Origin of the sequence: Rhizobium sp. Root491 (assembly GCF_001427205.1) — a bacterium.
GTDB lineage: Bacteria > Pseudomonadota > Alphaproteobacteria > Rhizobiales > Rhizobiaceae > Agrobacterium > Agrobacterium tumefaciens.
The window spans coordinates 113,392-171,062 of the sequence record NZ_LMFF01000020.1 but is presented as its reverse complement, the minus strand read 5'-3'; the positions used below and the strand labels follow the sequence as shown (position 1 = coordinate 171,062).

Annotated in this window: 48 protein-coding genes, 1 pseudogene and 1 riboswitch (1 of these 50 running past the window's edge); of the genes and pseudogenes, 31 read left to right on the top strand and 18 right to left on the bottom strand. The window is 57.5% G+C overall.

All coding sequences use genetic code 11. The annotated features are described in order from the left end of the window. The 5 genes from ASD46_RS26010 to ASD46_RS25990 form a co-directional block, all read left to right on the top strand. A protein-coding gene (locus ASD46_RS26010; protein ID WP_060643030.1) for an ABC transporter ATP-binding protein crosses the window boundary here: on the top strand, positions 1-126 show its 3' portion. The gene continues 1,599 nt to the left of window position 1, outside the view; the window shows 126 of its 1,725 coding nt (coding positions 1,600-1,725); its start codon lies off the left edge, out of view; its stop codon occupies positions 124-126. Between the two features lie 44 nt (positions 127-170). Continuing rightward, positions 171-1,358 carry a galactarate dehydratase gene (locus ASD46_RS26005; protein ID WP_013637437.1) on the top strand — a complete coding sequence of 396 codons (1,188 nt, stop codon included), beginning with the start codon at positions 171-173 and terminating at the stop codon, positions 1,356-1,358. Next, complete coding sequence (locus tag ASD46_RS26000) at positions 1,345-2,211, top strand: aldose 1-epimerase (protein WP_060643029.1); 867 nt, start codon at positions 1,345-1,347, stop codon at positions 2,209-2,211. The genes ASD46_RS26005 and ASD46_RS26000 overlap by 14 nt, the downstream gene beginning before the upstream one ends. A gap of 791 nt (positions 2,212-3,002) precedes the next feature. Further along, entirely contained in the window at positions 3,003-3,299 is a 297-nt protein-coding gene (locus ASD46_RS25995; RefSeq protein ID WP_019565754.1) for a DUF1778 domain-containing protein, read from the top strand. Next, on the top strand, positions 3,296-3,793 hold the full coding sequence (locus ASD46_RS25990) for a GNAT family N-acetyltransferase (protein ID WP_019565755.1): 498 nt from the start codon (positions 3,296-3,298) through the stop codon (positions 3,791-3,793). Before ASD46_RS25995 ends, ASD46_RS25990 begins: the two co-directional genes overlap by 4 nt. 278 nt (positions 3,794-4,071) lie before the next feature. Here ASD46_RS25990 and ASD46_RS25985 read toward each other — a convergent pair whose 3' ends face one another. The 3 genes from ASD46_RS25985 to ASD46_RS25975 are packed head-to-tail and all read right to left on the bottom strand — an operon-like array spanning position 4,072 to position 7,145. After that, positions 4,072-4,737 carry a GNAT family N-acetyltransferase gene (locus ASD46_RS25985; RefSeq protein ID WP_081308998.1) on the bottom strand — a complete coding sequence of 222 codons (666 nt, stop codon included), beginning with the start codon at positions 4,735-4,737 and terminating at the stop codon, positions 4,072-4,074. Next, positions 4,703-5,863, bottom strand: coding sequence for a Gfo/Idh/MocA family protein (locus ASD46_RS25980; protein ID WP_060643028.1), 1,161 nt, complete (start codon positions 5,861-5,863; stop codon positions 4,703-4,705). The genes ASD46_RS25985 and ASD46_RS25980 overlap by 35 nt, the downstream gene beginning before the upstream one ends. A 31-nt stretch (positions 5,864-5,894) precedes the next feature. Further along, positions 5,895-7,145 (bottom strand): ROK family protein, encoded by a 1,251-nt coding sequence (locus tag ASD46_RS25975; RefSeq protein ID WP_060643027.1) that lies wholly within the window; start codon positions 7,143-7,145, stop codon positions 5,895-5,897. Between the two features lie 212 nt (positions 7,146-7,357). Between ASD46_RS25975 and ASD46_RS25970 the strand changes: the two genes are divergently transcribed. Genes ASD46_RS25970 through ASD46_RS25955 form a run of 4 tightly spaced genes read left to right on the top strand, consistent with a single transcriptional unit; the run spans position 7,358 to position 12,188 of the window. After that, positions 7,358-8,317: an extracellular solute-binding protein gene (locus tag ASD46_RS25970; protein ID WP_060643026.1), complete on the top strand. Its 960-nt coding sequence runs from the start codon at positions 7,358-7,360 to the stop codon at positions 8,315-8,317. Then, positions 8,314-10,320 carry an ABC transporter permease gene (locus tag ASD46_RS25965; RefSeq protein ID WP_060643025.1) on the top strand — a complete coding sequence of 669 codons (2,007 nt, stop codon included), beginning with the start codon at positions 8,314-8,316 and terminating at the stop codon, positions 10,318-10,320. Before ASD46_RS25970 ends, ASD46_RS25965 begins: the two co-directional genes overlap by 4 nt. Continuing rightward, on the top strand, positions 10,313-11,374 hold the full coding sequence (locus ASD46_RS25960) for an ABC transporter ATP-binding protein (RefSeq protein WP_060643024.1): 1,062 nt from the start codon (positions 10,313-10,315) through the stop codon (positions 11,372-11,374). The genes ASD46_RS25965 and ASD46_RS25960 overlap by 8 nt, the downstream gene beginning before the upstream one ends. A 1-nt stretch (position 11,375) precedes the next feature. Beyond that, positions 11,376-12,188: an inositol monophosphatase family protein gene (locus ASD46_RS25955; RefSeq protein WP_060643023.1), complete on the top strand. Its 813-nt coding sequence runs from the start codon at positions 11,376-11,378 to the stop codon at positions 12,186-12,188. Positions 12,189-12,451: 263 nt separating this feature from the next. Here ASD46_RS25955 and ASD46_RS25950 read toward each other — a convergent pair whose 3' ends face one another. Next, positions 12,452-14,356: an AI-2E family transporter gene (locus tag ASD46_RS25950; RefSeq protein ID WP_060643022.1), complete on the bottom strand. Its 1,905-nt coding sequence runs from the start codon at positions 14,354-14,356 to the stop codon at positions 12,452-12,454. A gap of 434 nt (positions 14,357-14,790) precedes the next feature. On the opposite strand from ASD46_RS25950, the gene ASD46_RS25945 reads away from it, so the two are divergent. Further along, positions 14,791-15,210 (top strand): DUF4112 domain-containing protein, encoded by a 420-nt coding sequence (locus ASD46_RS25945; RefSeq protein WP_003517171.1) that lies wholly within the window; start codon positions 14,791-14,793, stop codon positions 15,208-15,210. A 534-nt stretch (positions 15,211-15,744) separates the two neighbouring features. On the opposite strand, the gene ASD46_RS25940 is transcribed toward ASD46_RS25945, so the two are convergent. Together ASD46_RS25940 and ASD46_RS25935 are read right to left on the bottom strand one after the other, a co-directional pair. Then, a complete protein-coding gene (locus tag ASD46_RS25940) occupies positions 15,745-16,371 on the bottom strand; it encodes a GDSL-type esterase/lipase family protein (RefSeq protein ID WP_003517168.1) in 627 nt (208 codons plus the stop codon). Positions 16,372-16,437: 66 nt separating this feature from the next. Continuing rightward, complete coding sequence (locus tag ASD46_RS25935; RefSeq protein ID WP_060643021.1) at positions 16,438-17,349, bottom strand: 2-dehydro-3-deoxygalactonokinase; 912 nt, start codon at positions 17,347-17,349, stop codon at positions 16,438-16,440. A 115-nt stretch (positions 17,350-17,464) separates the two neighbouring features. Here ASD46_RS25935 and ASD46_RS25930 point away from each other — a divergent pair, with 115 nt between their 5' ends. The 9 genes from ASD46_RS25930 to ASD46_RS25890 all read left to right on the top strand — a co-directional run bounded on the left by ASD46_RS25930 (position 17,465) and on the right by ASD46_RS25890 (position 27,176). Beyond that, positions 17,465-18,373, top strand: coding sequence for a dihydrodipicolinate synthase family protein (locus ASD46_RS25930; protein WP_060643020.1), 909 nt, complete (start codon positions 17,465-17,467; stop codon positions 18,371-18,373). Next, the gene (locus ASD46_RS25925) at positions 18,370-19,536 is read left to right on the top strand and encodes a mandelate racemase/muconate lactonizing enzyme family protein (protein ID WP_060643019.1); all 1,167 of its coding nucleotides are present in this window, start codon (positions 18,370-18,372) and stop codon (positions 19,534-19,536) included. Before ASD46_RS25930 ends, ASD46_RS25925 begins: the two co-directional genes overlap by 4 nt. A 24-nt stretch (positions 19,537-19,560) precedes the next feature. Next, a complete protein-coding gene (locus ASD46_RS25920) occupies positions 19,561-20,832 on the top strand; it encodes an ABC transporter substrate-binding protein (RefSeq protein WP_060643018.1) in 1,272 nt (423 codons plus the stop codon). 67 nt (positions 20,833-20,899) lie between these two features. Further along, positions 20,900-21,826 carry a carbohydrate ABC transporter permease gene (locus tag ASD46_RS25915; RefSeq protein ID WP_013637453.1) on the top strand — a complete coding sequence of 309 codons (927 nt, stop codon included), beginning with the start codon at positions 20,900-20,902 and terminating at the stop codon, positions 21,824-21,826. 10 nt (positions 21,827-21,836) lie between these two features. After that, complete coding sequence (locus ASD46_RS25910; RefSeq protein ID WP_003492168.1) at positions 21,837-22,667, top strand: carbohydrate ABC transporter permease; 831 nt, start codon at positions 21,837-21,839, stop codon at positions 22,665-22,667. Positions 22,668-22,669: 2 nt separating this feature from the next. After that, positions 22,670-23,752 carry an ABC transporter ATP-binding protein gene (locus tag ASD46_RS25905; protein ID WP_013637454.1) on the top strand — a complete coding sequence of 361 codons (1,083 nt, stop codon included), beginning with the start codon at positions 22,670-22,672 and terminating at the stop codon, positions 23,750-23,752. Then, positions 23,749-24,732: an NAD-dependent epimerase/dehydratase family protein gene (locus tag ASD46_RS25900; protein ID WP_060643017.1), complete on the top strand. Its 984-nt coding sequence runs from the start codon at positions 23,749-23,751 to the stop codon at positions 24,730-24,732. Before ASD46_RS25905 ends, ASD46_RS25900 begins: the two co-directional genes overlap by 4 nt. Further along, the gene (locus ASD46_RS25895) at positions 24,729-26,411 is read left to right on the top strand and encodes an SMP-30/gluconolactonase/LRE family protein (protein WP_060643016.1); all 1,683 of its coding nucleotides are present in this window, start codon (positions 24,729-24,731) and stop codon (positions 26,409-26,411) included. Before ASD46_RS25900 ends, ASD46_RS25895 begins: the two co-directional genes overlap by 4 nt. Positions 26,412-26,414: 3 nt before the next feature. Beyond that, entirely contained in the window at positions 26,415-27,176 is a 762-nt protein-coding gene (locus ASD46_RS25890) for an SDR family NAD(P)-dependent oxidoreductase (protein ID WP_060643015.1), read from the top strand. A 457-nt stretch (positions 27,177-27,633) separates the two neighbouring features. Here ASD46_RS25890 and ASD46_RS25885 read toward each other — a convergent pair whose 3' ends face one another. After that, positions 27,634-28,440, bottom strand: coding sequence for an AraC family transcriptional regulator (locus ASD46_RS25885; protein ID WP_051376976.1), 807 nt, complete (start codon positions 28,438-28,440; stop codon positions 27,634-27,636). A 71-nt stretch (positions 28,441-28,511) separates the two neighbouring features. On the opposite strand from ASD46_RS25885, the gene ASD46_RS25880 reads away from it, so the two are divergent. After that, positions 28,512-28,883 carry a hypothetical protein gene (locus tag ASD46_RS25880; RefSeq protein WP_060643014.1) on the top strand — a complete coding sequence of 124 codons (372 nt, stop codon included), beginning with the start codon at positions 28,512-28,514 and terminating at the stop codon, positions 28,881-28,883. A gap of 342 nt (positions 28,884-29,225) precedes the next feature. Here ASD46_RS25880 and ASD46_RS25875 read toward each other — a convergent pair whose 3' ends face one another. Next, complete coding sequence (locus ASD46_RS25875) at positions 29,226-30,155, bottom strand: LysR family transcriptional regulator (protein WP_060643013.1); 930 nt, start codon at positions 30,153-30,155, stop codon at positions 29,226-29,228. Between the two features lie 117 nt (positions 30,156-30,272). On the opposite strand from ASD46_RS25875, the gene ASD46_RS25870 reads away from it, so the two are divergent. Beyond that, positions 30,273-31,139, top strand: a complete 867-nt coding sequence (locus tag ASD46_RS25870; RefSeq protein WP_060643012.1) for an aldo/keto reductase family oxidoreductase — start codon at positions 30,273-30,275, stop codon at positions 31,137-31,139. 116 nt (positions 31,140-31,255) lie between these two features. Here the strand turns inward: ASD46_RS25870 and ASD46_RS25865 are convergent, their stop codons facing one another. After that, positions 31,256-32,158 carry a LysR family transcriptional regulator gene (locus ASD46_RS25865; RefSeq protein WP_082546276.1) on the bottom strand — a complete coding sequence of 301 codons (903 nt, stop codon included), beginning with the start codon at positions 32,156-32,158 and terminating at the stop codon, positions 31,256-31,258. 91 nt (positions 32,159-32,249) lie between these two features. Here ASD46_RS25865 and ASD46_RS25860 point away from each other — a divergent pair, with 91 nt between their 5' ends. Continuing rightward, positions 32,250-33,266 carry an NADP-dependent oxidoreductase gene (locus ASD46_RS25860; protein ID WP_060643011.1) on the top strand — a complete coding sequence of 339 codons (1,017 nt, stop codon included), beginning with the start codon at positions 32,250-32,252 and terminating at the stop codon, positions 33,264-33,266. A 395-nt stretch (positions 33,267-33,661) separates the two neighbouring features. Here ASD46_RS25860 and ASD46_RS25855 read toward each other — a convergent pair whose 3' ends face one another. Next, complete coding sequence (locus tag ASD46_RS25855) at positions 33,662-34,675, bottom strand: LacI family DNA-binding transcriptional regulator (protein WP_060643010.1); 1,014 nt, start codon at positions 34,673-34,675, stop codon at positions 33,662-33,664. A 133-nt stretch (positions 34,676-34,808) separates the two neighbouring features. Between ASD46_RS25855 and ASD46_RS25850 the strand changes: the two genes are divergently transcribed. From ASD46_RS25850 to ASD46_RS25840, 3 genes are all read left to right on the top strand, one after another. Further along, complete coding sequence (locus ASD46_RS25850; protein ID WP_060643009.1) at positions 34,809-35,732, top strand: sugar phosphate isomerase/epimerase family protein; 924 nt, start codon at positions 34,809-34,811, stop codon at positions 35,730-35,732. Positions 35,733-35,752: 20 nt separating this feature from the next. Next, the gene (locus tag ASD46_RS25845; protein WP_013637506.1) at positions 35,753-36,925 is read left to right on the top strand and encodes a Gfo/Idh/MocA family protein; all 1,173 of its coding nucleotides are present in this window, start codon (positions 35,753-35,755) and stop codon (positions 36,923-36,925) included. 133 nt (positions 36,926-37,058) lie between these two features. Then, positions 37,059-37,958: a sugar phosphate isomerase/epimerase family protein gene (locus tag ASD46_RS25840; RefSeq protein WP_060643008.1), complete on the top strand. Its 900-nt coding sequence runs from the start codon at positions 37,059-37,061 to the stop codon at positions 37,956-37,958. A gap of 282 nt (positions 37,959-38,240) precedes the next feature. Here the strand turns inward: ASD46_RS25840 and ASD46_RS25835 are convergent, their stop codons facing one another. The 8 genes from ASD46_RS25835 to ASD46_RS25800 all read right to left on the bottom strand — a co-directional run bounded on the left by ASD46_RS25835 (position 38,241) and on the right by ASD46_RS25800 (position 48,814). Then, a complete protein-coding gene (locus tag ASD46_RS25835) occupies positions 38,241-38,471 on the bottom strand; it encodes a BrnA antitoxin family protein (RefSeq protein WP_060643007.1) in 231 nt (76 codons plus the stop codon). A 295-nt stretch (positions 38,472-38,766) separates the two neighbouring features. Further along, positions 38,767-40,524: a gamma-glutamyltransferase gene (gene ggt, locus ASD46_RS25830; RefSeq protein WP_060643006.1), complete on the bottom strand. Its 1,758-nt coding sequence runs from the start codon at positions 40,522-40,524 to the stop codon at positions 38,767-38,769. Between the two features lie 522 nt (positions 40,525-41,046). After that, positions 41,047-41,772: an ATP-binding cassette domain-containing protein gene (locus ASD46_RS25825; protein ID WP_025591605.1), complete on the bottom strand. Its 726-nt coding sequence runs from the start codon at positions 41,770-41,772 to the stop codon at positions 41,047-41,049. A 111-nt stretch (positions 41,773-41,883) separates the two neighbouring features. Beyond that, a complete protein-coding gene (gene fhuB, locus ASD46_RS25820; RefSeq protein ID WP_060643005.1) occupies positions 41,884-43,863 on the bottom strand; it encodes a Fe(3+)-hydroxamate ABC transporter permease FhuB in 1,980 nt (659 codons plus the stop codon). After that, complete coding sequence (locus ASD46_RS25815; protein WP_323455157.1) at positions 43,860-44,747, bottom strand: ABC transporter substrate-binding protein; 888 nt, start codon at positions 44,745-44,747, stop codon at positions 43,860-43,862. Before ASD46_RS25815 ends, fhuB begins: the two co-directional genes overlap by 4 nt. 4 nt (positions 44,748-44,751) lie before the next feature. Further along, positions 44,752-47,193 (bottom strand): TonB-dependent siderophore receptor, encoded by a 2,442-nt coding sequence (locus ASD46_RS25810; RefSeq protein ID WP_323455156.1) that lies wholly within the window; start codon positions 47,191-47,193, stop codon positions 44,752-44,754. Between the two features lie 134 nt (positions 47,194-47,327). Then, complete coding sequence (locus ASD46_RS25805; RefSeq protein ID WP_060643002.1) at positions 47,328-48,269, bottom strand: FecR family protein; 942 nt, start codon at positions 48,267-48,269, stop codon at positions 47,328-47,330. Between the two features lie 32 nt (positions 48,270-48,301). After that, positions 48,302-48,814: an RNA polymerase sigma factor gene (locus ASD46_RS25800; protein WP_003517117.1), complete on the bottom strand. Its 513-nt coding sequence runs from the start codon at positions 48,812-48,814 to the stop codon at positions 48,302-48,304. A 613-nt stretch (positions 48,815-49,427) separates the two neighbouring features. On the opposite strand from ASD46_RS25800, the gene ASD46_RS25795 reads away from it, so the two are divergent. The 6 genes and pseudogenes from ASD46_RS25795 to ASD46_RS25775 all read left to right on the top strand — a co-directional run bounded on the left by ASD46_RS25795 (position 49,428) and on the right by ASD46_RS25775 (position 57,494). Further along, positions 49,428-50,882, top strand: a complete 1,455-nt coding sequence (locus ASD46_RS25795; protein WP_060643001.1) for a hypothetical protein — start codon at positions 49,428-49,430, stop codon at positions 50,880-50,882. A gap of 138 nt (positions 50,883-51,020) precedes the next feature. Then, positions 51,021-52,988 (top strand): glycosyltransferase family 2 protein, encoded by a 1,968-nt coding sequence (locus ASD46_RS25790; protein WP_060643000.1) that lies wholly within the window; start codon positions 51,021-51,023, stop codon positions 52,986-52,988. A gap of 92 nt (positions 52,989-53,080) precedes the next feature. Then, entirely contained in the window at positions 53,081-54,361 is a 1,281-nt protein-coding gene (locus ASD46_RS25785; protein WP_060642999.1) for a hypothetical protein, read from the top strand. A gap of 449 nt (positions 54,362-54,810) precedes the next feature. Continuing rightward, positions 54,811-54,953 (top strand): annotated as a pseudogene (locus tag ASD46_RS27985) (Fic family protein); the annotation flags it as partial. Positions 54,954-55,147: 194 nt separating this feature from the next. Continuing rightward, positions 55,148-55,361, top strand: a riboswitch (cobalamin riboswitch). A 102-nt stretch (positions 55,362-55,463) separates the two neighbouring features. After that, positions 55,464-56,441, top strand: coding sequence for a DUF1852 domain-containing protein (locus ASD46_RS25780; RefSeq protein WP_003517106.1), 978 nt, complete (start codon positions 55,464-55,466; stop codon positions 56,439-56,441). A 24-nt stretch (positions 56,442-56,465) separates the two neighbouring features. Then, positions 56,466-57,494, top strand: coding sequence for a methionine synthase (locus ASD46_RS25775; RefSeq protein WP_060642998.1), 1,029 nt, complete (start codon positions 56,466-56,468; stop codon positions 57,492-57,494). The last annotated feature ends 177 nt before the right edge of the window (positions 57,495-57,671 follow it).

Sequence of the window (57,671 nt, the reverse complement as noted above, 5' to 3'; positions counted from 1 at the left end):
GATCACCCTTATACGCAGGCACTTCTGTCGGCCATTCCGCGCCCGGATCCGCGCGACCGCGACCGCACGAGAAGGTTCCGCTACGTCGAGCCGCCCGAGATCAAGAACGGAGCTGCTGCCAGATAACAGCGCGGCTGTTGCTTCTCGCAATTCAAGAGGAAGACCAAAGCATGAAAATCGATCGCATGCGGGTATTCGTTACCCGCGACAAGGACCGCCCCCGCGTTATCGTCGCTCTCGATACCGATGACGGTTTGACCGGTTGGGGCGAATGCTACAATCACGGCCCCGATCTCGCATTGCCCCCGGTTCTGGATTACCTCTACGGCTTCCTTGCCGGGCAGGATCCGACTCGGGTCGAGTATCTCTACAATCTTCTCCTCCAACAAAACCGCTTTCCGCCCGGAGCACTTGGTCTTTCGGCAATCTCAGCCCTTGACCATTGCCTCTGGGACCTTGCCGCCAAGGCGGCGGGGGTGCCTGTCTACAAGCTTTTGGGCGGTGAAGTGCGTGATCGTATCAAGGTTTACGCCGGCGTCTACACGGCACCGGATGCGCCGGCGGCAAGGGAAGAATTCGATCGTCTCAACGAAGACTGGGGGTTCACAGCCTTCAAGCTAAGCCCATGGCGCGTCGATATTCACGCCCATCGCTGGGGTGAGGTGGTGCGCAGTTCAGCCGAATATTTCCGCTCGCTTCGCGAAACCGTGCGGCCCGACTACGATATTGCCTTCGACGCGCATGCCAAGATTTTCGAGCCTGCTGCCGCTCGTCAACTGGGTAATGCGCTTGCCCCTTACGATCCGCTATTTTTCGAAGAGCCGTTGCGTCCGGAAAATATCGAGATGTGGGGAGACCTGAAGCAGGGGCTGAACTGCACGCTGGCAACGGGTGAAAGTCTTTACAACCGCAATGACTTCCTGCGTCTTCTGCAAGTCCGGGGCGCCGATATCATTCAACCCGACATCTGCGTTGTCGGTGGTATTTCCGAAATGCGCCGCATCGCCACGCTGGCAGAGGCGCATTTCGTCAGCATCGCGCCGCACAACCCGATGGGGCCGCTCGCCACCGCCGTCAACGTGCATTTCTCCGCCGCCCAGCAGAATTTCCGTATTCTTGAATACAGGCTGCCGAAGGGGCAGTGCTATGTTTATGGTGGCACTGACCTCGAAAAACGCGAGGATGAAACGCGCTATGTTGTCGACCCTTATCTGCCAAAGGATGGATACCTGGAACTGAGGCCGGACCGACCGGGTTGGGGAGTCGAGATGGATGAAAAGGCCATGCAGGAAGATGGCTATGTTCACTGGCAGCGACGCGTGCCGAAACGGCCTGATGGCTCATATGCTTTTGCCTGAAACGGTTACGATTGCCTTCAGGCAGCTTTCGGCCCGCCTCCGCCCTTCCTGGGGTGGAAGGATGACGCATCTGCACCACGAGGATCACGGCGATATTCTGGTGCCGACAGCGGGGGAGTCTTTTGACCCGTTGAACTGGCCGAGGGCAGGTGCCTATCCGCTCATTCCATATCACAACAGGTTATATGGCGGCTCATTCGTTCACGCGGATATCCGCCACGACCTTCTTCCACATCCCGCCCTTTCGCCTGATGCCATGCATGGACCTGCTCACCGAAGATCGTGGGATATTTCCAGCCTGGCGGGCGATCAGTGCACACTGGTGCTTGACTATAAGGCGGATGCTGAGTGGCCATTTTCCTTCCGCGCTGAACAATCTTTTATGCTTGAAAGCAACCGTCTGACGGTGGAATTGTCGATAACCAATCTGGAAAACCGGCCTGTGCCGGTTTCGCTTGGCTGGCATCCCTATTTTTCGGCAGAATTGGGCTGCGACGCCAGCACCGATGCCAAACTGCAATACCCCCTCGATGTGCAGAACGTGCCAACCGGCCAGCAAGCGGTGCCCCGCTCGAAGCCTGCCATTCCTGCTACGACGGGATACACCTTGCACTTCACCGACTGGTCATATGCGCGCATCGGTTTTGACAGTTTTTCACTGTTGCTCGAGGCCGATCCTGTTTTTAGCAATCTCGCTGCCCACCGTATGGACCGCTATCTTTGTCTTGAACCCGTTTCCATGGTCGCCGGAGCGCTTGGCTTACCGGAACCAGAGCGAAATGGCCGCGGCGTCGAAACGATCTCTCCCGGCCAACGACTGTCTGGGTGTATTAGGCTTTCTATTGAAAGTTGACAGGGGAGTAGGTGCCTCACGCACATAACGGCTATTCCGGGCGCTCCGCCTGTCTTGAATCCTGCACAATCAGTAAGGTTATGCGTTCCTATCTCAAGGAAATCCGCTGGCGATCAACGTCTTCCGAGCGGCGGCGTATGCCTCCTGCAGCGCCTAGTGGCCTTCGAGCCCGTGAAGAGGTGTTGTCACGCTAACCGGCTTGCCGTTGCCTACGTTTTGAATTGGGCGCGCAGTCGATCAGGATGGCGTCGTTCTCGAAGAAATTTTACAAAAGCGGCGTGAAAAAAGGGAGGCCAAGCGACTACTCGTGTCTTTGATGAAGCGCTGTCTGCGCTCCTACGAGCGCGGCAAAGGCGGACGTGGCTGCCGGCCTTAACAATTGGTCGCACAACAGCTTCAACAATCGGGCCGAGAACAGCCATCTGCCGTTTCCAACCGAGAACGAACCCTGCAGGGTCGCCAATCGCCAGGAGCATTGCAACAGTTCGTTTCTATGCACTGCGCTACCCACATCGCTTTTCTGTTTCCGCCCGCCGCCGCGCCGCACAAACAATTCGCTACCGCCTCGAAGCGTTCGATGCATCGAAAATTGCTGCCTGCATCGCTTGAAAATTCGAGCCGCTACCTTTCTCGGCCTAGGTAACTTAACGTGACAACATCCCATGAGGTTATGCTTCAAGCCGCCGTCTGTCGTGCGCTCGTCCGCAGGCGAATGTAACGACATTATCTTTACGATGCTTGTAAAGATAATGTCGTTACGCTATATAAATGCGCTTGGATAGGAGTTTCCCATGCCGACCTCACACACGGGTAAGAGCCCGGACGCAAGTGTGCCGCTGAATATGCGCATCAAACCTGCTACTCGCAACTTGATCGATCGCGCCGCAGAGTTGCTCGGCAAAACGCGCACAGATTTTATGTTGGAAGCTTCCGAGCGCCGTGCGGAGGAGGTGCTGCTCGACCGTACAATCGTCACTGTGAGCCCCGAAATTTATGCCGAATATCTTGCCCGTCTCGATGCGCCTGCACAGCCCAATGAGCGTCTAAAGCGCACGATGTCGACCAAAGCGCCCTGGGATGAGGCGTGACTCTCAGCGCACCAGTCCCCCTGGCCGATCATCACGAACTGGCCGAATTCAATTCTGGAGTACCTGAACTGGACGACTGGCTTCGGCGCCGTGCCCGGGCCAATCAAGCAGGCGGCGCGTCGCGGACCTTTGTCGTGTGCGACGAGAGCCGCGTCATCGCGTACTACGCCCTGGCCTCTGGCTCCGTGAAACCGCCGGAAGTGCCTGGCCGCTTTCGGCGCAATATGCCTGATCCAATCCCAGTTGCAGTGCTTGGCCGCCTCGCCATTGATCAATCCTGTCAAGGGCGTGGTATCGGCAGGGCATTGGTGCGCGACGCGGGTCTGCGCCTGCTGAATGCCGCTGAAGTGCTCGGGATCCGCGGCGTGCTGGTCCATGCGATTTCTGATGACGCACGAGCCTTCTACGAAGCCGTCGGCTTCCTGTCTTCTCCGTCCGATCCCATGATGCTGATGGTCGGACTGCACGACCTCAATAACGCGCTGAACACCTAAACGAAACTCATCAATAATTTTCGATTGAGTCCATTCCACTGTGTTTCTAAGCCAATGGAACTGCTCCAAAAAGTCTGACAACAAATGACGTGCGGCAGGTTCGTACCCCTTCAGGGCGAAAAGACACTTTGTCGCAAAACGGAATGGACTATAAAAGCCAGCTCGTCATGAAAATCATTTCTGGAAAGTTTTGGTTATCCTCGAGCTTCGACAAAAGAAAGCAAAAGGCGCTACAGCTTGAAGAGCGACGTTAGAAATCGCGACGCGCTTTAAGTATTTTATTCAATCAGCCGCTTCGCCATCACGATCGATGGTGTCCGGTCAATTTCCACAAAGCCGAATTTGGCGTAAAATGCTACGACCTTTTCGTTATACTGATTAACGCCTAGATGGACGCCTCTTACGTCAGACCTCGTTAAAGAATCCAGTTGATGTCGCAGTAGCGACGACCCATGGCCGCCATTTTGGATCTCAGGCAGAAGATTGATATGCAGATGGGCGGGGTAGGGCCGCGTGACCTCAGCCGGGGTCTTTCTTGCGCTTCGAATATAGGAAAGAACGTTCTCATCCTCTACTGTCCGTGTTTCGAAATCGCGGAGCTCTTCCTGCAAGGACGGCCACCATGCGGCCTCGAGCCAATTTTCATAGGCAATCGTATCGGGTGCGGCGACACAGTAGCCCATGACGACGTCATCCTTCGTCAGCACGAATGCAGTTTCTGCGCAGAAGCGGACATAGGGCAGCGCCCATAAGAGTCCGGGAAGTCTCGGGTCAGAGTAGTATTGTGATCCGTCTTTGCCTCGATCCGAAGTGCGCACACATATGTCGAGGATCGCCGTCTCATCGGACGGTCGGGCGTTGCGGATGATAACGGATGATAAAGACGCTGGCATGGTCATAATCGCGGCCTCAGGCAGCCACATGAGGGGTGCGAAGCGCGTCATCGAAGCGCTGCCAGGTTTCAGCAAGCTCGATGGTGCGCCGGACACGGCGTGCCTCATCGATCTTGATCGCGACGAGCCCCGCTTCCAAGGCTGAGACGATATTGACGGGCAGGGGAGAGGCCTCGGTCAGATGCCTGTAGATATCCGAGGCCATCTGATCATCTGCGCCATAGTGATCGCTTTCGTGCCCCTCGTAACGCCGCTCGACTAGCTTTTCGCCTGTTATTGCAGAGTGCACCTCGAAGCGATTGCGGATGAAATCGCCTTCGGCCATTCCCTTGCTACCGATCACGCAGAAGCGGCGGAACTGATCTGGAACGTTGAGATTGGTATGAAACGTCATCGTCGCCCCGCCACTATATTCGATAATCGCGGTCTGATAGTCGATAATATCGCCATCACTCTCGAACACCGCGCCACCCTCTAGCCAGCCGCTCGGCTTTTTATAGAATTCCCGCTGTTGAAACGCGGAGAACTGATCCGGTTTGTTTTCCGCGATAAACGACTTTCGGCCGCCGAAGCTGGCAACGGCCATCGCCCGCTGCCCAACAACGCTGCCATAGAGGTCGAGATCGTGGCAGCATTTCTCCAAGATAAACGGCCCGGCATAGCGCGTATGCCGTCGCCAGTCCCGCATGAAGAACGCTCCGTGGTAGGGTGCGATATGCTCGGATGCCTCAATCGACGTGATGGCGCCGATTTGACCTTGCGTCTGCGCTGCGCGCAGATCCCGATAAAGGTCAGAGTAACGCAGAACGAGCCCCACCATAACGCTTTCATCGCCATATTCGGCAAGCAAACGCGCCATCGTCATCGTCTGGTTTTCGTCGATCACCACCGGCTTCTCCGTGAAAACCCGCACGCCTGCGCGCAATCCGGCGGTGATATGTTCCAGATGGAAAAGATTGGGCGAGCCGACCATAAGAAGATCCGGCTTCGTCTGCGTCAGCATAGCCTCGATGGTTTCGAAACGTCGCGGCGCCGCCATGCCTGCGGACTGAATGGCTGGCAGCCCAGCAGGCTGCGGGTCCATCAAGCCGACAATTTCCAGTTCAGGGCAGGCCTTGCGGAAGGAGGCAATGACATTGGCAAGCCGAAAGCCGAGCCCGGCAATTGCGATTTTCATGTTTTAGTCCTGTCGGCAAGAGTTATGTAAATCAGGATGACGTGTCGTCATCCGTTGGCGCGCCTGCGACCCGATCGAAGCGTCTTTCGAAATCAATCGTCTGGCTGCGTCCGCGCATGGATGAGAGGCGCCTGAAGTCTGGGCTGCCATGAGCAATCAAAGGTAGCATGGCAGCGCCGATCGCGGCGGCCTCCGGCCCTAGAGCGCCAGCACACAGCCGGGGAATTTCGCGGTGGCTTCGGGCGCTGACTGACGGCAAAAGGGGATAGGCCCGGTCGATCAGGGAATTGATGAGCGCTGGTGGAAAGTGCCCTCCAACCACGATGGTCTGCGGGTCCATGATGTTTTCAAGCAGCGACACCAGCAACCGCAGGCGCTTTGAATTGAGATCGAGCCATCGCATCAGAACACTGTCGCGTTGAGCGTAAAGTTTCTCCAATGCCCCAGGCCGCGCAATCTCCCTGCTTTCGCACGACAGCATCGCTGCGAGCTCGTCGATCGAAAACGGTGTCTGTTTCCCCGCATCTGGATTGGCAAGTTCCGCCGGCCATGTCAGGAGACCGATTTCTCCGGCATTGTTCCAAAATCCCTGGAGCGGCATGCTGTCATTGATAATGCCTGCCCCAAGTCCGTGCCCGACGAAAATATGGACGTAGTGGCTCAGTCCTCCGGCACTTCCCACCCTCAGTTCGGCAACTGCTGCGGCTGTGGCGTCATTCTCGACGATGGTGGGGAGGCCACATGCCTCTTCGATGGCTTCTGCCACCGGCATACGGCTCCACGCATCCCAACCCGGCGGGCCGACGGGATGTTCGAATTCCGCCTCCTGCAATGTGGGCATCGCGATGCCGATGCCCCAGGCGGGACGATCCACGGTAACCGACCGCAGACGCTGCGTCATATCGGCAATGGCACGGATGGTGTCGGATGGATCTTCGAGCGATGCGGATGCGGTTTCGCGACCCAACTCCTGCCCCGCCAGATCGCAGACGATGCCCAGAAGCCCGTCGCGATCTACGTGAATACCCAGGCAGCAACCGGCCTCGGCCCTGACCCACATCTTCTTTTGCGGCGCACCGCGCGCGCCCTCTTGTTGGATGGTTTCCACAACCACTGAACGGTCTATCAGGTCCTTGCAGATATTGGACATGGTCTGCGGCTTCAAGCCTGTCACATCAACAAGGTCACGCCGGCTTATGCCATTGCCAGATCGGATAAGATCGAAAACGAGGCGACGGTTGTAGCGGCCGGAATATGTGTGATTGCTGCCCATCAAGCTCATCGGGGCCAATTCCTATTTAATAAATTAAATGGAATTTATCAGCCCAGCCTATGGGCGTCAAGCAGTTCGCAATGCAGATAATCTTAGCCTTCAGTCATAATACTGTAACGCAAGGACCATAATTCCGCAGAAAAGGCGGCTTGATTTTTAATCTGGTAAATGGATTAATAGGGTCGCCTTCTTCTCAGTGACTTTAAAAAGGGAACATAGTCATGCTGAAATGGACCTTGCGGCGTATCATAGCGGGCGCGTTGGCGTCGGCGTCGATCATCAGTGTTGCGAATGCCGGAGAACTGGTGGTCTACACCGCTCATGGGGAGGCGACATCTGCCCCCATCCTCGATGCTTTTGCCAAGGAAAATCCGGATGTGAAGGTGACTGTCGTGCGCGGCGGTACTGGCGAGCTGATCGAGCGCCTGCGCGCAGAAGGTGGCAATTCCTCAGCAGACGTCATGTGGGGCGGACCGACGCAGACCTTCGAAGAGAATGCAGCGCTCTTCCAATCGTTCGAAAGCAAGTCCGACGCCGACATGGTGACTAACGATCCCAATCACATCTGGCATCCGTTCACGGTGCTGCTGCAGCCGCTGGTCGTCAGCACCAAACGCGTCGAGGCCGGCTCCATACCCAGGACGCAGAAAGATCTCGTCTCACAGGACTTCGCAAAGAACGGTGGCCTGATTATTCCAGACCCTGCAAAATCCGGCACCGGCTATGTCATTCTTTCCGCTCTTGCTGGCAATTTCGGTTGGGGTTTCGTCGGTCAAATGGCCAAGGGTGCTCGCATTGCTCCCGGTTCCGATGATGCCTTCAACGCCGTACGCGACGGTGAAGCAGCAGTTGGCTGGATTAACGAGGATCTGGGTGCCAAGTGGAAGGCTCAAGGTCTGCCGATCGAAATCGTCTATCCGACCGATGCGGTTACCGGCCAGATCGATGCGCAAGCCATCGTCAAGGGCGCGCAGCACATCGAAGACGCCAAGAGCTTCATCGATTTCCTTGGCAGCAAGACGGCGCATGAAATTGTTCGCGACGCCACCGTTCGACGCTCGGCACGCAAGGATGTAACGCCTCCCGCCGCTCTGCCTGACATGGCTACGCTCACGATCGTATCCGCTGTCGATCCGCGCCCTGTGGTCGTGGCTCGCTTTCAGGAGCTTCGCGGAAAATGAAGGTGCTGCGCGACAATTGGCTGATATTTTCAATCGTCGCGCTCGTGCTCTGCGGCCTGACGATTGTTGTCCCGCAGGTTCGCCTCATGGCCGCCTCCCTCCTGGAGGAGGGCGGCCGTTTTACTCTTCTGCATAATAAAGACGGCTTGCAATTCGTCCCGGAAATGACCGCCCGATACAGCGTTGCTAAACTTTCTGACGGCGTTGCGATAACGCTGAGTTCGACTGACAGTCTGACTGTAGACGTCCAGGATGACCGAACGCTGCGCCTCTCTTCGCAACAGCCGATTTCGGTTGATAAGGACGAGGCAGGTTTACTTGAACTCGATCTGGGCTCGGCTCGGTTCACGCTTTCGCAGCAGGCGCCCCGGGGGCTATTCGCGACAACTGCACCAGCGCCTTTAGATATCAAGGCGCAGTCGCTCAACGCCGTCCTGCTCTCACATGCCGCGAACGCCTACATCACCTTCGAAAACAAATCGCTGTCGCTCTCTGCTGTCCACTATACCGATTTCTTTACACGCTCGGAAACCCTTTCCGCCACGGTAAACAGCCTGCTGATCGCGTTGACGTCCACCGGACTTGCCGCTTTGATCGGCGTATCGCTGGCTTACCTTATCGCACGTTACCGGGTCGCGGGCAGCACTGCTATCGTCTTTCTTGTCACTATGGCGTCCGTGTCTCCACCATTTCTGGGGGCATACGCCTGGCGCTTGCTTCTGGGACGAAACGGCGTTCTGACCAACTATCTCGGCCTCGATGTCTCGATTGTCGGCTTGCATGGCGTCATTTGGGTCATCACCTGGCTGGTCTTTCCAATCATCTTTCTGCTCAGTCACAGCTCGTTTCAGAGTTTGGACGCTGGCCATATCGAAGCAGCGGAAAGCCTTGGTGCCAAGCCGCCTCGTGTGCGCATGACGGTCGAAATTCCGCTGGCACTTCCCGGCATCATCACCGGTCTCTATCTGGCAACGATGGCAGCCCTGTCTGATTTCGGAACGCCGCGCATCATTGGCCTCGATGTCAATGCACTGCCGGTTCTGATCTATACGTCCTTCCTGAGCGAGGCTGGGCGCAATCCGGCGCTTGCGGCCACAGGATCGATTGTGCTCATCACCATCTCGAGCCTCTTCCTCATGGCGCAGCAAATCTATTTGGCGCGACGCGGTTTTGCCGTGGTGTCGTCGCGGGCGCTGGAACGCAAGCCGCTATCGCCTCTTGCTCATGTCACAGTGCTTGGCGCGGTCATCATTGCCCTTCTCATGGCATTCACACCTCACCTGACGGTGCTGGTTTCCAGCTTCATGGAATGGCGGGTCGGTCTACCCAGGGCGAACTTTACGCTGGAAAACTACGCCACTATGTGGCGCACCGGCATGGGGCCGGCTTGGGTGACCTTGTCGCTTGGTATTGCCGGAACGCTGGCGGCAACAGCGATCGGGTTGGGGATTGCATATGTTATTATACGCAAGCGCTACCGGATCATCGCCCCCGTTCTCAGCCTCACCGTCATGATGCCCTACGTCATTCCCGGCACGGTGCTTGGTATCGGTCTCATCATGATGTTCAACAAGGCGCCGCTGCAACTGACCGGCACCTGGTTCATCCTTCTCCTTGCCTATCTCATTCGTAACCTGCCTTTTACGGTGAAGGCGTCAGAGGCGGCCCTGAGGCGCGTTCACCCGGCTCTCGAAGAGGCCGCAATCAGTCTTGGAGCGCGTCCATTCAGGGTCTTCTTCACCATAACGGCACCTCTGGTTCTGGCGGGGGCGGTAACCGGTGCAACGCTCACCTTCCTTCACATCGTCACGGAACTGTCGTCTACCATCGTTCTCTATCGTCCGCCGTGGAAGCCGATGACAGCCGTGATCTTCGAGAACACGCTAGTCGATGCCGATTTCGGTGTCTCCGCAGCACAGACCATCCTGCTGATGCTGATCATTTACATCCCTCTCTATTTCATTGTCCGCTACGGCCAAATTCGAGGAAAATCCGGTGGTTGAAACCTCATCTTCCAAAACTCCAACCCAAGGCTGCGAAGTCGTCATCGGCGCCGTCTCCAAGACCTTTGGCAATCATGCAGTTCTGAAAGACATCAGCCTCACGATCAGGCCCGGCGAATTCTTCACGCTGCTAGGGCCGTCCGGTTGCGGCAAGACGACACTTTTGCGCGCCATTGCAGGTTTTCACCCAATCGACGGCGGAAAAATCCTGTTCAACGGGCAGAACGTGACCTCGCTCGCCGCCTGGGACAGAAATATCGGCTTCGTCTTCCAGAACTATGCGCTATGGCCAAACCAGACCGTGTTCGACAATGTCGCTTACGGGCTCAAACTGCGTAAGGTTCCGAAGAACGAAGTTGCTGAAAGGGTTCGGGCCGCACTGGCCCAGGTCGAGCTTCACGGCGTCGAGAAACGCTATCCCGCAGAAATGAGTGGGGGTATGCAGCAGCGCATCGCGCTGGCGCGTGCACTCGTCATCAACCCGCCGCTGCTTCTCATGGACGAGCCCATGTCCAACCTTGACGCGCGTCTTCGCGTGGCTCTTCGCCATGAACTGCGCAGTCTGCAGAAGAGGCTCGGTCTGACAGCAATCTATGTGACGCATGATCAGGAAGAAGCCCTCGAAATGTCGGACCGGATCGCCGTGATGCAGAATGGAATCGTGCAGCAGCTTGCAGATCCCGAAACAATTTATTCGCGACCGGCGAACCGCTTCGTTGCCGAGTTCGTCGGCAGCGCAAACTTTCTGGAGGGAGAATTTGATGAGGCCGGCTTCCATATGGCTGACGGATCGAGACTTCCTATCACAGGAAGCGGCCACCGCGGTAAAGGGACACTTGTCGTACGTCCCGAACAGGTAATGACCCGCGAAAACGGCAGCGCACTCGTCAGTGCAACGGTGAAAGATCGCCGCTTCATGGGCAAGGCCTGGACGCAAAGCCTTCGACTTGAAAACGGTGCGACCATCTCGGTGGAAACACGACACGCACTCGATCTCGACTCGCGCGTCGGTGTGGATTTCGAGACGATAACTTTTCTACCCTCGGGAGTATGAGATGGCGGACTTGTCGCTTGACGAACTGATGCAGCTTGCATTGTCCGCCGCACTTGCCGGAGGCGCTGAACTGAAGACGCATTTCGGCGCCATGTCCCGCGATAGTGTTCAACGAAAAGCTTTGGGTGATTATGCGTCCAAGGCCGATCTTGCTGCCGAGGAGGCTATTGCCTCAGTTCTGGCAAGGGCAGGTGATCGCTACGGTTTCGTGGGTGAAGAAACCGGTACGCGCAAGCCAGACGCACGACGCCGCTGGGTGGTAGACCCGCTCGACGGAACCAGCAACTTCATCTGGGGCATTCCCTATTTTGCTGTCAGCATCGCTCTTTGCGACGACGATGGCGAAATACTGGGCGTCGTCCTTGACCCATTGCGGGACGAGATATTCACGGCAGTTCGAGGGCAGGGTGCCCGGATGAACGGTAAGGAGCTGACACGGTTGGAAGAGAAAAAGCCCGAAGAATCCATCATATCTCTATCTATGCCGATCCACGGACAGTTGAAGTCGATGGACCGCAGTAGTTTCTTCCGGGCCCTGGATACCATCACCAACGAGACAGCAGGCATCCGCAGACTCGGCTCGGCCGCACTTGATCTGGCATATGTTGGCGCGGGCAGGCTAAATGGCTATTTCGAAGACGGCCTCAGCCATTACGACTACGCGGCTGGAAAGATCATTGCCCAGGAAGCCGGAGCGCTTGTTACCTCCCTCAATGGCGGTGTTGTAAAGGACGGCGGTTCACTGTTGGCGGGAACGTCATCCATACATCAGTGGCTCAAATCCAAGTTTCAGCAAGGGGCGACTCCAAGCTGAAAGGTCTTACAACCGCAGGCCGCTTTTGATGTCGCAACTGTCAAGCTTTAGGCCTGACTGCTCTTAGTTCGCCGTAGATACCTAGAGACGCGTCCAGAACGTTTTCAATCTTCGTATCGATGCATCGTGCTTTTTCCAGAACACGGGTTTGGGCGGTGATGAGCGTGCGCAAGTCCAGGCGCCGAAGCTTTCGGGTGGTCCTATGCGTTATCAGACGAGATGCGTGCCCCTTGGTAACATCGACAGACTTCTCGTGGCTGCGTTCAGGCAGCCACCGGCGGCACTCGGCGCTGGCGCGCCACTTTTCTCACGGGGCTTTTCAAGGCCACAGGGCCTGTGTCGCTCAGGGCCGACACGACGGCCTGCGTCAGCGAAGCGGCAACGAAGTCGGCGCTTATGTCTTGAGGGTCGATTGGCGCTTCGCGCCCGCTTTCTCCCATCGGCAACAATATGCCGACACGAAGAGAAGGTCTTACACGCTTCAAACGACGGACGATCTGTCGTGCGTGCGATTTCGAGTTCTCATTGAGAAACGTAACGACAACGGTGTCGATATCGTCAGCTACCAGAGCCTTCAAATCTCGCCCTTCAATCCTTGTATAGTCTGCTTGTCTGATCTGTGCACCCTGAACCAAGAGAACTTGCGATAACATCGCAGACGCTGCATCGTCCATGGCCCCTCGGCCTCCCAGGGATAGAATGGATCTGCCTTTACCGTCCGGTAGCGCGATTGTTTCTTTGGTCTCTGGCGCTGAAGTCTGTTCGTCTTCCGACATTCCCTCGTTTTCCTCTTCGCTCGCAATCTCTGCAAGATTTTCAATGAGGGCATGGGCGCTGGAGGCAAGAAGCGCGATCTGAGCCTCTGTCATCACGCCGCGCTGGCGGTCCGCTTCGCCCAGGATCAAGGCAGGAAGACCAACTTTTTCGTAGTAGTCGATGAGATATTCCTCTTCGAGAAACTCTTCGGCGTTGTCAGTGGCTTCGTTGGGGTCGCCGGAGAGCAGCCGCTGGTAAAGCTTTTCCTGCGGTTGGAGGACTGGTTCATTTCCGAGCAGAACGTCCAGAAAACTGAACTCGGGGACATATCTGCCAAGAACGACCAGACACACCGTGAGAGGTGTCGACAGCATTAACCCCAGCGGTCCCCAGAGCCAGGACCAGAAGATTGCGGAGACGATGATCGCCATCGGAGACAAGCCGGTGTGGCTACCATAAAGCCAAGGTTCAACGACGTTATTGCTGATCAGTTCGGTGATGATGAAAAGTGCCGCGACCCACGCGACCAACGACCAGCCGGGAGAGATTGCAAGGGCGAGGAACAGCGGCAACACCATTCCGATAACGGGACCAATATAGGGCACGAAACGCAGAACCAGCGTCAGCAGACCCCATAGAATCGCGTTCGGAATGCCAAGCACCCAAAGCCCAATGGTGATGGGAAAGGCGTAAAGGGCATTTACCACCAATTGCATCAGAAGGTATTTCCCAACCCGTTTTCCAGCGTCCTGCAGCGCTGCCGTCGTGCGATGCAGGTCACCAAGTCCAACCAGCCTGATAAACCTGTCGCGAAGGTCCTCGCGCTCGATCAACATGAAAATCACAAGAACGATGACCAAACCTGCCGTTGCAAACGGGCTGATAAGCGGAAGAATGAAATTGCCAAGTGTCTCGACCGGATGGGATCGCGTGACGATTTCAACGGGCATCGGCTCTCGCATGGTTGGTGCGGTCGACTGCTCGTCCTGACTTTCGACGGCGCGTGTCTGCAACTCGGCGCCGACACGCTCGACAACCTTGCTCAGATGTTCGAGCACACCATTGCCTGATCCGGCTTGGCTGAGCGCCTGAACCTTGGTGACGATATTGCGCTGATATGTCGGGATGTTTTCGGCAAGATTTGTCACCTGCGTGGCGACGACGAAACTGAACAGCGCAATTGCCATGAAGGCTGAGGCGACCGCCAAAATAACGGCGGCAATCTTGGGCACAGAGTGTTTTCGGAGAAAAGAGACAATAGGTGCCAGAGTGAATGTCAGGAGGAGAGCCAAGGCTAATGGCACGAAGATTTCCTGACCCACGTGCAGGATGACCGCGACGCCAATCAGAATGAGAATCGTTCGTCCAGAAAGCCTGGTGTTAGCCAGCGGACCTTGATGAGAAACGGCCATAAGTTTTCCGATGTCGTTTGTTGTTAAAGCGCCAGTGTCCATCAGCAGTCCGCCTTTAGATGCACCGATGAACTCAAAAAATATGTGCCATGTCCGCATCTGCTTTATGAAGATCAGCTTTAACTCGCGAAAGACGTTAAAGATGCAAGGGCGTGCCTCACATCTTTCTCTCGACCTAGCAGTCCTGTAGTAGCGCCAATGTAAGGGAAAATATTTCTTAAAAATTACTGTGGCCTATCGGAATCGAAAAAGGGGTGTAGGGGCTGAGCGATGAAGGGCGATTGGTGCTGTCACATAGGCAGGATCGAGGCGATTGAGCGTAACTGGTTCGGTTTCAATGGATGGAGATAGCTTGCGCAACGCTCTTGAACGCAACTCTCCACATCCCCATTCATATTAGGCTGAGGCATATCTCTTTTATGGAGCACGATTGTATGACAGCGAGAACGTGGAACGCCCACGGCACATCGGACGACTTCGTGGATAGTGCTGAGCGGCTCCGCCGTCTGCGGCGGCTGTCGGGCATCGCTCGTATGATGGACACAGCGATCCGCATTCCTGGCACGGGAATCCGTTTTGGTGCAGATTCCATCATGGGTTTGCTGCCACTGATTGGTGATGGTGCGGGTGCTATTGTCGGCCTGTATATCGTCAATGAAGCGCGCCGCCTTGGTGTGCCGCAGGAAAAGCTTGCGCGAATGGTTGGCAACATCGCCATGGATGCTCTTGTAGGAAGTGTTCCTGTCTTCGGTGATCTGTTTGATATTTATTTCAAATCGCACCGCCGTAACGTCGATATGATCATCCAGCACTTTGGCATCCATGGCGACGAGTTGCGGCGGAAGCGCAAATAAGCCTCGACGATGGCCCGAAAAATCCTGGCGGCGGTTCTGGAATCGCAGTCGAGGTGTACCGTTTCCTCATCGGTGGTCGAGACTGCGTCTTTCAGCCTGTGCGCACATTGTTGGCTGTCGCCTAGGGCGGGTAGGCTCAACTAAGATCCTTCAGTGCCGGATAGAGGCCGCCCTGGCGGACGGAGTCGTCCCTGTTTCGCCGGGCTCAGCCGGCTTTCCTGCGCGCTCGCAATCCACGCGGTGGCTGTCAAAACACCAATCCCAAATCTGGACGCTGCTGAGCGCGCCGATATGCCATCCCGTGACGCAGCTAGAACGCGGCTACGCAGACCGTCGTTGAAAGCTCAGGCCATGTTGCTTGCGACCAAATCACCAATCGGAGCGCTGGAATCAGAATTCCGCCAGTAAGGGGGGCCTAAACGCGATTCCGCGTTCAACGGACGTGATCTATAAATCCAATGGAAATAAGCCTGTGAACAATGCTGGGGACAGTTCGGCTCCTTTCAAGAGCCAAAGATAAAGATACCGCTTGTCTCAGTTCAACAGACCTAACTTTTTTCTAAGTGCTTCCGACCAGACCGCGTAGCCTGCCGCATTCAGGTGAACCAGATCGGGTAAATAATAACGGAACATCGGCAGGCCATTTTCACCAATGAGGCCGGCGTTCGGATCAAGCCATGTCGTGTGTTCGCGGCCGTTGCACCAGTCGCGCGCCGTCTGGTTGAAGAGATCGAATTCATGGCGGTATATCCAGCGCGCCGGACTGTGCTTGATCGCCAGAACAAAGACGTCCGCCTGCGGTAGCGCTCGAGAGATGCGATCGCGCAAATCCCGCAGGTGCCCAAGCGTCGTCTGCGCCTTGAGGCCGTCGCTGGCAATATCGTTTTCGCCGAAATAAAGCACCACTCTACCTGGCTTCAAGGGAACCAGGAGCCGGTCGAGGTAGTGGCTGGCAGAGAGGTAAGTGCCACCGCCAAATCCCAGATTGACGATATCCAGCGAGCCGAGATCCTCGGTGACGGAGCTCCAGATTCGAAACGAGGATGAGCCATACAAGGCGATCGGATTGTCTGGAAGGCCGATGCGCTGAATGCGGGCCAGAACGGCAATGATATCATTTTCGTGGCGGCTGGTGCCGATATTGGCTGGGAAGTCGTACATGATTGGCCCTAAAGATTGTCTTGAAAGCCGGATGCCGCCATTTCGGCAACCGGCGATCGGCAAGGGTTATAAAAGCGCTTGCTGCAGGACAGTCAGAGCGCCTTTTGTGAGGGCGTCATCCGCACCCATGGATGTCTTGAGCCCGAACACATCGGCGGCAACCAGATAGAGATCGTTCAGCCCGTCATTGCCGACGATAGCTGCCTCGTCTCCTTCCGCATACCATCCGGCCTCGCGGGCTTGCCGAAACTCCTGCCCGATGACCAGTCCTCGCACATAGGATCGCAACTGATCCGGCGAAAGCCGGCCCGCAAGCCCGCCGGTTCGCGCCGAAAACAGCAGCGACAGCATGGCGGCCGATCGTTTTGCCTCTGTCAGACCCCAGCGATAGGCCTCCTGATCATCGACCGGCGGCTGCGTGGAACCGCGCGCGATGAAGGAGTGATTGATAAGCAGGTTGAAGATTTCACCAGTGACGAATGTCTGGAAGCCATCGATCCGTTTCGCCTTCACCCGCGCCCATTTGCTGTGTGTTCCAGGGATGATGAGGGTGGCGTCTTCGCCTAGGCCGTGGCCGACGATCTGGGTTTCTTCGCCACGCATCACGTCCGGGAAGGGCTGGCGGGCGGGGTCGGTCAGACCGGGCAGGAAGACGAGATCGGACCCGTTCGGCAGCGAACTGCGCACCGTGCCGGCGGCAAGTTCCGCCGGGCCGGCCGGGCACGGCACATAAGCGACCTCGACCCAGCCGTTGCGGCTGGTGATCATTCCGAGTGCGGCGACGGGCAGTGCCCCATGGCTTGAGAACCAGGGTGAGAGTGCATCCATCAGCGCCGCCTCGTGGTCACCCTCACCAAGGCTCGAAATACCGTCGGCGGTTTCCAGATGGTCGAGTTCTTCGCCGCCTTCATCAACGAGCGCCGCCCTCAATGATGTCGTTCCCCAATCAACGATGATCGATGTCGCCGGTGCTGCCATGTCTTGAACCTCCTCGTTCATTTCATCTTGGGGCTTGTCATAGGTCGCAAGTCTATATAGTGTCAATTAGTGAATTCAAGGTATCAAAATATGATACTTAATCGGGAGGAGAAAGATGGTGGCTGGCCTTAAGGGGATTTTGCCTGTTCTGCCTACGCCGTTTCTGGCTGATGGCGGCATTGACGAAGCGGGTATGAAGCGACTGGTGGTCTTTGCGCTCGACAAGGGCGTCGATGGTGTCGTGTTTCCCGGTTTCGCCAGCGAGGTGGAGACTTTGAATGCCGCCGAGCGTGCGGCGTTGCTGAAAATTGTCGTCGATGTGGTGGCCGGGCGGGTGCCGGTCGTGGCCGGGGCAAGTGCGGCCGACTGGCGTGATGTGGTTGAGCACGGGCGGGCGGCATCGGCGCTTGGCATCCGCCACCTGATGGTGCAGGTGCCCAAGTCGGTCGGCACGGATGCGCCGGCGCTGATCGAATTCCTCGGCAGGATCCTCGAGGCGCTGCCCGAAGTTGAAATCATTCTGCAGAACGCGCCCGCGCCGCGCGGCTCCGACCTTTCGCCGCAGGCGATCGTGGAGATCGTGCGGGCGTTGCCGCAGGTGACCTATGTCAAGGAAGAGACGCTTCCTGCCGGCCCGGCCATCAGCCACATCGTCGCCCATGCGCCTTCGACATTGAAGGGCGTCATCGGTGGGGGCGGCGCGCGTTACATTCTCGACGAATATGCCCGAGGTGCTACGGCGGCAATGCCGGCGCTGGAGATCGCCGAGGAACATGTTGCCATCGACCGTGCGCTTGTTGCGGGGCGGCAGGAGGAGGCTCGTCGGATTTATGTGCGCACCCTGCCTCTTCTGGTGCTGCAGGCGGTCTATCGCATGCGGCTGACCAAATATGTGTTGGCCCGTCGCGGCGTGATCGAAGGCGTCGGTGTGCGTGCGCCGACACCCGAGCTTGATGCGGCGGCCATTGCCGATATCGACGCCAATCTGGTCGAACTTGGCCTCGTTGCCGTGGAGGCCGCATGAACAGGCCCATCGCAAGCGTCGAAGTCTTCACCCTGACCCAGCCGCGCAAGGTGCCTTATCTCGGCGCCTTGCGTGAAGGTGAGGTGGTCAATCCCAACGGCTATATCGTGCGCAAGGGAAATCGCACGGTTTACCCGACCTTCGACCGCAGCGTGCTGGTGCGCATGACGACCGAGGCCGGTGTTGTTGGTTGGGGTGAGACCTATGGTATCGTCGCCCCCGGCGCGGTCGGCGCTCTCATCAACGATCTTCTCGCCGGTTTCGTGATCGGCCGCGATGCTTCGAACCCTTCGGCGATCTATGACGACCTTTACGACATGATGCGGGTGCGCGGTTATACCGGCGGCTTCTACGTGGATGCGCTCGCCGCGCTCGATATTGCGCTATGGGATATTGCCGGACAGGAAGCCGGCAAGTCCGTTCGCGACCTGCTCGGCGGCGGCGTGGATACGTTTCCGGCCTATGTTTCAGGCCTGCCTGAAAAGACGCTCAAGGCCCGCGGGGAATTGGCGAAATACTGGCAGGACCGCGGTTTCAACGCCTTCAAGTTCGCAACGCCGGTGGCAGACGATGGCCCGGCGGCCGAAATGGCGAATCTCCGGAAGGTGCTTGGACCCGATGCAAAGATCGCCGCCGACATGCACTGGAACCAGACGCCGGAACAGGCGCTGGAACTGATTGCCGAAATGCAGCCCTTCGACCCTTGGTTCGCAGAGGCTCCGGTCTGGACGGAGGACATTGCCGGTCTGGAGAAGGTTTCGAAGAATACCGAAGTGCCGATTGCAGTTGGTGAGGAATGGCGCACCCATTGGGATATGCGCGCCCGCGTCGAGCGCTGCCGCATTGCGATCGTCCAGCCGGAAATGGGCCATAAGGGTATCACCAATTTCATCCGTATCGGTGCTCTTGCTTCCGAGCACGGCATCGATGTCATCCCGCACGCCACCGTTGGCGCCGGCATATTTCTTGCCGCCAGCCTGCAGGCGTCGTCGACATTGCCAACGCTCAAAGGTCACGAATTCCAGCATTCGATCTTCGAGCCGAACCGTCACCTGCTGGAAGGCGACATGGATTGCCGGGAGGGCAGGTATCACCTGCCGTCCGGACCCGGACTTGGGGTAAGGCCGTCGGAGGCGGCACTCGGTCTGATTGAACGTATCTGAACTGGTTTTTTGGAGGAGGAAGCCATGAACAAAACAATAAGCCGATTGGCGCTCGGCACCGCGACCGCCGTTTTGATGACAATGGGCAGCCTTGCCCCGGCCAGGGCCGATACCGTTCTGAAATTCATTTCCTGGCAGACGGACGATGCCGGCACAGGCGAATGGTGGCATTCGGCCATTGCCGCCTTCGAAAAACAGCATCCGGGCGTGAAGATCGAATTCACCAAGGCCGAGCGCAGCTCCTATGCCGACACGATGACGACGCTTTTTGCGGCCAACCAGCCGCCGCAGATCGTGCATCTCGCTTCCTTCGAGTTTCAAATGTTTGCCGATAGCGGCTGGCTCGAGCCGCTCGACCCGTGGCTGAAGAAGGACGGCATCGACATGACGGGCTGGGCCGGCCAGCAGAAATGCGAATGGAATGGCGAAACCGTCTGCATCATGACCAACTATTTCGGTTTCGTCATGGCCTACAACAAGAAGCTTCTCGAAGAAGCGGGCGTCGCGGTTCCGAAGACCTATGACGAGTTTCTGGCCGCGGCAAAAGCGACGACCAAGGATTTGAACGGCGACGGCATTATCGACCAGTTCGGCACAGGCCATGAAACGAAAGGCGGTCCGGGTCAATATCTGACGGAGATGCTGAACTACATCCTCGACGCTGGCGCCTACTGGACCGACAAGGACGGCAATATCACCATCGATACGCCGCAGATGGTGGAGGGTCTTTCACGCTGGAAAACCGTGATGAAGAGCGGGATCAGCCCGGTCGACATGAGCGCCAGCGACGTGCGCAAGCTGTTTGCCGATGGCAAGATGGCGATGCGGCTTGATGGGCCCTGGCTTTACGGTACGACCGAAAAGGGTTCGGCCAAGGCTGATATCGTTTACGCCGCCCCGCCGCTTCATCCGCCGCTTGGCGGTTCGTCCAATGTACTCGCCATGCCGGCCGATATTCCCGACGACCAGAAGGCATTGGTCTGGGATTTCATCAAGCTGACGATGTCACCGGAATTCCAGCGTAGCTATGCCACCCTTGGAGGCAACACCCCGCCAAGCCCGAAGGCCGACGTCTCGGGTGTTGAAAAGACCATCCCGCATTTTCCGGTGCTGATCGAGACGATGAAGGCCGCGTCCGAGGCGGGGATCGACCGCATTCCGACCGGACTTGAGCTCTTCTACAACGAGTTCAGCAAGATGGTGATGGAAGAAAGCCAGCGGATGATCATTCAGGATCTCGATCCGGCGGCGGTGGCGGAAACCATGCAGGCAAAGGCCGAAGCCATCAAGGGTTGATCCCGTTGTCTTGCCATGGCCCGGAAAGGGCCATGGCCATCATCCGCATCCGGCAGGAGGACCATCCATGACCGAACCCGTTCGGGCTGGGCGTCGCAAGTTCTTCGATCTTGCGCGCCCCAGCCGGCAACATCTCCTCGGCTATATTCTGATTGCGCCCGCAGTCCTGATGGTTGCCGCCATCATCGTCTGGCCGCTCGTTTTGGCCATCGACCTGTCGTTCCAGCAGGTCAAGATACCACGGCTTGGCGGTGCCAGCCGGCCGTTTTCGCTAAGCAATTACACATGGTTGTTCTCCTCGCCGGAATTCTGGCTGGCCTGCTGGGTGACGCTAAAGCTGGTTATCGTCGTAACCGCCGGCAGCGTCGCAGTCGGCCTCAGCACGGCGCTTCTGGCCAACAACCGTTTCAAGGGTCGCACCGTCGCGCGGCTGGGAATGGCGCTGCCCTGGGCGGTGCCGGAAATCATCGCGGTCGTCATCTTTGCGTGGATGTTCGACACCTCCTTCGGCCTGTTCGGCTGGCTGGCGATCAAGCTTGGTTTCACCGACCAGATGATCCCCTGGGTCAGCAGTTCCACGGCCGCCTTCTGGGCCGTTGCCATCACCATGGTGTGGAAGGGCTTTCCTTTCGTGTCGATCATGTGTCTGGCCGGTCTGCAGTCCATTCCCACCGATTATTACGCCGCCGCCAAGGTAGATGGCGCCAGCGTCTGGCAGCGTTTCCGCTGGATCACCATGCCTTTGCTGATGCCGGTTCTCGGGGTCACGCTGGTGCTGACCCTGCTTTGGGTGTTCCGCGACTTTTCCATCATCAAGGTTCTGACCGGTGGCGGCCCGCTGCGTTCAACCCAGACGCTATCGATCATGACCTACGACCAGGCCTTCCAGTATCACAACTTCGGTCGCGCCGCCGCCGTCGGCGTGCTGACGCTGGTGATCTGCATCATTGCCAGCCTGCTGATGCTCGGCCGGCGCTCGAAATCAATCTACTGAGGAGGCTTTGATGAAACGTAGCTTTGCACAGAGCCTTGCCCTCTACGCGACTGTGATCTTTACGCTGGTGATGATCCTGTTCCCGGTCTACTGGCTGCTGGTTACCGCCCTTTCCACCACCGACGAACTCTACCGCCTGCCACCGACTTTCTGGCCGGACGATCCGCAATGGGACATTTTTGCCCGTGTCTGGGCGGCAAAACCGATCCTTCTGTGGCTGTGGAATTCGATGCTTGCCGCTGTCGGCTCGGTTGCGCTGTCGATGCTGGTTTCGGTCAGCGCCGGATACGCCCTGTCCCGCTATTCGATGCGGGGCGGCGCTACCATGGGAATGTTCGTTCTCACAGCCAAGATGCTGCCCGCCACGCTACTCGTTATCCCGCTATTTTCGATCTTTTCGAGCTTCGGTTTGATCGGTAGTCTATGGACGCTTGTGCTTGCACATTCGACCATGATCATTCCCTTCGCAACCTGGATGCTGAAGGGTTATTTCGACACGATCCCGAAGGAACTGGAACAGGCTGCCATGGTCGACGGCTGCTCGCCGATCGGCGCCATGGTGCGTGTCGTGCTTCCCATCGCAACACCGGGGCTTGCCGCCACCGCGCTTTACGCCTTTGTGCTCAGCTGGGCCGATTACGCCTATGCGCGCACCTTTCTGGTCAACTCGCCGGACAACTGGACCGCCAATCTCGGCATCACCACGATGCAGGGCGAATATGTCACCTATTGGAACGACATCTCCGCCGCATCGGTGTTCATCGCGCTGCCGATCATCGCAATCTATCTGTTCCTTGAACGTTATTTGGTCGGCGGTTTGACCGCTGGCGCGGAGAAATAAGCATGGCCAATATTTCCATTCGCAACGTCAGCAAGTCCTATGGCGCGCTCAACGTGCTCAGGCCCTTTTCGCTTGAGATCGAGAACGGCGAGTTCGTGGTGCTGGTCGGACCTTCCGGTTGCGGCAAGTCGACGATGTTGAAAATCCTTGCTGGTCTCGAACCGGCAAGCGAAGGGCAGATCTTCATCGGCGACAATGAAGTCACGGATCTGGCGCCCGGGGACCGCGATATAGCCATGGTGTTTCAGAATTATGCGCTCTATCCGCATCTGACGGTTCGCCAGAACATCGGCTTCGGGCTGAAGATGCGCGGCACGGACCGGCATGAGATTGACCGCCGGGTCGACGATGCGGCGCGCATTCTGGAAGTGACGCCCTATCTGGATCGTAAGCCCAAGGATCTGTCAGGCGGTCAGCGGCAGCGCGTCGCGCTTGGTCGCGCCATCGTGCGCCAGCCGCAAGCCTTCCTCATGGACGAGCCGCTGTCCAACCTCGATGCCAAGCTGCGTGTCCATATGCGTGCCGAAATCGGCGCTTTGCACAAACGCATCGGGGTCACTACCGTTTACGTGACCCATGACCAGGTCGAAGCCATGACCATGGCGGACCGGGTAGTGATCATGCAGGGCGGCATCATCCAGCAGATTGCCGCACCGGACGAGCTGTTCAACAACCCGGCCAATCTTTTCGTTGCCGGTTTCATCGGCTCGCCGGGCATGAACTTCCTCAATGCGCAACTGCGTGACGGCACTGTTACCCTGTTTGGACAACATGTTTCCGTGCCGGGCGCGGCTGATCGCCAAGGCAGCGTGATCGTCGGTCTGCGGCCGGAACATCTCGTTCTCGGCGATGCTCCTGTCACCTTCGATGTTCACCCGACGCTGGTGGAAAGCCTCGGATCCGAAAAATACGTCTATTTCGACGCGGAAGGCGCAAGGGTGGCCGATGGCGAGGAGGGCAAGTCCAAGGGTCTGATCGCGCGCGTCTCGCATACCGGCAATCTTCCTGGAAACGAGGCACTCCGGCTCGGGTTCGATCCGGCCAAGCTTTATCTCTTCGATGCAAAGACCGGAGAACGGCTATGATCCTCGTCACCGGATCGGCGGGCCGTGTCGGTCGTGCCGCTGTCGCCACCTTGCGCGCACAGGGCCGCACCGTTCGCGGTTTTGATCTCAGGCCATCGGGAACCGGCGGCGAGGAAGTCGTCGGGTCGCTGGAGGATGCGCAGGCACTGTCCGAAGCTATCAAGGGCGTGAGCGCCGTCCTGCATCTGGGAGCCTTCATGTCCTGGGCTCCGGCGGATCGCGATCGTATGTTCGCTGTCAATGTCGAGGGTACGCGCCGGCTTCTGGATGCCGCTTCAGCATCTGGCCTGCGGCGTTTCGTGTTCGCTTCCTCAGGCGAGGTCTATCCGGAAAACCGACCGGAATTCCTGCCGGTCACCGAGGATCATCCGCTTTGCCCCAATTCGCCCTATGGCCTGACCAAGCTTTTGGGCGAAGAGCTGGTGCGCTTTCACCAGCGAAGCGGCACCATGGAAACGGTGATCCTGCGGTTTTCGCATACGCAGGATGCGGCGGAACTGCTGGACGAAGAGAGTTTCTTTTCCGGTCCCCGGTTTTTCCTGCGGCCGCGCATCCGTCAGCAGCAGAATTTCGGAAACACCGTCATCGCCGAATTGCTCCAGTCTCGCGATATCGACGAACCCGCGCACATTCTGGCGCGCAACGAAAACGGCCGGCCGTTCCGCATGCATATAACCGAGACACGAGATATGGTGGCAGGAATTCTGCTCGCTCTCGATCACCCCGAGGCGGCGGGCGGCATCTTCAATCTCGGCGCGGATGAACCCGCCGATTTCGCCGTGCTTCTGCCGAAGATTGCGGCGCTGACCGGCCTTCCCATCGTGACAGTCGATTTTCCCGGCGACGGCGTTTATTACCATACGTCCAACGAGCGGATCAGAAACACTTTGGGGTTTGAAGCAGAATGGACGATGGACCGGATGCTGGACGAAGCGGCGGCCGCAAGGCTGGGGCGACTCGCGAAGGAGCAGAGGCGATGAAGCCCGAGACCCCGGGCGGCACGGCGGCGCTGGCCAAGGGGCTAACCCTGCTCGATATGGTTGCCGACGCGCCGGAACCGCTACGTTTTGCCGAGTTGTTGCGCGCCTCCGGCCTGCCGAAGCCCACCTTTGCACGCATCCTGCGCACCCTTATCGCCTATGGTCTCGTCCGTCAGGATGCGGCCCGGGGCACTTATGTTTTGGGCCAGCGTTTTCTGGAAATGTCCCATAGGGTCTGGGAGAGTTTCGATCTCGTCTCGGCGGCAACCCCGGAACTCGAGCGGCTGGCGGCCGAACTGGGGGAAACGGTTGCGCTGTGCCGGCTTGACGGCACGATGACGCAATATCTGGCCGAACGTTCGCCGAATGGCCTTTCTGTGCGCGTCGAGGTGGGGCGCCGCGTCCCCCTGCATTGCACAGCACCCGGCAAGGCACTGCTCGCCTTTCAGGACCCCGCCGTCGGCCGCGCCCTCTTGGACCGTCTGACGCTGGATGTGCAGACCCCGAAAACCATCACCACGCTCGATGCGCTCCAGGCCGACCTGACGTTGACCCGGGCACGTGGTTATTCGATTTCTTATGAGGAGCACTTGCCAGGTGTAAATTCGGCAGCCGCGCCTGTCATGGGTCGCGACAATACGCCGATCGGCGTGCTTGTTGCGCTTGGCCCATCATCGCGGCTCAGTTCCTCAAATATCCATCCAGCCGGGCGCGAATTGATTGCTGCCGCCCGCCGTATCACGGGTGCGGCTGGAGCTGTCGCCATTAGTTCCAGGCCCAGGCCCCGGTCTGTCACCGGCCGTCCGAGTGCCGAGCTGAGTTGCGTCTTGCCGTGGGGCGCACAGCTTGGCGAGAGTCCAGTGTGGCACGATGGCGAAAATACGCTCTACTGGGTCGATATTCTTCATCCCGCTGTCCACCGGTTTGATCCAGCAAGTGGCCGGAACGAAACCTGCGAGACCGGGAAGTTGGTCAGCGCGGTCATTCCGGTTCGCGGTGGGCGTCTGCTGGTGGCGTCTCAGGATGGGATCGAATGGCTGGATTTTGCATCAGGTCGCCTCACACCCTTCGTCAGCCCGGAGGCAGGCATCGTCGACAACCGCTTGAATGATGCCAAATGCGGGCCTGACGGTGCGATATGGGTGGGATCGATGAGGATTGACGCCTCCAAGCCCACGGGTGCGCTTTATCGTATCAGCACCGATGGCGCATTCGAACGCAAGGAAGGCGGCATCATCGTCTCCAACGGCCTCGGCTGGAGCGCGGATGGGAAAACCTTCTACTTTGTTGACACGGTACCTGGCCTCATCCACGCCTATGATTGCGATCCCGCGACCGGAACGCTGTCGGGATGCCGCGAATTCGCACGCATTCCCGTCGCTGACGGCCGGCCGGACGGTCTTGCGGTGGACGCGGAAGGAGGGGTCTGGTGTGCGATCTGGGATGGCTGGTCCGTGCGCCGTTATCTTCCAAACGGGAAGCTCGACCAGGTAATTGAGATGCCGGTGCCCCGTCCCACCAGCATCGCCTTTGGTGGCCCGGATCTGTCGACGCTGTTCATCACCAGCGCCCGCACTCGCCTGCCGGCCTCGACACTCGCCGACGCGCCTCTGTCAGGTGGTCTGTTTTCCTGCCGCCCGGGAGTTTCCGGTGCGCACGTCTCATTGTTCGAAGGATAAAGGATGAACCTTGAAAACATCTTTGGCCTGAAGGGCCGCGTGGCGCTCGTTACCGGTTCAAGCCGTGGGATAGGGGCGGCGATTGCAGAAGGGCTGGCTGGGGCAGGTGCCCATGTCATCCTGCATGGCGTCAAGCCGGGCGCTACAGCGGCTGTACATGAGCGGATTGTTACGCACGGGGGAACGGCGGATCATCTGGCAGGCGATCTCTCCGAAGTCGGGGCTGGTCGGGATCTTATCGAGCGAGCAGAGGCGATCGCACCACTCGATATCCTTGTTATCAACGCCAGTGCCCAGATCAATGCCACTCTATCGGCGCTGACGCCAGGTGATCTGGCGTTTCAACTGGCGGTCAATCTGGGCTCGACGGTCGACATGCTACAGACGGCACTGCCGCGAATGTCGGCTCGGAAATGGGGCAGGATCGTCTCCATAGGATCAGTCAATCAGCTAAGGCCCAAAAGCATCGTTACCGCCTATGCGGCGACGAAGGCCGCACAGCACAATTTAATTCAAAGTCAGGCTAGAGATTATGCCCGCGACAACGTGTTGCTCAATACTCTCGCTCCCGGCCTCATCGATACGGACCGCAACGCTCACCGCCGCGTCGAGGATCCGGAGGGCTGGAATGAATATGTAAGCGCACTGAACTGGATGGGGCGGGCCGGACGACCGGAAGAGATGGTGGGGGCAGCTGTCTTTCTGGCGTCGGAGGCATGTAGTTTCATGACGGGCGAAACGATTTTTCTTACCGGAGGTTATTGAGCGGGCGGATATTGAAAAAATGCAAAACGTCCCGAACGCAGGTGTCGGCCCAGCAACTTTTGTGGTGATCGTCTGGAGAGGTCGTCATTCGAAAAACCAGCGCCGATAATGCGGCGATTGTGCGGGCCTGGCTTCGACGTTGTCATCACGGAGCTGCCGCATACTATCATCCACTCATGCGTCTGCTTGATTTGCCGAACTTCATCCTGACGCCGTATGTGGCGTGGGTAAGAAGCGCAGCGGTCCAGTCGCTGGTCGATCAGCTGATCGACAATGTCGAGGCGTTCTAGCGCGCCCTTCGTTTGACCGTTATAGCTTCTCATGTAATCGAGAAATGCGCGCATGGCGGCACGTGGGAGGCGGGTCGTAAAAACCATTGCGGTAGGAGAGTGTCCATTGGGAGGAAGCTCCGCCAGCCGGCCGATTTCCTTTCAGGTGTCGCTGTACCTTCTAACGTTCAGCGGTCGAAGTTTCCCAGATATCGGGCAGGTGATGTGCCAAGCGCTTTCTTGAACATGGTTATGAATGCAGAGACGGATTGATATCCAAGATCCCCCGAAACCTGCTGCACCGTTGCCCCCGCTGCAAGGCTTCGGATTGCGACAATCACCTGCAATTGTTGTCGCCAGCGGCCGAAGGTAAGGCCCGTTTCGCTTTGAACGAGACGGGCGAGCGAATTCTCACTCATCGCCACTCGTTTTGCCCATTGCGCCATCGTACTGCGATTGGATGGATCGTCTGCCAGCTCGGATGCGATGCGTGCAAGCCGGGGCTCGTCCGTCAGCGGGAGGTGAAGATGCTCGACCGGCATCCGCGACAATGCCGACAGAAGCAGCGTTTCCATGAGCTCTAAGTCAGCAGTCGCGGCAGCCGATTGGTCGGCCATCTCGATGATCAGTTCCCTGACGAGCGGAGACAGGGAAAGCGTGCAGCACCGGTTCGGCAGATCGGCAGCCCCCGGCTCGATGAACAGGAAGAACAAACGTGCGTTGGCGGTGGCCACATTGCTGTGAAGCATGCCCCCTGGAACCCAGACGCCACAATGAGGCGGAACCATCCACATGCCGCTTGGGACGCGACAAGTCACGCCTCCCAGCAGCGGCATGACAAGCTGGCCCTTACGGTGCTGGTGTTCGGGAGCCTCGCGTTCATTCTGAGACACGTCGATCCTCACAGCGCGAACGCGCGATGAAGAGCTTTCGACATCATGGTCGGCGAGGGCACCGGACAGGGATAGTGGTGGCTGGAGGTATTTAGTGATCATTAGAGGGAATATCTAAATTCGTCCGATCGGTTTGTCGATAGGGTCATCTCGCAAGAAGCTGGAGGGTGATCATGGCACTTCAAAAACACAACGACCGCTGGTGGTCGGATATCGTCCGGACCGAAATTCGTCTGACCTCGAAAGGACCTCGCAGGCTCTGCATCCTGCCCCCATACCTGATGGGGACAAGGCCGGATCATGCCGCTGTTCTGAAAAGGATTACAGGCATTCTTTTTTCGAAAGCCCGAGCATTGCTTGCCCGCCAGCCTCCGGCCATGTCGACTGTTGTGCGCGCTGACCCTGTCGAAGCCTATCTGCACGCCTGCCTCGCTGCACCATTCTTTTTCTATGTGTCGCCAGCGACCTACGGCCTCGCAGACAATGTTACCACCGATGAAAAAGGCATCGAGCGCAAGGCCACACTGCCGGGGGATGAGGTGTGAGTTCCCGGCCAGTTGTCACCAGCGGGAACGTCATCTTTTCGCTGAAAACATTTCTTGCGGCCATGGCGTGGCCGATGCGCTGGAACCGCTTGAATCGCCTCACATGGCAGATGGCTCACGTAACCCGCTTTTCAGGCCCATCCTCTACCGTCAATACGAGGGCAAGCCAAAGTGTCTCCGCCGCATCTGTTGCATCCGATATCTGATTAACGGACTGGATTACTGCAAGACGTGCCCATGTCTGAATAGTCGCTCTAGTCCAATGCATGATGCGGGTTATCGCGATATGCACGATGGATCGACCAATGCCGGCGGCAAGAAACAGAGCTAAGGACTTTGAATTCACGGGCCGGGCTGCAAGGATTTCGCTGCATCTTTGTGCGATTGTCTCACGAAATCGATAAATGCGCGTAAAGGCGCGGGCACAAGCCGCCGTCCGGAATAATAGAGGAACGGGCCGGAAAACCGCAGCCACCACTCTTCCATCACCGGTACCAGGTTTCCTCTATCGAAGTGTGGCCTTAGCCAGTCTTCAAAAATATAAATGATGCCAGAACCGGCAATGGCTGCGTCGATACCAAGATCGGTGCCGCCGCCGAACTGAACAACGAGGCTACCTTTAGGATTTATGGCGATTTCTTCCCCATCGCGTTCGAATTCCCAGGAGGGAAGCGCGCGCCCCGAAAACCGGCCTAAAATACAATCATGCGAAAGCAGGTCTTGTGGATGTTGCGGTTTGCCTCTTCTTGCAAGGTAACCCGGCGATGCGGCAAGGGCGTAGCGCTGCTGGCGCGGTCCGATCGGCAACGCCACCATATCCTGCTCGAGCCGTTCGTCATAACGGATGCCTGCGTCGCAGCCGCTCTTTATGATGTCGACGAAATTCTCATCGGTCACGATTTCCAGCCTTATTTCGGGATAGGCCTTTAGGAACGGCGGCACGATCGGAGGCAGGACCAGCCTTGCCGCACTCATCGGAACATTGAGTCTGAGATCCCCCGAGGTGCGGCCGCGGCTGCTTTTCACCTCGTCGAGTGCCGATGCCACCTCTGCGAATGCGGGTCCGGTGCGCTCTAGCAAGAGACGTCCTGCATCCGTCAGGAGCACGCTGCGGGTTGTGCGATTGAATAGTCTTACCCCAAGGTCTTCTTCGAGACGCTTCACCGCATCGCTCAACGCCGAGGAGCTGACTCCACTTTCGCGCGCGGCCTGCCGAAAACCTTTGGATCTAGCCACCAGTAAAAACGCATTCAGATCCGTTAAATCCGACACCCTGCTCTCCAAACGTTAAAAACAATTGTCCGTCTTTACGGACAACCTGTCCAGATTATAGCTTCTTGTAGCGTATATGCCACCTGTCTATTTTGGAGGAACACAAGGAGATGGACCATGAGCACTATTGCAACTTCAGGAACCTTCACGCTTGGCGATTATACGGTGCGCCGGCTGGGCTATGGCGCGATGCAGCTTGCAGGCAAGGGCGTTTTTGGGCCTCCGAGCAATCGTCCGGAGGCCATAGCCGTCCTGCGCGAGGCGGTGGAAAGCGGCGTCAACCACATCGACACCAGCGATTTCTATGGCCCGCATGTTACAAACGAGATAATCCGCGAAGCTTTGCATCCCTATGACAACGACCTTGTGATCGTCACCAAGGTCGGCGCAGGCAGGGGCGCGGACGCTTCGTGGTATCCGGCGTTCTCGCGCGCGGAGCTGACACAGGCCGTTCATGACAACCTCCGCAATCTCGGACTCGATGTGCTCGATGTGGTCAACCTGCGCGCTATGTTCGACGTGCACGGCCCCGCGGAAGGCTCATTGGACGAGCCTCTTGAAGTTCTGGCGGGTTTAAAGCAACAGGGACTGATCCGGCATATCGGACTGTCTAACGTTACGGCGAAGCAAATCGAGGACGCCGGAAAGATCACCGACATCGCTTGCGTGCAGAACCAGTACAATCTTGCGCATCGGCAGGACGAAACCTTAATCGACACACTCGCCTCCCGAGGGGTTGCCTATGTGCCGTTCTTTCCTCTTGGCGGCTTCTCGCCGCTGCAATCCTCTACCCTGTCTGACGTGGCCGCCCGGCTCAACGCCACGCCGATTCAGGTTGCGCTTGCCTGGCTTCTCCAGCGATCGCCGAACATTCTCCTGATCCCTGGCACATCGTCACGGGGACATCTGCGAGAAAACCTCGCCGCGGCCAGGATAGAGCTCCCCACGGAGGCACTGTTGGAGCTAGATAACATGGCTGCTTAATGCCGCTTGTAGAAATCTGGGGAATTTGTCGACGGGTTGTTATCTGTCCTCACGGCCGCTTTTGGCAAATGCTGCCTAGTCAGCGTCGCCCCAGAAGCAGACATTCGCTGCCATTGTCAGGACAACTTCACTAAGGTGTCGAGGAAAGCGCGGACGGCCGGGTTTGACCGCCGGCTCTCGGGCCACAGCGCCGTGATGTTGTGCCTTTCCACCGCATAATCGGCCAGAACCGGAATAAGCGCTCCACGCCTCACCCAAGTGCTGGCCATGAAATTGGTTGCCATTCCGATTCCGGCACCTGCTGCGATCGTTGCCAGCACGGCTTCGCTCGCGTCAACGATAATGCTAGAGGTGGGCACAATCTCCACCTCCCTGTCCCCTACGTGGAAAGGCCAGCGGAACAGCTGGCCGCTACTCTGGTAGCGCAGGCTGACAGTCTCGTGCTCTTCCAATTGGTCTGGACTGGTCGGCGGGCTGCGCCCGGCCAGATATTCGGGCGAGGCATAACAGCATAGCCGATGTGGCAGAAGGCGGCGCGAAAGCAGGCGCGAATCTGCCACATCACCAATGCGGACCGCTACATCGTAGCCGCCTTCGATAAGATCAACCATGTGATCGCTCAAACGTAGATCTATATTGACCCTCGAGTGGAGACTGCGAAACTGCGGAAGCATCGGCGCTATTACGTGCAGGCCGATAGGCAACGATGCTGCAATCCGTAAAGTGCCAGCGGGCTCGGTGCGCGCTGCTTTTGCCGCCTGCTCTATATCTTCGGCGTCGTGCAGCAGCCTGAGCGCACGCTCATGAAGATCGCGCCCCTCGGTCGTCAGGGCCAGGGAACGTGTCGTACGCGCAAAAAGCGAAACGCCGAGCTGCTTTTCCAGCCGCTGAATGCTTTTGCTGACCGCCGAGGGTGAGATGGACAAGGAGCGGGCGGCGGCGGTGTAGCTTCCGAGCGAGCCGGCCCGAGCGAATGCGATCAACCCAGTCAGTCTATCAATTCCGATTTGTTCCTTCATGGCACTACTAAAGCGAATTATCTGATGATTATCAAGCGAAGGAGATGATCGTATCTTCAGTCATCAAAACGAATATTCAAGCGAGGCCGTGATGACTGATATGATGAAAGCTGTGCGATTGCACGAATTCGGTGGGCCAGATGTTCTTCGTTATGAAGAAGCGCCCCGGCCGGAAATCTCGGCGGACGACGTGCTTGTTCGCGTCCATGCCGCCAGCCTCAACCCGCCGGATCTCTATCTGCGCGATGGTTATCGGGCTCTCCCGCCGAAATGGCAGCCCAGCCCAAGCTTTCCGCTGATCCTTGGCACGGACGTTTCCGGCACGGTTGCGGCCGTTGGTGAAAACGTGTCGCAGTTCAAGGTCAACGACGAGGTCTATGCGATGGTCCGCTTCCCGCAAAACCTCATGACGGGAAGCAGCGCCTATGCCGAATATGTTCGCGTTCCGGTATCGGAGTTGGCGTTGAAGCCCGCCGGGATCGACCACATCCAGGCTGCCGGTGCGCCCATGTCGCTTTTGACCGCTTGGCAATTTCTGGTCGATTTGGGACATGATTTGCCGAACCCATTCCAGACCTTCCAGCATGCCCCGGTTCCGCTCGACGGCAAGCTCGTGCTGGTGAACGGCGCCGGCGGCGGCGTTGGCCATCTTGCAGTCCAGATCGCGAAGTGGCAAGGCGCGAGGGTGATTGCCGTTGCTTCCGGCAAAAACGAGGCGCTTCTCTATGATCTCGGTGCCGATATTTTCATCGACTATACGAAGGCGGCTGCCGAAGCAGTGGTGAAGGATGCTGATCTGGTGCTTGACGCCGTCGGCGGCGCGAATATGGAACGCTTTCTCCCCAGCATTAAGCCGGACGGCGCCCTGTTTCTCGTCAACCCGCTGGGTTTTCAAGGCCATGACGAAGCCGCCCGGCGAAAGATCACCGTCTCAACGACACAGGTGCGTTCGAACGGTGCGCAATTGGCAGAGGCCGGTCGTCTGCTCGATGATCGCTCCATACGGGTGGTGATCGACAGCACCTATCCGCTGGCCGAGGCATCGACAGCGCATCGTCGTGCTTCAGAAAGTAGCATCCAGGGCAAGATCGTGCTGGTTGCCGCCTGATCACCACTTGACCAGTCAAGGCCCCGGTCGCCGAAGCTCGCAAACTCGCTGCCCAAGGGTTTTGCGGTCGAATCGACCGGCCAATCGCTGCAAGAACGCCAGTCTGGCGACCAGGCGTCTTTGTTGTTGGCGTTTTCGTATCTGGTCGTTGTCCTTGTGCTTACAGCACTTTATGGAAGTCGCTACGTTGATTTCAAATGGTCACGTCTTCACTTTCAATTAGTCATCAACATAGTTTCAAACGGTCATCGGCGAACGGTTTGATGGCTCAAGCTCAATCAAATCCTGAATTGCAACAACGGATCGCCTCTTCTGATCCTATCAAGGGGTCGTCGGCAAAGGCGGTGCGGCTCTGCTTATACCCAGCTTTAACAAGGAAAATCTGATACACCACGCTAGGCATTCTCTGCGAGAAAGATCTGGATGTCCGTTGAGATAGAGACCGCTTCTCCAGGCATTCTACCGAGGAGCTTTGCGATGGTCTCAACTGCCAGGCGTGCTTCCAAAAGGGGTCTCTGGTCGATAACCGCGTTGATCTTTCTGGATTTTAGCAGCATCCGTCGATTGGGCGTGAGTTCGTGGGTGATGACCACCGTATTGTCGGTTCGGCCAAGGCGTTGCAGGGCACTGACAATCGGCAAAGCACCCGCGGACAGATGATATATGCCTCGTAATCCCGGGTCATCCCGAAATGCAATCTCTACGACACGGCCAGCTTCCTCTTGATTTTCTCCGGTCTCCAGAACCACGGCCAGACTGCATTCAGGATAACGCTCGGTCATGATGTTGCGAAACCCGGCTTCCCGTTCGCGATGGCCAGTGATATCACGTGAGCCGGCAACCACGACGACGCGGCCGCCTTGCCGTCCGAGGAAAAGGCCCATCAGGTCGCCAGCCACCCGACCGGCCTGCCTGTCGTTCGGCCCCACATAGGCGGCACGCCCGCAATCTGTGAGGTCGGTCGCCAGAGTAACCACCGGGACATTGCGCGATAGGAATGCTACGGCTTCTCGAACCCTGATATCGTCAGGGCTGGTGATGACGAGGCCATCATAGGAGCGACAATCGCGGACGGCTGCGGCGATCGCCGCCGGCTTTCGTGGATCGATGTGATGGACGAAGAATTGCACGTTCAGTGTTGCGTACATTCGCGATGCAAGATCGATACCCTCGCGCAAAGACGCGTGAAACGGGTTGACTGGCGGTTGGATAAGGACCGCGACACGTAGCGCGCGTGAAGGGGTACGATCTAGGGCCCGGTCAATACCGAGCGCCCGTGCAGTGGCCAAAACGCGGTCTTCTTTGTCGGTACGCACGCCGCCACGGTTGTTGAGAACCCGATCCACCGTCGCGGTCGAGACTCCGGCTGCCTTTGCAACATCCGAAATGCTTATCTTGCGTGCAGTCATTTACCTCTCCGCCCGGTTTTCTGATTGAATCCCATCAAATTCCAACTTTGTAAATCGGAGATCTCCAGCTAAATCTCTGCGTCAGGGAGGGTCGCCCACCAAGTGAGCGACGCCAGGGAAGGACCAGAATATTATGGGTATAACAGTCACCACAGCACCGTGCTGCTGGGGCGTCGATGACGTGCGCAATCCAAACCTACCGCCGTGGGAAATGGTATTCGATGAAGTCAAGGCGGCCGGATATGGGGGAGTGGAGCTTGGCCCCTATGGTTATGTTCCGCTGAACATCGACATGGTCTCTCAGGCTCTGACAAGTCGAGGGCTCTATATCGTCGCCGGAACGATCTTCAATGATCTTGTCGCTGAGGAAAACCGCGATAGCCTGCTGCGCCAGACGGACGAGATTTGCGCTCTGATCACCCGTCTGCCGACGCCGCCGAAGACGCCGGGCCAGCGATTTCCCGCACCTTATCTGACGGTGATGGATTGGGGACACGACGAACGCGATTATGCGGCGGGTCATTCCGACAGGGCACCCCGGCTCGATGACGCGGCATGGAACGGCATGATGGATAATATCAGGGCGATATCCGCTCTTGCCCGCGAGAAATATGGCGTTCGCGCCACCATTCATCCGCATGCCGGCGGTTACGTCGAATTCGAGGACGAGATTGCCCGTCTCGCGGTTGACATACCCCAGGAGGTTGCCGGTTTCTGCCTCGACACTGGCCATACCCGGTATGCCGGCATGGACCCTGTCCAAACCCTGCGCAAATACGCCGACCGTCTCGACTACATCCACTTCAAGGACATTGACAGGGCCGTCTTCGGCCGCGTGATGGGTGAGCACATTCGCTTCTTTGAAGCCTGCGCGCAGGGCGTCATGTGTCCCATTGGCAAGGGCTGTATCGATTATCCCGCCATTCGCGCCCTTCTTGATGAGCTTGGTTATGAAGGCTTTATCACCGTTGAGCAGGAGCGTGATCCGCGCAACGCGGGCGGTAGCCTCGCCGACGTAAAACTCAGCCGTGACTATCTCAAGTCGGCTGGCTTCTAACAATCCGGGACAGAAACCTCATGATTTACGGAACGCGTCAGACAAAACGACCTCTTCGCTGGGCTATGGTGGGTGGTGGTCGCGGCAGTCAGATCGGCTATATTCACCGCAGCGCCGCCCTGCGTGACCGCTACTTCGATCTGGTCGCTGGAGCCTTCGACCTCGATGCCGAGCGCGGCCGCGCCTTCGGTGTTGAACTGGGGCTCGAGCCTTCGCGATGCTACGCCGATTGGCGTGCGCTTTTCGCAGAGGAGGCAAAGCGTCCGGATGGGATCGAGGCAGTATCGATCGCAACGCCCAACAATACCCACTACGAGATCACCAAGGCTGCACTGGAAAGCGGGCTGCACGTTGTGTGTGAAAAGCCGCTGTGCTTCACGGTGGCCGAGGCCGAGGATCTTCAGCGTATCGCCGCAGAGCGCGGCCGTATTGTTGGAGTGACCTACGGCTATAGCGGCCACCAAGTCATCGAGCATGCCCGCGAGCTCGTTGCTGCCGGCGAGCTCGGGGAAATTCGTCTGGTCAACCTGCAATTCGCCCACGGGTTTCACAACGAGGCTGTCGAGCTTCAAAACCCGGCGACCCGCTGGCGCGTCGATCCGAAATTCGCAGGCCCAAGTTATGTGCTCGGCGATATCGGTACACATCCGCTTTATATTTCCGAGGTCATCCTGCCCGACCTCCGTATCAACCGGCTTCTGTGCACCCGGCAGAGCTTCGTCAAGACGCGTGCACCGCTCGAAGACAACGCCATGACCCTGATGGAATATGACAATGGCGCGTTTGGCACCGTCTGGTCGAGCGCCATCAATGCGGGTTCCATGCATGGACAAAAGGTGCGCGTCGTCGGATCAAAGGCTTCGATCGAATGGTGGGACGAGCAGCCAAACCAGCTACGATTTGAGGTTCAGGGCGAGCCGGTACGCATTCTTGAGCGTGGCATGGGCTACCTGCACGCAAAGGCACTTGCCGACGATCGTATCGGTGCAGGCCATCCGGAGGGTCTCTTCGAGGCCTGGGCTAACCTCTACGACCGCTTTGCTATCGCTATGGAGGCGCGCAACGAAAACGATGGCGAACGCCTTGCGAGCCTCCGGTTTCCGGGGATTGCGGCAGGGGTTGAGGGCGTTCGCTGGGTTGAGAACTGCGTTCGTTCTGCCGATCTCGGCGGGGTCTGGGTCGATTATCGGTAGCGCGATGGAGGGAGCAGCACCATTGGCGCAGCTCCATAAATGATTGCCACCCACGCGACGTGGTCCAGCAAGCGATGCTTGTCCGCATCGACGCTCCCGTGAAGGGGCGAATTTATATTATCAGGAGGTTTTGATGAAACACGCACTCGATCCGCACATGATCCGTCATTTATCTCTGGAGGAAATTTGCCGAAAGACCGCCGAGCTGGGATACGACTATGTTGAGCTCTCACCCCGTCCGGACTTTCTCTCCTGGTGGACGCGTCCGAAGGTTTATCCCGAGAGGGTAAAGAGCTTCAAGAAGGCCCTCAAGGACCATGGGGTGGGCCTGGCAACGCTGCAGCCAATGTACCGCTGGGCCAGCCCATACCAAGACGAGTGGGAAACGGCGATAGAGAACTGGAAGCGTGCCATCGAAATTGCGGCAGAGATGGAATGCCCGATGTTGGTCTCGGAGTTCGGGCGAGGGGGATCCCCGGATCGAAGCCTGAATGACCGCAGTGGGTTGCATCGTCCGGAGACGTGTGAGGGGCAGTTTTTCCGTGCGATGGATATCCTCGTGCCAATTCTGGAGCGCGAAGGGCTGATCCTCTCGCTCGAAGCGCATCCAGAGGACTGGATTGAGGAAATCGCCCCTGCCATCGATATCATCAAGACGATCAATTCAAAGGCTGTAAAGTCATCGTTCATCGCGCCCCATACCTTCTTCTACGGTCCCGACATGGTTGCTAACCTGCGAGCGACCGAGGGGCTTCTTGCACATGTGCGCCTCGCAGACACCTATGACCATAACAAGTCTTCGCAACTGCGCTACATTGTAAATCCGCCTGGAGCGAAGGTGCGCGTCCATCAACACACCGACTTCGGCCAAGGTGAGATCAACTGGGAAGTATTCTTCTCAACTCTTGCCGACATGAAATTCGATGGTGTCCTTTCAAATTGCGTTTTCGCTTGGGAGGACCGAGCCGAAGACAGTGCCCGTTTCATGCTTCGTGAGACACAGATGTATGTGAACAAGTACTGGCCAAAGTAACTCCTCCTCAATCGCGGAGTGGTCGAAAAGGCCCTGCGATATGACCAGGCTTTTGTGGCTCGACCAGATCAACCGGCCTTTCGATGCTATCCCACAGTCGCGGGATCGTTCACTGGGCCACCTCTGGTACGAGCGCCTTCAACGCGGAGAAGGCCTTCTCGATTCGACAGAGGTCCGGGCTGACTGTGAATGGCGCATGATTGCGCCACGCTTGCCCAACGAGCCGCGAGGCCGAGAAGCGGCAGCTATTGACGGGGCATGGGGTCGGGACTCTTCAAGAGCTTATTTGGACGCATTCATTGCGGCTCGCAAGGTATCGTTGATGCGCTCTTGCCAGCCCGGACCGTCGGCTTGAAAATGCGCGAGCACATCGCTGTCGATTTTCAATGATACAAGCTCTTTGGTGTTAGGAATTGCAGGCCGTTCAACGGCTGGCGCTGCGACCTTCTTTGCCGGTTTGAACAGCGCCTCGGCTGCGTCTTTCGGATTGGACGGTCGTCGGGGTGTTGCCATGGTCATATATCCTCTTGTGTCGTGCGCTCGAACAGCGCAGCCTGTCAGTTTCTGTTTGCAGGCTGTATGTCAAACACAGCGGTGGTCGCAACCCACGTGTAGTGGTTAGCCGGAAGAACGTAATTGCTGCAGATAAACCGTCAGCCTCACCCGCGCAATCTGGAAGAGATCGTGCACCGTTATCGACAATTGCATTGAGAGGCCGCAGGTTCTTGTCAAGGTGTTAGCGCCCCTTGGCGAGATACACACCCTTCGTGTTGACCTGTTCTCAGGCCCTTTCCGCTGGCGGAGCGTTTCACTCCCCTGCCGCCACTCCCTCGCGTCGTGGATCCGCGCTGCCGATCAAACCTTCGGCGGTTATCTCGATGGCATGCAAACCGGAATTCATCTCGCCCGGTTTCACCTCGTAACCCAGCGCCTTCAGTGGCCCTGCCAGACCTTCCGCGCTTGTACCGGCCTCGATGTCATAGGTGCCGAAGCGGTTGATGAGATGCGGCTGGGAGACGATCGCCTCTACAGGCATGCCCCAATCGATATAGGCGATCAGCGCCTGCGCTACATAGCCGATGATCTGGCTGCCGCCCGGCGAACCGATGGCGAGCAGCGGTTTGCCACCCTTCATCACGATCGTCGGGGCCATGGAGGAGCGCGGTCGTTTGCCTGGCTCAACGCGGTTGGCGATCGGCAGACCGCCATCATGGGTCTTGAAGGAAAAGTCCGTCAACTCATTATTGAGCAGGAAGCCGTTCGTCATCAGACGCGAGCCGAAGCCACTTTCGATCGTTGTCGTCATCGAGACCACGTTGCCGTCCTTGTCGACGATGACAAAATGGCTTGTGGAGGGCAACTCGATCGCCGTATCCCGGCCGAAAAGAAGCGCGTGGTCCCATTCCGGCTCGCCGGCCTTGACGGCATCGTTGGTCAACGCCTTATCGCCGTCGAGCAGCTTTGCCCTCTCGCCCAAATAGGTCTTGTCCAACAGGCCCTTGATCGGCAGCGGCAGGAAATCGGTGTCAGCGACGTAACGCTCGCGGTCGGCGAAGGCGAGACGCTGGGCGTCGCCGATAATGCGCCAACTGTCGACATTTTTTGGCCCAAGCGCCTTGAGATCAAAATTTTCCACCAGACCGAGCATCTGGCCGATGGCGATTCCGCCCGACGACGGCGGCCCCATGCCGCAAACGTCAAGAGCACGATAGGCAAAGCAGACCGGCTCGCGCTCGACGACCCGATAGTTGGAAAGATCGGCCAGCGACAGCACTCCGGGATTGTCGGCCGCCTCGCGCACAGACTTGACGATCGCCTCGGCAATTCGCCCTTTGTAAAAGGCATCGGCGCCGCCTTTGGCGAGCGCCGCAAGCGTCTCGGCATAGGCCGGGTTCTTCAAAGGAACGCCGGCCCGCAGGGCGGCCCCGGAGGTGTCAAAGAAATAAGACCGGGGTTCTGTATATTTCTTCAACCGGTCTCCCTCGGACGCGATCAGGGAGGCAAGACGCGGTGACACCTTAAAGCCCTCTGTAGCCAGCGTTTCCGCCGGCTTCAGCAGGCTTGCCCATTCGGCCTTTCCATAGCGTTTGTGGGCTTCCTCCAGAAGTCGCACCGTTCCCGGCGTGCCAACAGAGCGGCCGCCGACCACTCCGTCCATGAATTTTAGCGGTTGACCTTTGTCATCCAGGAATAGCTTCGGTGTGGCTTCCATCGGCGCCGTCTCGCGGCCGTCAAACGTGGTCAACTTGCCGCTTTTTGCGTCGTAATAGACGAGGAAGGCACCCCCACCGAGACCGGAACTCTGCGGTTCAACGAGGCCGAGCATGGCCTGCACCGCCACCATTGCATCGATGGCGTTGCCGCCCCTGGCTATCACATCACGCCCTGCCTCAGTCGCCAGCGGATTGGCCGCCGCTACCATGAAGCTCTTTGCCTCGATGCGTTTGGCAGTGGCAATATCGGTCGCTTTTTCGGGCGCCACCGTGTCGGACGCCTGCTGCGCGGAGGCGACTGCGGTGGAAAGCATCAAGGCGAAAAATGCCTCACCGAGAAATTTCATTTTCATCAGCCAAATCCTCCAGCGACGTACAACTCGTTAATGTAGCAGGGCATTCAACTGAGCCAGCAGGCAGGCCGAACCTTTATCGACCACGGCACGGCCACTTTTAGAACTCTTCCTTCACTGCTGCAAAGCTTCGGCCTTCACCGGTATTTCAGCCCCGTCCGTTGGCACGCACCGCTGTTGAGCGTCTGTCTGGCGCGCCGCTCTTTTTCGGCACTATGGTGGCTGTCTCGCCGCATGTCCATCATGTGGAAGGGTCGACCTGTCGTTGGAAAACGGAAATCTGCTCATTTCCCATCCGACAAGCCTTTCGAGTTGGTATGTGGCGGCGGACTTCTCTGCCTTCTTCAGGAAACCGGAAGGCAGGCTCGCATTATTTTTCCGACAGTATAGATGGGCAGTTTGGTGTTCATCCAGGCCACGAGCTGGAGCTAATGACATAGGACGGAACGCAAGGGCAGTAAATGCGGGCGCTGTTGTCTCCACGCATCTGCCTTAATAACGGCGTCGCCGGTTCTGACCCTTTCAACTGCGTGGATATGCTAGCGGTAGACCGCTATCAGGATGGCGCATAACGCCCATTCGGGTCTCGTAGATTGCTTGCAGTTGATCCGGGGCCACGATGTCCTCTGGTCCTCCACGTGCAATGAGTTTTCCACAATGAAGTGCCAGGATTTCGTCACAAAAGCGAGCCGCCATGTTCACGTCGTGGAGCACGACAATGGCCCCAAGTCCACGCTCGTCAACGAGCCGGCGAACAAGCGTGAGAATGTCGATCTGGTGGGCGATATCAAGGGCCGAGGTCGGCTCATCAAGGAGGAGACAATCGGGGTTTTGCGCAACGAGCATCGCGAGCCAGACCCGCTGCCGCTCCCCACCTGAAAGCGTGTCGATGAAGCGGGCGCGATAACGCGCCACGTCTGTCAGCCTCATCGCTTCCTCCACCCTCATCTTGTCCTCAAGGCCAAACCGGCCAAGAGCGCCGTGCCATGGATATCGTCCGAGCGCGACTAGCTCGCTGACAAGCATACCTGCAGTATCGGGCGCCTGCTGGGGCAAATAGGCCACCTTACGAGCGAATGGCCTGCTGCCCCATTCATGCAAGTCTTTTCCATCAAAGGAAATCTTGCCAGCACTCAGTGGATTTTGGCGGGCCAGGAGCTTGATCAATGTCGACTTGCCAGAGCCATTGTGCCCGATCAGGCCGATAATTCGCCGTGCTGGCAAACTTATTGTCAGTGGTTCGAGCAAAACCCGAGTTCCGACGGAGAAACTGGCCCGCTCCAACTCAAAAAGGGGTATCCTCGAGATGGTTCTCGTTCTGCTGTCTTCGGATATCTGAACCAAGGCTGTTACCTCATTTTAGAGCCTGGGGCTTTGTCTGCCCCGCGAGCGGATCACCCACAGAAAGTATGGCCCCCCGATAAAGGCGGCGATGACGCCTGCGGGAATCTCATAGGGAAAGTCGGCAGCCCGTCCCAACCAGTCGGCTGAGATCATCAGCGTTGCGCCGACCGCGCTCGCCGTGAGAAGCGTCAGGATTTGGCCGCGTGCCCCGGCCGCTCGGGCGATGTGCGGTGCCATCATGCCGACGAAGCTTAACGGGCCGACAATTACGGTCGCAGCTCCCGTCAGGACGGCAATGAACAGCAAAAGCGCGAGGCGGGATCGCGCCGGATTGAGTCCAAGAGAGCGTGCAGTGCTGTCCCCAAGCGCCAAGACCTCTAGCGGGCGGCGCAAGAGTGGCGAGATGGCCAGCCCGATCAAAACCAACGCTGCAGCGATGCTCGCGACGAAGCTGGTCGCACGAAAGGTAGGACCCATGGTCCACGCCAGAATGTAACTTGCGCGCGGATCGCCACTGGCAACAATGAGCGAAATTATCGCAGTCGCGAGCGCACTGATGGCTATGCCAGACAGAAGAACAGGTCCAGGCGCATAGCTTTTCCCTTTTGCCACAAGCAGAATGATCGCAAACGCGGCGACTGCACCGGTTATGCCGCCGGCAAGCGGCAAAATAGGCGACGCCATTCCTCCGGCGAAGAAAGCTGCGATAATCCCCAGTCCGGCTCCGGCGCTGATGCCGAGCCCTTCCGGGCTCGCTATGGGATTACGCGTGATCGTTTGTGTGAGGGAACCCGCAATGGCCAGCATTGCGCCAGCACTTGCCGAGGTCAGGACCCTTGGCCATCGACCGGCAAACAACACGGATGTTTCCACCCCGCCAGCTATGAAGCTCTCGGTGAGCGAGAACAATGCGATAACGGCAGCAATGGCAAGAGAACCTGGCAGCAAAAAGCAGCCTGCCAGAGGGTTCTCTCTTTGGTTCAGGGCATTGCTGTTAAGCTGGTCAATGGAATGGGGTACATGTTTGATGAGCACCAACATCACTATGGCGCCGATGATTGCGGTGGCGGTACCTGTTGGCACCTCACCGACGACGGGCGCTCCAGCAAGCACGAGACTGTCAGCGAGCAGCAGGAGGCCGGCACCAAGCAGTCCTCCCCACAGCAGTCGTTGGCGGAGCGTTCGAGCGCCAACTATTCGGGCGAGGTTGGTGGCTGCAAGGCCGACGAACGCGATGACGCCGACGCGGGCTACAACAACAGCCGACAGTACGGTTGCGATAAACAGTACCGCCGCGCGCAACCCGCCCGGGGACAGTCCGAGGCTGCGGGCACGGCTTTCATCAAGACCGATAACTGAAAGCGGTCGAAAGAACAGCAACAGCAGCGGTATCAGCACGATCATGCGCAAGGCCAATGCGGTCGCGTTGGAATAGTCATTCTGGATGAGTGAACCACTTCCCCAGATGAACACCCCGCGCAGATATTCGTGGTGAAACAAGGCTAGTATGACGGAGGCCGAGCCGGCGGAAAAGCTGATCACCATCCCGCAGAGAAGGAGTGTCATCGGTGCGAAGTTTGAAGCTTTTCCCAGTCCCGCAACGAGTGTTACGGCGACGAGGCCGCCCACAAGCCCGGCTATCTCGCGCTCGCCTGCCGTAACTGCAACTGTAGAAAGGGAAAGAAGGGTGATCGCCAACTGAGCGCCAGAAAGTATCCCGAGCGTCGAGGGTTCTGCCAGAGGGTTTTTCAGGAGCTGCTGGAATATTACACCCGTGAAAGCAAGCGCACCACCAGCCAGAAGAGCGACGAGGAGCCGTGGGACAATCGAGAAATAGACATAGATCTGGCCGAACGAAGCTGGATCCGGCTGCCATAAGGCCCCTGGAATGTCGGAGATCGCCACATAGTGACCAACGGCAAAGGCGTGGAGCGCGATCGCTGCCAGTGTGATGGTAAAAACGAGGCGCGGTGGGGTGATGAAATGGTTTCTCATGCGATGCCGAGACTCTGCCGCAGGACTTCGGCAAACCGCATCGCTGATGGAAACGCGCCAAATACCCATGTGGGTGGAATCATCGATACACGACCATTCCGTACGGCCGGCAAGGCGTTCCATAGTGCGCTTTGCAAAAAAAGGCCCGGTGGACCCGGCTCGATGATGACCAGTCTTGCTTCAGGATAGCGCGCGATCGCCTCCAATCCCGCCGTTGCAAAGCCCCAGTTATTGGTCTTGCCATCCCATGCGTTGGCAATGCCGATCCGTTTCAGGACATCATCGAACAAGCCACCTGCGCCGTAGATATCGATAAGCCTGTCATCCGTAAACTTGATGATCAAAAGGGCGCGCCCGTCGTAGTCTTTTGCGTTGTGAGCTATCGCGTTCAGTCTCGCGTAGGATAGTTCCAAATAATCTGTCGCACGCTCTTCCCTGCCAATGCGACGTGCAATCTCCTTGAGGGCGTGTTCTGCGGCAAGCAATGGTTGCCGGGCGGGGCCGTAAAGTGGCAGCGCAAGGGTGGGAGCAATCGCGCCGAGACGTTCAGCAGAGATACCATATCCGGCTTGAGACACGATCAGCTCGGGTTTCAGGGCTCTTAGCAGTTCAACGTTCGGCCATGATCTCAGGCCAAGGTCGATCGTGTCTGTCGAAAGTGCAGGTGTTACAACGCGGTCACCGTAAAGAGGGGCTTCGGCAACAGCAAATGGCTTGTAGTCCAGAGCGAGAAGGCTTTCTGCCCAGCCCCAGTCCAACACGGCGAGCCGATGCGTTTCCGTGCTTGCTGTTGCCACTGCTGGCAGGAAAACGGAAGCCAACCCGGCGGTGAATTGCCGCCGCGTCAGCCTGTAATCACGATTTGGGTAACGAGCGTCAGACACAATCCTACCAGCTATACTTGAGAGTAGCGTAGACGGTGCGACCCTCGCCCCAATAGCATCCCGTCGCAGCAATGCAGGTCGAGACATACTTGCGGTCGAATATGTTGCTGACATTCAGCGACGCCTTCAAACCTTCCAGCTTCGGGTCTGCCTTGCCGAAATCGTAGCGAACGGCAGCATCAAATACGGTGTATGAGGGGATGTCGAATTTGTTGGCATTGTCGCCAAAAGTCTGACCGGTGTAACGGGCGCCACCGCCAAAGCTCAGACCATCCCAGATGGTCGATGTCTGCAGTGTGTAGTCCAGCCAAAGCGATGCCTGCTGGCGTGGGACAAAGGCAAAGCGATTGCCCTCGTTGCTGATACCGGCAGCATTTGGATTGGCTCTGGTGATCTCGCTGTCGGTGTATGCATAAGATGCCAAGACAGAGAACGCGTCTGTGATTTCCGCCTTGCCCTCAAGTTCGACACCGCGCATCCTGACTTGGCCCGTCTGCACACTGTAGTTCGTGAATCCGGGGGTCGTATCTGGCGACAGGACATTGTCCTGTGTGAGGTGATAGGCAGAAAGGGTGACGAAGCTGTTGCTACCGTTGGGCTGGTACTTGACCCCAACCTCGAACTGTTCACCGGTAGTAGGCTCGAAGGCGTTACCCAAACGGTCGGTGCCGCTGGCCGGATTGAAGGAGGTTGAGTAGCCGGCGTATGGCGACAAACCGTTGTCAAAATTATAGACGAGGCCGGCCCTCCAGGTAAACTTGCCGTCTCTCTGATCGACCTGATTGTCAGCGACGCTCGTCCGGGTCCTCGTATCTGTATTTGCCCAGTCGTAGCGGCCACCGAGCGAGAACACGAAATTGTTCCACTCCATCTGATCCTGAGCGTAGAGCCCGATCTGGCTGCGGTCCTGATCGATCCGTGTTGCGATCGGCGGGCGCGTGATCGCCGTTGCGCCGTAGACGGGGTCAAGTCCATTGAAGGGAGTGAAAATTGGGGAAAGCGCGGACTCTTCGTAGCGGCTGCTTTCGTAGGAATAGTCGAGGCCGAACAATGCGGTATGAGCGACGTCCCCCGTTTGGAAATTTCCGATCGCTTGATTGTCCACGGTGACGGCGCGGGCACTTTCGGGAAACGCCCAGGCATATCGGTAGAAGGCCGTGGGATTGCAGGCTGCCGGGCAATAGGGCTGAACGCGCTGAGTGTCCGTTCCGATATAGGAGTAGCGAAGGTTCTGTCTGATGGTCCAGGTGTCATCGACTTCGTGTTCGAACTCGTAACCGACAGATGCCTGGTCGCTCTTGTAGTGGTCGTAACCCGGTTCGCCTGGGAATGCACTGCGGGGCAATTCCGGATACATGCGGGTATAGAGTGTGCCGTTCGCGGGAAGCGCCGGCGCTCCGCCGCCGCCGGGAGAGTCGATGTGCTGATAGCTACCGTAAACCGTCAGTGATGTTCCCTCATCCGCCTTGAAAGTGAATGAAGGCGCAATATATCCCTTCTTCTCGCGCACATAGTCATACTGGGTATCGGTCAACCGGCCGACGCCGACGATGCGGTAGAGGAAACTGTCATCGTCACCAGCGCCACCGCCGAGATCGAATGCTGTCTGTATACGCTTATCGGTGCCGAACTGCATCTCCACTTCATTGAGAGCAGTTGCGCTCGGCCGTTTTGATACCATGTTGATCAGACCGCCGGGATCGCCCTGGCCATAGAGGACCGATGCCGGACCCTTCAGGACTTCGGCGCGCTCGAGGCTGAACGGTTCGACACGTGGCTGGGCATAGCCGCGCGATCCAAACGGTAGGCGCAGGCCATCCAGATATCGACTTGGTCGAAATCCACGTATCGTAAACCAGTCATATCGGGAATCGTCGCCATATTGGCTGATGACGCCTGGCGTATAGCGAAGAGCCTGGGTCAGCGTGGTCGAACCTTGAGCAGCAATCTGGTCTTTCGTTACAACATTGACGGCCTGTGGAGTGTCTTTGAGTGAGGTGCCCGTCTTCGTCGCTGTGGCGCTCTGTGTGGCGACAAACCCCTCTACAGGCCCACGAGCGTTCTCTCCCTGCACAACGATGGGCTCAAGGATTGTCGCGCCAACCGCACTGGCGCTTGACGAGGAGTTTTGCGGGTTGATCAAAAGGACCGTATTTGCGGTCGTAAATCGGAAGGTCAGGCCTGTGCCCGCGAGAAGACGTCTGAGCGCGCCCTCAGCCGAGAGATTTCCGGCTGTTCCGACGCTGCGCAGGTTTGCCGGCAGAGGACCGTCAAAAGCGACATCGATACCGGTCACTGATGAGAAGCGCACCAGCGCAGCCGACAGGGGCTGACCGGAGATCGCAAATTCGTAGCTCTTGGCGGTCTGAGCAACTGCTCCTGTTGACAAGACGACGGTGGTGAAACTGGCGCAGGCGGCCAACAACATTATACGGTACAGTCTCATGCGAAAGCCGCCGGCTTGGTTTTTCTGTGTCACTCGTTTTGCCCCCTGCAAACGGACCAATACCCGAGCATTTTCGGGCTTCTGAACAGGGGACGTTTCAGCTTGGAAAAAACCTCGGTCGATTTTCTGATTTTTTATTGCGGATAGATCAACGTCAGCAAAGGCGAGTAGCTGGCAATACGGATAGGCAGGCCGTGCTCCAGACTTTCCAGTATCCGACCGGCCCTGCGCACGTCCACGATGATGCTGATCGGCCGGCGGGCCAGGGCTCTGTCCATGACAATCATCTTGCCGTAGCGCCATTTTGACAGGGCAGCAACGACATCCTCGAACGGAGCCGAGATGAAAACGAGCCTTCCGCTTCGCCACGAAAGTCTCGTCTCAATATCCGTCTGTGATGGCACCGACAGTTTGTCATTGGCGAAAAGCACGGACTGTCCCTCCTGGACGATCCGCTCTTGGCTCAACGATGAGACCTTTACCGTATGTTCTGCAACCGCAACGACGATACCTTCCTCATGCATCCCAACGGAAAACTGAGTGCCAAGCGCTAAAGCTCTAAGGTCTCTACAATCAACAGAGAACGGTCGAGCAGCGTCCCGAGCGACCGTGAAAAACGCTTCGCCTTGTTGTAAAATGACGTGTCGCTGGCCCGCCGTGAAATTTAACGATATGGCGCTCGCCGTCGACAGTTCGGCAACCGATCCGTCGGGCAAGGAAAAGCGCGCGGTCTCTCCGACACCCGTCCGGTAATCTGTTTGCTGCCTTAAATATGCGTGCGTCCCAAGCCCGGCGGCGGTCAGGATAGCAAGTGCACCGCCGGATTTGAGGATTTTTCGCCGTCTGACAGATGCAGGGCTTGATACCTCTGGCAGGGCCGAGGCTCCAAGCCACAAACGTTCCAGTTCGGCATAGGCTCTCGCATGGGCCGGGCTTTGTTCGAGCCAAACCCTGAAATTGGCACGGTCGAGTGGTGTCGCGCTGTCATCGAGAAGCAGCGCGAACCATTCGGCTGCACGGCGTGATATCTCTGGATCATTGTCAGGACAGTGCTCCTGAAGGGAAAAATCCTGCATCCGCCGCCTCATTCTTAGCCGCCATGCGACTTTTAGCGCTCGTAGTTGACCTCTGCACGCAACCGCTCAAGCGCCACGACCATGTGACCAAAGACCGTTTTGGGCGATATTCCCAGTCGTTCGCCAATCTCGACATATGTCAGGCCGTCAATACGAGCGAGGATAAAAACCTGCTGGGCGCGTGCAGGCATGTGTTCCAGTGCGGCCTGAACGCGAAGCAGTTCCTGACGGCTGATGGTAGCTGCTTCCGCAGATGGTGCGGGATCACGAATGGATTCAAGGCCTTCGATCCCGTCGACAAAGGGGGCGATCTTGCGGCGGCGTTCGTGATCAAGCGCAAGATTCCGGCCGGTAATCATGAAATAGGCTGCCAGGTCGACAACATCACGTAACAGGCCCGGCCGTTCCCAAAAGCGAAGAAAAGTATCCTGAAGGAGATCGGCAGTTGTCGCCGGGCAATGGACCCGACGGTAGATGACGCGCATCAGACGAGAGCGTACGCCCATAAAGGTCTCGAGGATTTCAGGGTGTTTTGCGCTTTCCATGAAAACGCTGCTACCATTGGCTCGGAATCAAATCAAGATAAGATGAAATTTGCAGTCAAGTTTTTACGCTGCCAAGCGCTTGCGTATTGCGGCTGATTTGATCGGCTCGCCATTGATGCTTGTGATGCCCAGCAGCAATCTGCTCTTCGCAGAGCCTTCGCCGTACCCGGCGAAGGCGGAACCGACGCCATGCCGAATGTCACAGCTTGGCGTGTTGCCAGGACCAGATCTTGTTCCGACCCCTTTTGGGCTACCGCGAATACTGACCTGTGGACGCCGGCCTATCGAAAGTTGGATATAGAAAACCAGACTCGTGCCGCTGCCTTGGCAAGCGGATGCTTCTATAGGTTGCAACCTGGGCGGCCGGGTGAGAGCCCGCATAATAACCAGATGCCATTTAAAAGGCACAGCTGATACGAAACGATTGAAATTTAGCTCTGTAGTTTTTCGTGGACGAGTTTTTGCGATTTCAACGCTGGCAGATGCCTATGATTTAGGCGATATCGAAAAATTTATTAATGCAATCTTAACGATGTTGCGTCGCAAAAAAACTTAGTGAACTATTTTAATACTGCGGGAGGAAAGGCTGTTCAACAAAACAGGAGTTGATATCATGCTGTTCCGCAATAGAGACAAAGAAGTGCGCCAAAGTGCGTCGGTGAAGCTGGCCTCCTATACTGTCCTTGGCGTTGTCGCCACGGTGTTTTCATCTTCTGTGTTTCCGCCGGTCTTCACATCCCAGACGAACCGCGCCCTCATCAATGCACCAGTCATTCCGCTGACGACACCGATCAGCGGTGTGGTAAAGATATCCGACAAGAACGGTAAGGCTGCTATTGAAAACGACAAGGTCGACAATACCACGCTCATCGGCCTGAAGGTGCAATTGGCAGCACTCGATAATGAACTTCGCCAGAAGAACGGAATTATTGGCGACTATGCCAGCCGCATCGACGATTTGAACAGGGATCTTGCCAGTCAGCAGACGGCGTTACTGCAAAGAACCGAGTCTGACCTACAGGCAGCCAATGCAGCCTTGCAGATGGTGACCTATTCGACCCGAATTGCAAAAGCGGAAGCCACGCGAAAACAGAAGCTGATGGCGAAGGGGATGTATTCTGGAATCGGAGAGGATATAGCGGACACAATACAACTTGAAGATACAAAGCTGCAAGCTGCCAAAGTCGCCGTTGACAAACTCACCAAGGAAATGAACTTCGCGCGCCAAGGCATCTATATCGGCTCCGATTTGCAATCGCTGCAAAATCTTCAGCAGGAAATTCGCACACGGTCCGCAGATCTGCTGCAGATCCGGATGCAGATGACCACCATGCAGACGCGCAAAAGCGAGCTCGAAACGCTGGCATCGGCGGAGAGCGCACGTATTGAAAGGCTGACCCGCGCCGATCTTTCCATTCCACCGGGCACAACGCTCTACAAGCCCGTGGCTGCGACCGGCCGTGAAGTGGTTGCAGGCGACACGCTGGCGGAGGCGCTTGACTGCCGCAACGCTTTCGTCGTGGCGATTTTTTCAGAGCGTCAGGCACAGGCGCTTTCCGTCGGTTCTCGGGTGAAGGTGAGTTCCGATGCCTGGGCGGAAGAATCCGATGGGGTGGTGGAGCGCCTGGTGCCGCGTACTACCGAACGTGTCGACCTCGATTATGCCGTGCCCTTTCCACCAACAGAGCGGCGAGAGCTCTACGCCTATATTCGCATGGACAGCAGGGCACAGGAAAAATTGACCGAGAACGGCGCCTGTTCGGTCGGCACGTGGGTAAGTGTGAGCCTGCCGCGCGAGTGGCTCGGCAAAACCCGGAACTATGTGCATGAAGCATCAGCCAGCCTGTTCCAGTTTGCAAAGACCTCCGTCAGCGAATTGCCGGATGTCAGGCAGGCCGCATGGGCACTGATCGAAACGTCGCGTGATACGCTATCCGCACACACTGGTATCGAGTGGCCACAACAGCGGCCGGACGTGCCTGGCCGGGCACATCAGCCCGATATCATCACCCAGCACCCTTTCGGCAATACGGATGCCACCGGAAAGGCACCGCGCACCCAATCCTGACACCCGCACGGATTGGACGGGCCCCTGCGGGAGTGCGATGCAAACCCGCAGGGCGACCCACCACCTGTTTAAGACACTCGAAGCAACCTCATTCACGCGCGGCGTGCCGCGCGCCTGACCAACCATGAGGATAAGTCGATGTATTTCAGCCCTGATGGCGATGTTCAGTCGGTACTCTACGTCAATCTTGTCATCGCCCTTTGCGCGATCCTGTTTACCATACTGGCCGACCCGCGCAGGGTCCTGGACCGGTTGGCCTTCAGTGCGATTATGCTGCTGTCTCTTGGCCTTTACATATTTTGGCGCGCCACCGATACGCTGCCACCCTTCGAGCTTTCTCTGGAGACTGCCTGGAATTACATTTATTTCACCTTCGAGCTGATCTCCGTTCTTTACGCCATCGGCTCGATCCTGATCCTGACGAGGCGGACGGACTGGACTTTCCTGGCTGATAGAGGGGAAGCCGCGATTGCAACTAATCCCGATGCGCCACTCGTTGACGTCTTTATCTGCACCTACAACGAACCTTTGAACGTCCTTGAGAAGTCGGTTATCGCGGCCCAGGCCATGCAATATCCGCAGCTGCGTGTTTTTGTCTGCGACGACACGCGCAGGCCGGAAGTGCGGGACTATTGCGAGACGGTCGGCGTCAATTATGTGACGCGCCCGGACAATAGACATGCCAAGGCGGGAAATCTGAACAATGCACTTGAACACACCAATGCGCTGCCACAGGTTTCCGATTTCATCATGGTTCTGGATGCGGACTTCGCGCCACAGGCCAACTTCCTTCGTCGCGTAACCGGTCTTTTCGCCGATCCCAAGGTAGCGGTTGTGCAGACACCGCAATTTTACTTTAATTGCGACCCAATCCAGCACAACCTCGGCATCCGCAATTCCTTCGTTGATGATCAACGTGTATTCTTTGATGTATTCCAGCCGGCCAAGGACGCGGTCGGTTGCGCTTTCTGCGTCGGGACGAGTTTTGTCGTGCGGCGTGCGGCGGTCAACGAGCTCGGCGGGTTTCCGCATGATGCACTTTCCGAAGATATGCTGCTGACCTACCGCCTGATGGAGCGAGGTTACGTCACACGCTGGCTCAACGAAAAACTCAGTGTCGGTCTATCGGCTGAGGGCCTGCCAGAATATATCACGCAACGCACGCGGTGGTGCCTGGGCACCATTCAGATCGGCCTTCTGCGTACGGGACCATTGTGGCGTGGCAAGTTCACGCTGACACAAAGGCTGCATTATCTGCACGGGCTGTTTTGCTGGCTGTCGAAGCCTTTCATTCTCTGCCTGTTGCTGGCACCATCGATCTACTGGCTGACAGGCGTTTCCGCCCTTCAGGCCGACGAGCTGATGTTCATGAAATTTGGACTGTCGTCACTGGCTTTGTTTTGGGCCTACTCCACCTGGATATCGGGAAAACGCACCCTACCGCTGTTCACCGAAGTGACGCATGCGTTGACCGCTGTTCCCATCACCATCACGTTGTTTCAGGCTATGCGCAAACCCTTCGGACGTCCCTTTAAAGTCACGGAGAAAGGTGGTGACCGGTCACAGGTGCGCATTCATGGGCCTACAGCGCTATTTTTCGCAATCGTCACCGTCACCTCCGCGGTTTCAGTTCTGCTCGCCGTTTACGCATGGGACGCCCCTGTAGAATTTTCGGCGCGAGATTGTCTCAACCTCATCTGGTCGGCGGTCGCCATGGTGATTGCCTTCACCAGCCTCATCTGCTGCATTGAATTACCACGTGTCGACAAGGAAGAGCCGATCGGCGTGGATCTCGAAGGTCGATTGCGGTGCGCAAGCGAGGTGAAGGCGGTACGGATCGTGGCGCTTTCGACCGAAACCGCGACCCTGGCGGATTTCAACCGGTCTTACGCCGAGGCAGAGTCCCTGTATGTGCCCGAGGTGGGCTGGGTGCAGATCGATGCAACGAAAGTCTCGCAAACGCCCGGCAAATTCACTCTCACCCCCACTGCCGACCAGCATCGTGCAATCTTGAGGCTGCTGTTCCGCAATGCGCCCGAAAACGTCGCGGAACAGGGCGACCTCCTGAAGTCCATGCAGATGTTACTCGCAAGGGCCTTCAGCTAAAACAATTCGCGCCAAACCCGGGACCGTGCTCGACGTAAACTGCAAGCTAGAGGCGGGCTTGTTTGGAAAAGCGCTCACCAAACGGAAAACTCATGTCTGTCAAATCGATCGTCGCGACAGTTCTCATGACCTGCTTCACAACAGGAGTGGTCGCTGGTGGCGATGGGCGCACCGGTTCCGGATCAGTTCGCGACCGCCTTGCTGTTAGCTTGTGCGCGGGTCTCGTTGGGAAGATGGACAAATCCACCACCCCCTTCGTATTTCGGAGCTTTGAGCCTGCACCAGGCGGCAAAGCGCTTGATCCCGCTCTTTCAAATGCGGGTTTCACCTATGACAATGCCCTGGCGACGATTGCCCTTTTTTCCTGTGGCAACGATACCGAGGCAAAAAGGGTTGCCGATGCGCTGCTGCTCGCCGTCAACAACGATCGCTATTACAGCGATGGCCGCCTGCGCAACGCCTACCGTTCCGGCCCCGTTGCGAACGAAAACGATGCTATGCTTTTGCCCGGTTTCTGGAGTGAGGCCAGCAAGACGTGGGTCGAGGATGACTATCAGGTCGGCAGCGCAACGGGCAACCTGGCCTGGGCGGCACTTGCGCTTCTCACTGCCAGTGAACGATTAAGCAATCCGTCCTATGTGCAGGCAGCGACCAAACTCATGCGCTGGATCGATGCGCATACGGCGGGCGTCCGCGATATCGGCTACACAGGTGGCACATTCGGTCATGAGCCTGCACCGGCCAAACTCGAGTGGAAATCGACGGAACATAATCTCGATGTGTATGCCGTTGCGGGTTGGCTCGCCGAAATTGAGGGAGCGCGCGCCTGGCAGGCGATGCGGGACAAAACACGCAAATTTCTTGATGCGATGTGGAATGAGCAGCAGGGACGGTTTTACGTCGGCAGCCTACCCGGAAGCGACACACCCAACTCGAGCCAGTCCGGAATAGATTCCGAGCTCTGGCCCATTCTCGCCGTGCCGGAGTTTCGGGGCCGCAGTGGGCGTGTTCTGCATTGGGTTGATCGGCATTATGCGGTTGCGGGAGGTTTTGATTTTAACGACGATCGGGATGGTGTGTGGCTGGAAGGTACGGCCCAGGCCGCGCTGGCATTTCAGCAGGTCGGCGATGCCGACCGGGCCGAGGCGCTGCTTGCCACCATCGCCGCACAAATATCTCCCGATAACCTGATCTACGCGACAGTCGGGGACGAACTGACGACCGGGCTGATGATCGGGCCGACCTCGACCTTTGCCGACTTCAAATATTTCAGGTTGCCGCATGTTGGCGCCACTGCCTGGGCAATCCTTGCAGCGAAAGGCTGGAACCCTTTTCTTCGAAAAAGCGGTTGTATTCGTCTTTGTGAGGGATAACTGTCCGTCTCGGCGGCAGCAGGAGGATATTGCTCCAGGCCGTTGCGCCGGAGATTGGAAACGGGGACGCATGACGCTGCTGAAAGCGGCGAAAAGCGTAAAACCGCAACGTTGACTGCCGACTAGCAGTTCCAGTGATTCAAGCCTGACGGTACGATTAACGAAGCCGAATACCGCCCACTGCCAGACCTGTCAGATGCCCGGTGCGGATCGGAACTCCCTGTGCACCTTCAACGACATGGGGCGGTTCGAAGGCCCGAGCACAAATTCGGCGGTGCTGATGCGGATACGCGTCCGTGATGTTATCGGCCCGCAATTTAAGGGTGCTTGCCTTCGCTCATTCGCTATTTAATTCAAACGCCGATTCCTTTATTAGCGCTGCGCCGGCACAGTAGGGCATGTCCGAATAGCATCCCAACCTCCGGCGAGGCCGCTTCAATGAAACGCCTGTGGCAGGCGAAATCATGCGCGCCTTCTAGCTGCCCCAATTGCCTCCTGAACCGTCGATCGACGTACTGGCTCTTCTGGAGCGACTAAGTCTGGCGGAACGCGCTCTGGGCGCCTGGACGGTATCACCAGGCTGCTCCCGCGCTAGGAACTATTCGTGGTGTGGTCTGATCCTTTCAACTGCGTGGAGCGAGACGTTTGCCACGGCCAGGTCCGCGTATGTGAGAATCGCCTGACAACGCCGAATGCAACCTACTCGGTCGGAACCGGCGATGGAAACGCAGACTTAAGGACATAAAGATATCGTTATATGATGTTGACCGATGGCGTAGCTTACCATATGGTCGTCACGCCTAAGGTTCCCCAGTCGTTGCACGCAACGTGCCGGGGCTAAGAGGGAAGTCGGTGCTCCGTGTCATGCGGAAAAGCCGACGCTGCCCCCGCAACTGTAAGCGGCGAGCTGAAGTCCAACATGTCACTGGTTTACCCCGGGAAGACGGACGGAAGTGATGATCCGTGAGCCAGGAGACCTGCCTTTGGTGAAATAACGTCCACGGGCGGGGTGTCCCAGTGTGCCGTAGCAAAGGCTGCATTGTCGCGGCCTGTCTTGCTATGCGTCCGCAGACCCATGCCCCCAACTTTACAGGGGCACAACATGTCTCAGACCTGCATTTTTACGATCACGAGCGTACCCTTCGATGAGGACTATCGTCCTTCAGAAAATACGCGCATCACCACCAATTTCGCCAATCTGGCTAGGGGCGAAAAGCGGCAGGAAAACCTGCGCAATGTCATGCGCATGATCGACAGCCGCTTCAACGCCCTCGCTCACTGGGATAATCCCAAATCGGACCGATACTCGGTCGAGTTGGAGATCATTTCGGTCGATATGAGCTTCGATGTCGCAGGTGAAAAATTTCCCCTCATCGAGATACTGAAGACGACGATCATCGATCACAAAACCAGTGAGCGTATCGACGGCATTGTGGGGAATAACTTCTCCTCCTATGTGCGAGACTACGACTTCAGCATTGTCCTGCCGGAGCATAACAAGAGCGTTCCTGCCTTCAGCATTCCGGCCGACTTCGGCGACCTGCATGGAAACCTGTTCAAGTCTTTTCTGCGGTCGGATGCCTACCGCTCGTACTTTCGCAAGCCGCCGGTCATTTGCATCAGCGCCTCGACCAGCAAGACCTATTACCGGACCGAAAATCATCACCCCGTGATGGGCGTCGAATACCGGCAGAATGGGTTCTCGTCCACCGACCAGTATTTCGGGAAAATGGGATTGCAGGTTCGCTACTTCATGCCTGCAGGCAGCGTTGCGCCGTTGGCCTTCTACTTTGTTGGGGACTTGCTGGGCGACTACTCCAATATTGAGCTAATCGGCGTCATCAGCACGATGGAAACGTTTCAGAGAATTTATCGCCCCGAAATCTACAATGCGAACGCAGCAGCCGGGACATTTTACCAGCCCAACCTCAAGCACCAGGACTATTCGCTGACCCGGGTCATTTACGATCGCGACGAACGAAATCGCTTGGCGGTGGATCAGGGTAAGTTCACCGAAAAACACTTCATCAAGCCATACCGCGCCGTCCTTGAGCAATTGTTTGCTCACCGCCCCGCCTGAGCATCACTTAGAAGAGGTCCCATCGTGAAGAAACTTCTCCCCACATCGACGGCTGGCAGCCTGCCGAAACCCTCCTGGCTTGCGCACCCCGAAAAACTGTGGTCGCCCTGGAAGCTGGAGGGCGAGGAATTACTGGAAGGCAAGAGAGATGCCCTGCGCCTTTCACTGGACGATCAGCAACAGGCCGGCATCGACATCGTCAGTGATGGCGAGCAAACACGCCAACATTTCGTCACGACTTTCATCGAGCACCTCGACGGGGTCGATTTTGCAAAACGCGAGACAGTCAGAATTCGCGATCGCTACGATGCGAGTGTCCCAACAGTCGTCGGCGCCGTGTCTCGCCAGAAGTCCGTGTTCGTCGAAGACGCCAAGTTTTTGCGCCAGCAGACCAAACAACCCATCAAATGGGCGTTGCCGGGTCCGATGACGATGATCGATACTCTCTTTGACGGCCATTATAAGAGCCGTGAAAAGCTTGCCTGGGAATTTGCCGGGATACTCAACGAGGAAGCAAAGGAATTGGAGGCTGCCGGCGTCGATATCATCCAGTTCGACGAACCTGCCTTCAACGTTTTCTTTGACGATGTGAATGACTGGGGTGTTGCCACTTTGGACAGGGCAATTGAAGGGCTGAAGTGCGAGACCGCCGTCCATATCTGCTACGGTTACGGCATAAAGGCCAATACGGATTGGAAAAAGACACTCGGGTCAGAATGGCGGCAGTATGAGGAAACTCTCCCCAAGCTGCAGAAATCCGGCATCGGTATGATCTCCCTCGAATGCCACAATTCTCATGTCCCAATGGATCTTCTGGAACTTGTTCGAGGTAAGAAAGTGATGGTCGGGGCCATCGATGTGGCAAGCAATACCATCGAAACCCCGGAGGAAGTCGCTGCAACGCTGCGCAAGGCGCTTAAGTTTGTCGACGCAGATAAACTTTGCCCCTGCACCAATTGCGGCATGGCCCCCCTGTCTCGTCGTGTGGCAAGAGACAAGCTGAATTCCTTGAGCGCAGGAGCTGAGATCGTCCGAAGAGAGCTCACTGTTTAGTTTTTTGATAGTCTGAACCTGCGGATGGCAGCCGTTCGCCGCCACCGCGCCCATCGCGACAAACGCTGGGAGACTTACGAATGGCTATAAGGTCACGGCGCGGATCATCCTGACGGCTTCGACGGATGTCCGCCTCTTGGCGCAAAGCTGCCAAGACGGCCTGTTCAAGCCGGCAAT

What these genes read in the sequence shown, in the direction of transcription:
- ASD46_RS26005 (WP_013637437.1), top strand. Translation starts at nt 171, where the DNA reads ATGAAAATCGATCGCATGCGGGTATTCGTTACCCGCGACAAGGACCGC.
- ASD46_RS26000 (WP_060643029.1), top strand. Translation starts at nt 1,345, where the DNA reads ATGCTTTTGCCTGAAACGGTTACGATTGCCTTCAGGCAGCTTTCGGCC.
- ASD46_RS25995 (WP_019565754.1), top strand. Translation starts at nt 3,003, where the DNA reads ATGCCGACCTCACACACGGGTAAGAGCCCGGACGCAAGTGTGCCGCTG.
- ASD46_RS25985 (WP_081308998.1), bottom strand. Translation starts at nt 4,737, where the DNA reads ATGACGCGCTTCGCACCCCTCATGTGGCTGCCTGAGGCCGCGATTATG.
- ASD46_RS25980 (WP_060643028.1), bottom strand. Translation starts at nt 5,863, where the DNA reads ATGAAAATCGCAATTGCCGGGCTCGGCTTTCGGCTTGCCAATGTCATT.
- ASD46_RS25975 (WP_060643027.1), bottom strand. Translation starts at nt 7,145, where the DNA reads ATGAGCTTGATGGGCAGCAATCACACATATTCCGGCCGCTACAACCGT.
- ASD46_RS25970 (WP_060643026.1), top strand. Translation starts at nt 7,358, where the DNA reads ATGCTGAAATGGACCTTGCGGCGTATCATAGCGGGCGCGTTGGCGTCG.
- ASD46_RS25965 (WP_060643025.1), top strand. Translation starts at nt 8,314, where the DNA reads ATGAAGGTGCTGCGCGACAATTGGCTGATATTTTCAATCGTCGCGCTC.
- ASD46_RS25955 (WP_060643023.1), top strand. Translation starts at nt 11,376, where the DNA reads ATGGCGGACTTGTCGCTTGACGAACTGATGCAGCTTGCATTGTCCGCC.
- ASD46_RS25950 (WP_060643022.1), bottom strand. Translation starts at nt 14,356, where the DNA reads ATGGCCGTTTCTCATCAAGGTCCGCTGGCTAACACCAGGCTTTCTGGA.
- ASD46_RS25945 (WP_003517171.1), top strand. Translation starts at nt 14,791, where the DNA reads ATGACAGCGAGAACGTGGAACGCCCACGGCACATCGGACGACTTCGTG.
- ASD46_RS25940 (WP_003517168.1), bottom strand. Translation starts at nt 16,371, where the DNA reads ATGTACGACTTCCCAGCCAATATCGGCACCAGCCGCCACGAAAATGAT.
- ASD46_RS25935 (WP_060643021.1), bottom strand. Translation starts at nt 17,349, where the DNA reads ATGGCAGCACCGGCGACATCGATCATCGTTGATTGGGGAACGACATCA.
- ASD46_RS25930 (WP_060643020.1), top strand. Translation starts at nt 17,465, where the DNA reads ATGGTGGCTGGCCTTAAGGGGATTTTGCCTGTTCTGCCTACGCCGTTT.
- ASD46_RS25925 (WP_060643019.1), top strand. Translation starts at nt 18,370, where the DNA reads ATGAACAGGCCCATCGCAAGCGTCGAAGTCTTCACCCTGACCCAGCCG.
- ASD46_RS25920 (WP_060643018.1), top strand. Translation starts at nt 19,561, where the DNA reads ATGAACAAAACAATAAGCCGATTGGCGCTCGGCACCGCGACCGCCGTT.
- ASD46_RS25915 (WP_013637453.1), top strand. Translation starts at nt 20,900, where the DNA reads ATGACCGAACCCGTTCGGGCTGGGCGTCGCAAGTTCTTCGATCTTGCG.
- ASD46_RS25910 (WP_003492168.1), top strand. Translation starts at nt 21,837, where the DNA reads ATGAAACGTAGCTTTGCACAGAGCCTTGCCCTCTACGCGACTGTGATC.
- ASD46_RS25905 (WP_013637454.1), top strand. Translation starts at nt 22,670, where the DNA reads ATGGCCAATATTTCCATTCGCAACGTCAGCAAGTCCTATGGCGCGCTC.
- ASD46_RS25900 (WP_060643017.1), top strand. Translation starts at nt 23,749, where the DNA reads ATGATCCTCGTCACCGGATCGGCGGGCCGTGTCGGTCGTGCCGCTGTC.
- ASD46_RS25895 (WP_060643016.1), top strand. Translation starts at nt 24,729, where the DNA reads ATGAAGCCCGAGACCCCGGGCGGCACGGCGGCGCTGGCCAAGGGGCTA.
- ASD46_RS25890 (WP_060643015.1), top strand. Translation starts at nt 26,415, where the DNA reads ATGAACCTTGAAAACATCTTTGGCCTGAAGGGCCGCGTGGCGCTCGTT.
- ASD46_RS25885 (WP_051376976.1), bottom strand. Translation starts at nt 28,440, where the DNA reads ATGATCACTAAATACCTCCAGCCACCACTATCCCTGTCCGGTGCCCTC.
- ASD46_RS25880 (WP_060643014.1), top strand. Translation starts at nt 28,512, where the DNA reads ATGGCACTTCAAAAACACAACGACCGCTGGTGGTCGGATATCGTCCGG.
- ASD46_RS25870 (WP_060643012.1), top strand. Translation starts at nt 30,273, where the DNA reads ATGAGCACTATTGCAACTTCAGGAACCTTCACGCTTGGCGATTATACG.
- ASD46_RS25865 (WP_082546276.1), bottom strand. Translation starts at nt 32,158, where the DNA reads ATGAAGGAACAAATCGGAATTGATAGACTGACTGGGTTGATCGCATTC.
- ASD46_RS25860 (WP_060643011.1), top strand. Translation starts at nt 32,250, where the DNA reads ATGACTGATATGATGAAAGCTGTGCGATTGCACGAATTCGGTGGGCCA.
- ASD46_RS25855 (WP_060643010.1), bottom strand. Translation starts at nt 34,675, where the DNA reads ATGACTGCACGCAAGATAAGCATTTCGGATGTTGCAAAGGCAGCCGGA.
- ASD46_RS25850 (WP_060643009.1), top strand. Translation starts at nt 34,809, where the DNA reads ATGGGTATAACAGTCACCACAGCACCGTGCTGCTGGGGCGTCGATGAC.
- ASD46_RS25845 (WP_013637506.1), top strand. Translation starts at nt 35,753, where the DNA reads ATGATTTACGGAACGCGTCAGACAAAACGACCTCTTCGCTGGGCTATG.
- ASD46_RS25840 (WP_060643008.1), top strand. Translation starts at nt 37,059, where the DNA reads ATGAAACACGCACTCGATCCGCACATGATCCGTCATTTATCTCTGGAG.
- ASD46_RS25835 (WP_060643007.1), bottom strand. Translation starts at nt 38,471, where the DNA reads ATGGCAACACCCCGACGACCGTCCAATCCGAAAGACGCAGCCGAGGCG.
- ggt (WP_060643006.1), bottom strand. Translation starts at nt 40,524, where the DNA reads ATGAAAATGAAATTTCTCGGTGAGGCATTTTTCGCCTTGATGCTTTCC.
- fhuB (WP_060643005.1), bottom strand. Translation starts at nt 43,863, where the DNA reads ATGAGAAACCATTTCATCACCCCACCGCGCCTCGTTTTTACCATCACA.
- ASD46_RS25810 (WP_323455156.1), bottom strand. Translation starts at nt 47,193, where the DNA reads ATGAGACTGTACCGTATAATGTTGTTGGCCGCCTGCGCCAGTTTCACC.
- ASD46_RS25805 (WP_060643002.1), bottom strand. Translation starts at nt 48,269, where the DNA reads ATGCAGGATTTTTCCCTTCAGGAGCACTGTCCTGACAATGATCCAGAG.
- ASD46_RS25800 (WP_003517117.1), bottom strand. Translation starts at nt 48,814, where the DNA reads ATGGAAAGCGCAAAACACCCTGAAATCCTCGAGACCTTTATGGGCGTA.
- ASD46_RS25795 (WP_060643001.1), top strand. Translation starts at nt 49,428, where the DNA reads ATGCTGTTCCGCAATAGAGACAAAGAAGTGCGCCAAAGTGCGTCGGTG.
- ASD46_RS25790 (WP_060643000.1), top strand. Translation starts at nt 51,021, where the DNA reads ATGTATTTCAGCCCTGATGGCGATGTTCAGTCGGTACTCTACGTCAAT.
- ASD46_RS25785 (WP_060642999.1), top strand. Translation starts at nt 53,081, where the DNA reads ATGTCTGTCAAATCGATCGTCGCGACAGTTCTCATGACCTGCTTCACA.
- ASD46_RS25780 (WP_003517106.1), top strand. Translation starts at nt 55,464, where the DNA reads ATGTCTCAGACCTGCATTTTTACGATCACGAGCGTACCCTTCGATGAG.